A 56,399-nucleotide genomic window follows, 5' to 3' on the forward strand; every position below is an offset into this window, starting at 1 on the left:
CCAATTTCAGAATTATCAAAGCAACGGCTAAAAAATTAAATATGTCTTTGGATCAAGTGGTTATCACACTTGAAAATTACGGAAATACATCAGCTGCAACAGTGCCTACAGCACTGGATACTGCAATAAGAGATGGCCGCATAAAACGCGGACAAAATTTATTGTTAGAAGCATTCGGCGGTGGTTTCGCGTGGGCATCTGCATTAGTTCGCTACTAGTTATCTAATTATAAAAATAAATTCAAAATAAGGTTTTACTATGAAACAAGTTGCCTATGTATTCCCTGGGCAGGGTTCTCAGTCTAAAGGAATGCTTGCAGAACTCGCTCAAAGCAACCCTGAAGTGCTGGAAACATTTGAAGAAGCATCTGAAGTGCTTGGGTATGATTTATGGGATCTGGTACAAAATGACGAAGATGGCAGTTTAAATCAAACTCATATAACGCAACCTGCGCTGTTAACGGCAAGTGTTGCTATTTACCGTGTGTTAGCTGCTAAATATGACGCTCCTGCGTATATGGCTGGCCATAGTTTGGGTGAGTACAGTGCATTAGTGTGTGCGGGTGTTTTAGATTTTAAAGAAGCCGTTTCTTTAGTTCAATCTAGAGGGCTATATATGCAAAGCGCTGTTCCCGAAGGTGAGGGCGCCATGTACGCTATCATTGGCTTAGCCGATGACAAAATACAAGCAATATGTGAACAGGTTGCAGCAGACACGAGCCAAGTTATTTCTCCAGTGAATTACAATTCGCCAGGACAAGTGGTTATCGCAGGTAATACCAAAGCTGCAGAGTTAGCAGCCCAGCAATGTAAAGAGGCAGGCGCAAAAAGAGCGTTACCTCTTGCTGTTAGTGCACCATCTCATTGTGCGTTAATGAAACCTGCTGCGGCTAAACTGGAAGATGTACTTAACGATATATCGTTTTCACCTTCAGAGATTTCAATTGTGAATAATGTTGATGTGAGTATCGAGTCAGATAGCGCTGCTATTAAAGATGCTTTAGTTAGACAACTTTATTGCCCAGTACAGTGGACGCGCTCTGTTGAACAGTTAATAGAAAAAGGTGTAACACAGTTTGTTGAAGTTGGGCCTGGAAAAGTACTTTCAGGGTTAATTAAACGTGTAGATAAAACGGTTAAAATTTGCGCTGCGAATACACCAGACTCAGTTACATTGGAATTTGAATAGGATATATTATGTCTAAATTAGACCAAAAAATAGCGCTAGTGACCGGAGCCAGTCGAGGTATTGGGCGAGCTGTTGCTGAACACCTAGCAGCCCAAGGTGCAACGGTTATTGGCACTGCAACCAGTGACGCAGGTGCGGCGGCAATCTCAGAATACTTAGGCGAAAATGGCAAGGGAATGAAGCTTAATGTGGCCGAAGATGACAGCATTTCTCAAGTTTTAGCCGATATCGTGAGTGAGTTTGGTGCAATTGATATACTGATCAATAATGCCGGTATTACCCGTGATAATTTGTTAATGCGGATGAAAGACGATGAATGGAATGATATCATTCAAACTAATCTGACCTCTATTTTTAAATTATCAAAAGCAGTAATGCGCGGTATGATGAAAAAGCGCAACGGTAGAATTGTGAATATTGGTTCTGTTGTTGGTCTTACAGGCAATGCTGGTCAAGCGAATTATGCGGCTGCAAAAGCGGGTGTAATCGGGTTTAGTAAATCCTTAGCAAGAGAAGTTGCATCAAGAGGAATTACTGTTAATGTAGTGGCGCCTGGATTTATCGATACTGATATGACTCAATCATTAACAGATGAACAAAAAGAAGCCATTTTTAAAGATATTCCGGCTAACCGCTTGGGTAAACCAGAAGAGATTGCGAGTACTGTAGGGTTTTTAGCATCAGATATGGCTGCATACATTACCGGTGAAACAATCAATGTGAATGGCGGTATGCACATGTCGTGATGCAGCAAATTTTTGCGGCTCCACAGAGTGTTAAATAATTATAAAGTAAGTATTTATTGTAATGTTCGCTGGTTCGACCTTTGACTCCAACTCATAATGCACTTGCATAGAATGAGTGAGACAAAGTAAACTAGCGAAAAATTATGTTATCTAGTGACATTTAAGTAAGGAAAACCTAGAAAATGAGTAATATTGAAGAACGCGTTAAGAAAATCATTGTTGAACAACTTGGCGTAAAAGAAGAAGAAGTAAAATCTGAAGCCTCTTTCGTAGACGACTTAGGTGCCGATTCTCTTGACACTGTTGAGTTGGTTATGGCGCTAGAAGAAGAATTTGATACTGAAATTCCAGACGAAGAAGCAGAAAAAATTACTACTGTTCAATCTGCAATTGACTACGTCAACGCTAACAAAGACGCGTAATTCTTTCTATAAAGCGGCTCTAAGGAGCCGTTTTCTATATAGCTTCAAATTGTAATACCTTTCTCAGCGAGGACATAGTGTGTCAAAACGTCGTGTTGTCGTCACCGGTCTAGGACTATTGTCTCCAGTAGGGTTAGACGTTGATAGTACTTGGAAATCTATTGTTGCCGGAAAAAGCGGTATCGGTGATATAACTTTATTCGATTGTGAAAACTACGGAACGAGATTTGCGGGTGAAATGCCCAATTTTGATCCTTTAACTTACATCGATAAAAAAGAAATAAAAAAAATGGACCGGTTTATTCAGTGCGGAATTGCTGCTGGTAAACAGGCTTTAGAAGACTCCGGATTGGCTATCACAGCTAAAAATGCAAGCCGTATTGGTGTTGCTATAGGTTCTGGGATTGGCGGTCTTGCACAAATCGAGCAAAATCACACCAAACTTATGAATAGTGGTCCAAAGCGAATGTCTCCATTTTTCGTTCCTTCCACAATTACTAATATGATTTCTGGCTTTCTTTCTATAATGGAAGGATTAAAAGGGCCGAATCTAAATGTAGTGACAGCTTGTACTACCGGTGTTCATAATATTGGTATTGCGGCTCGCACTATTGCGTATGGCGATGCCGATGCAATGTTAGCTGGAGGTGCTGAATCAGCAATAACGCCTTTGGGTATTGGTGGTTTTGGTGCTGCAAGAGCGTTATCTACACGTAATGACTCTCAACAAACTGCGAGCCGTCCGTGGGATAAAGACCGCGATGGATTCGTTATGGGTGAGGGTGCTGGTGTGGTTATGCTTGAAGAATACGAAGCAGCCAAAGAGCGCGGCGCGACAATTTATGCGGAGCTTTCGGGCTTCGGTATGAGTGGCGATGCGTATCACATGACGTCTCCACCTGAAACTGGCGAAGGTGCGGCTGCAGCAATGCAAAATGCACTTAATGATGCCAATGTTTCTGCGAGTAGTGTTGGCTATGTTAATGCTCATGGTACATCAACACCGGCTGGTGATTTAGCTGAAGTTTCTGCGGTTAAAACTGTGTTTGGCGCTGAGGCAAATAATGTATTGGTTAGTTCGACTAAATCAATGATTGGTCATTTGCTAGGAGCAGCCGGCTCTGTAGAAGCTATTTTTACAATTTTAGCGTTACGAGACAAAATTGCACCGCCAACGATTAACTTGGATAACCCAGGTGAGGGTTGCGATTTAGATTTTGTTGCGCACAAAGCCAAAGAGTTCGATAAAGCCTATGCGCTTTGTAATTCATTTGGTTTTGGTGGAACAAACGGGTCACTTCTGTTTAAACGACCTGACTAAAATTGTATTTTAAGTCTTTAAGGCAATGGTATCTCTGGTATCATTGCTTTTTTTGTTTATACCGCTGAATTATTACGCTTGTGTATTCTATAGAAGATAATTGGGACGTTAACAATAGAGCTTGTCATTATGGCGATGGCGTATTTACAACAATGCGTGTGGCTTCAGGGGACATTGATCTATTAAAATACCATCAATTACGGCTTGAAAATGACAGTGGCGTTATTGGTTTACCTGCACCTAGTCAGAATGTTTGGGACCATGCCTCCATGCTTGCAGAGCAAGTGAAAAATGGCATTGTTAAAATCGTTTTGTCTGCAGGTTCCGGCGGCCGCGGTTATCATAGGCTGGCTAAACTTGCACCAACGGCTCATTTTTTTGTTTCTGCAGTGCCTGCCAGTTACGAACATTTGCGAAATACGGGAATGCGCGTCGTAACAAGTAATATACAGCTTAGCTCTCAACCCGCCCTTGCTGGAATTAAACACTTAAATCGACTAGAACAGGTGTTGATAAAAAATGGGTTAATAGGCACGCATTATGATGATGCGCTTGTTTTTGATTTTCAAAATAATCTCATTGAAGCAAGTAGTGCCAATATCTTCGTATTGGTAAAAAATAAAGGATGGATGACTCCTCAATTAACTCACTGCGGAGTGAATGGGGTGCAAAGAGCACGCTTGATAGACTATTTCAAACAAGCAGGCATTCCGTTACAAATAACCAATGTGTCTAGGCAGGATGTACAATCAGCACGTGCTGTAATGCTGACAAATGCAATAATGGAATGTATGCCAATTTTAGAATGGGATGATGAAGGACGCTGTTTTGATTTTGATGTACACCCTGTGCTTCAGTTATCAAAGGTAATTAACGGGGAAGAGGCATGAGAATAACTAAGCTAACGTTGTCGTTTATTTCCTTTTTTATTGGCGTTTTTGGTCTTCTTTTCTCTTTGTTATTGTTTTATACCAGTCAAATAGAGCAACCTCTTGGCATTTCGCCTGATAACACTATAGTGATAAAAAAAGGGTCGTCTGCATTTAGTGTCATGAACACACTAATGAATACGAGTGTTGAACCTCTTAATCCTTTCGTTGCTAAAGTTTGGTTAAAGCTAACTTTTGCAAACAACACAATTAAACATGGAGTGTATGAACTAAAGCCCTCAATGAATATAGAAGAGGCTTTTTCGTTGTTTGAACTGGGTAAGCAAAAGCAATTTTCAGTCACTTTAGTTGAAGGGAATACATGGAAGCAATGGCTTAATGTAATGCGGAATAACGAACATTTACATAATGATTGGAATGATGAAATTGAACAGGCGTTTCTTTCGACAGCCAGTGATTATTTTAACCATGACGTTTCTTCTATAGAAGGGATATTAATGGCTGATACTTATCAATTTACTGAGGGTACAAAGCTAAGTGATATTGTCATTCGCGCATTCGAAAATATGCAATTAAGCCTACTGAGACTTGAATTGGAAGAAGAGACATTGCCCCATCAATTAGAATCGATTTATGAAGTATTGGTATTGGCATCCATTGTTGAAAAAGAAACTGCGGTTGCTGAGGAAAGGCCTGTTATCGCAGGAGTATTTTTAAATAGATTAGATAACAAGATGCGCTTGCAAACCGACCCAACTATTATTTATGGTTTAGGTGATGAATTTGACGGCGATATTACCCGTGAACATATACGCAGACCTACAGCGTATAATACTTATGTGATCAAAGGCCTACCACCAACGCCTATCGCTATGATAGGAATAGAAGCGATTTCAGCAGTAAAAAATGCACAGCAATTAGATTATTTTTATTTTGTTGCAAAAGGCGACGGGACTTCTCATTTTTCCAGTTCTTTAGAAGAACACAATCGAGCAGTAAATAAGTATCAACTAGGTAAAGGTAATCAGTGAGCATGAATTTTGACATCTCGCCATGGAGCGAAGAACGCTTTGTTGAACTTAATAAACGTATTCTCGCATCAAAATTGCACCATGGTTTATTGCTCAGTGGTAAAGCAGGTATTGGGAAAACACAATTTGCTGTAGCGTTAGCAAAAAGTTTGTTGTGTGATTCACTAGAGGCAAATAGTACCTGTGGTAAATGCCAAGGGTGTTTGTTATTGCAAGCTGGCTCTCACCCTGACTTTCACCCTGTGGAAAGTGAAAAGCAAATCGGTGTCGATGCTATTCGCCAGGTAACCGCGCAACTACAGAAAACACCGCAAATCGGCAAAAATAAAGTCTGTATTATTTATCAAGCGGAGTCACTTACAGAGGCGGCCGCCAATGCACTATTGAAAACCCTTGAAGAACCAACTCCTAACACTTACATCATTTTAGTGACAGACGCACAGCATAAATTGTTACCGACTATTTTAAGTCGTTGTGAAAAACAAGGGTTGTCGCCTCCCACAAAACAGCAAACCATTGATTGGTTAGCGATAAATCTACCTAATGTTAATGTACCTGGCATTATTTTAGATTTATTTGCTGAATCGCCCTATAGGTTAAACAACCTATTAACGGACGAAAAATTTCCTGATGCGAGTCAATTTGAATCTATGCTTAAGCAAATTAAACATCAAGCTATTTCAGGATTATCAATGGTTAAGTTATGGGAAAATCATGCAGATATTTTGTTATCTATGTGCGCCTTGAAAACCGGTGAAATTTACCAATCTTCTTTATCAGAGCAAGATTACGCCTATTACCAACTATGCGTAAACGCACAAGAAAAAATAAACCAAACCGGTATAAATAAAGCATTACTCTTACACAGTGTTGTAGAAAATACAGCCCTTGCTTATAAGGAATAAAAAATTGTTCGTTGATTCTCATTGCCACCTCGATCGTCTAGATGAAAACACATCTATCAAAGATGCCATTGCATTTGCAAAGGGCAGAGGAGTAGAGCACTTTTTATGTGTGTGTGTATCAGTAAAAGAATTTGATGCTATGTGCAGCGCAGTATCTGATTTAGATGACATTTCTGTATCCTGTGGCGTGCATCCGCTACATCAAGAAGATGCCTGTGATAAACAAACACTTCTAGAAAAATCTAATCAATCACATGTTGTGGCAATAGGTGAGACAGGGCTAGATTACTTTTACAGTGCTGAAACCAAAGAAACCCAAATGCAGTCGTTTATCGACCATATTCAGGTTGCAAATGAGTTAAACAAACCTCTTATTATTCATACCCGAGGGGCGAAAGAAGACACTTTGAACGTGTTAAAAGAACATAAAAACGAAAGCACTAAAGGCGTATTTCATTGCTTTACTGAAGATTTAGACATGGCTTTACAGGGTATTGAATTAGGCATGTACATTTCTATTTCTGGTATCGTCACCTTTAATTCCGCAAAAGAATTAAGAGACGTCGTAAAACAAGTTCCGTTGGATAAGTTGCTGATTGAGACCGATTCGCCTTGGCTTGCACCAGTACCTCACCGAGGAAAATCAAACCAACCGGGGTACGTTGTTGAAGTAGCAGAGTTTATCGCGGAATTAAAAGGAATTTCAGTGGATGAACTAGGGAAAGCCACCACTGAAAATTTTTATAATTTGTTTAACGTAACTAAAAATCTGAATTGATAAGAGTGAGCGCTGTTTGAATAATTCACTTGTTCAAACAGCAACGTTTGTATTTCTTACCGCTGCCACAAAAACACTCGGTATTACGTGGAAATTTTATCGCGTCATGCTCGACAATAACGCCTTTGTCATATCGCCACTTTCCTTGCTCAATTACAAAGTCTGATACTTCGTGTAAAACATATAAATTCGTTTCAAAGGCATAATAGGCTTTAAACTCAACTTTATCGTGAGTGGATGAACAAATGGTTAACCCAAGCCATTGCTGGTCTTGATTACTCTTATTATTTGAATGTTCCAGATTATTTACACTAGAAAACGTTTTATTAATATAATCATCATTATAAGTAGCAAACGCGCTAAATCGGGAACGCATTAATTGTTCCGCAGTTGCCGCATTATCGCCTAAGATAATGGGTTCACAACACATGGAAAACTGACTATTTGGGTTACAAGGACATTTCATTATCGGTGTTTATTTATCCGTTCTGTTGGCGGAAAAAGTGGACAAATTCGTCTACTGGAATAGGCTTACTATAATAAAACCCTTGAATTTCTTCGCAGTCGTGACAGTTAAGAAATTCTCGTTGTTCTTTAGTTTCTACTCCTTCGGCAATCACAGATATGTTTAGTTGCTTAGCCATGGCTAAAATGGCTAATACAATTGCTCTGTCATCATCATTAGATTCTAATTCACTAATAAATGAACGATCTATTTTAAGGTAGTCGATAGGGAGATTTTTTAAATATGACAAAGAACTGTAACCTGTCCCAAAATCATCAATGGAGATAGACACGCCCATATTTCGCAAAGAGGTTAATAGTGACACCGCTTTGTCGTAGTTATTTAGGAGTACCCCTTCTGTAAGCTCGAGCTCTAAACGCTGTGCATCAATCCCTGACTGTATCGCGGTTTCTTTTATAAAATCAAATAAATACCGATCGCTAACTTGTTTTGGTGACAAGTTAATAGACAATTTAATATTGATTTTTTTTTCTCTTAAGTAAGTTAAGAGGTCGCAAACTTGTCTTATTACCCAATTACCAAGTGGAATAATTAATCCTGTTTGCTCAGCAATAGGAATGAATACATCTGGAGATATCATTTCACCTTCAGGCGTGGTCCATCGAATTAACGCTTCAGCTTTAACAACACGCTCTGTTTCTGTGTCTATTATCGGCTGAAGGTAGATTCGAAAATCGTCTTTGTCTACCGCATTTTTCAATTTAACCTCTAATTGAAGACGTTTTTCATTGGCTTTCGACATTTCAATGGAATAAAACTGAAAGTTACTATCTTGATTATCCTGTAATTCAGTCAATGCCATATCTGCAGCTTTAACTAACGACTCAGCATCAGTGGTATCTTCTGGGTATAGGGCAACGCTCATATTACTGTCTATGGTATAAGACGTTCTTTTTTGTGTTAAAAAAGGTTCTGACATCATTTCGTTGATGTCTTCGTAGAGTATCCGAGCAGCAACACGTTGTTCTGATGTATCGGTATACTCATTAAGTAAACTGATGACTGCAAAACGAGCTGAGCCAATTCGTGCGACATGACATGTATTACTTTCTATACTGAGTAGCTTAGTTGCAATATCTTTTAGTATTTTATCGCCATTAGTATGGCCATAGAGTTCGTTAATTCGTTTAAAGCGTAAAATATCGATAAACAAAAGATTAAAGGGGGAATTTGAGAGGCACTTTTTCTCTAAAAACTTCCACATATATTGGCGATTGGGTAACCCTGTCAATGCATCTTTCAGCATCAAGTTTTCATTTTTTTGTAGCAAATGTTTTAAACGGGTGGTGTCTGATATTGCAATAATCCAGTGGCTTGTTGAGCCCATATGGTTTTTGACTGGCTTTATTGTGACTTGTAACCATTTATCAAAATCCGGTGGGCAGTGCCAATAAAGCTCCCCGTTCCAAGACTTATCATTAAGGAATACCGGAGATGACTCAGGAAACTGGGTTTCTATTAATTGTTGAACTATGGCAAGTGGAGTAGTGTCAGTTCTAACAGGATCTAACGCAAAGCTACTAAATGCAGCTAAGTTGGAAAATAAAGGCGTTTTTTCACTATCGGTGATTATTACGCCGATTTCGGTATTTTGAATAGCTTGCTCTATAGGTAAATGCAGCTCTAAAACTGTTGAGTTTTGTTTGATTACACCTTGTAACTTTTGACTCAAGTAGTCGTGCTGTGCAAGTATTTTGTCATGAGAGAGCAGAGTTTCTCTGGCTACTTGTAGAGTTTCTTGTTTGTTTTCATGGGCAGTTTGGGCATTTTTAATAACCAGGAGTTTTTCACCGTTAGCATATGCTGCAACACATTCAAGGCAAAGTAATTTTTCACCTCCAGAAGGAGCCATAATGCTTTCTGACCAGATACCTGAACTTATTTGATTGGAGTCTGGCTCTAACCAAAACTCATTAGCATCTAACAGAAAGTTCGATATAAACGAGTGGTTGTCATCAATATTGATAGCATGGTTGACATTTGCGTTTGGAAACAGCCAATAAAACCAGCCAAGCGGTGCATGAATAACGGTAAATTCATTTTCTTTTTCATGCTTTAAAATAGCGCAATCTACAAGGCCTAAAATTTCGAAAAGCGCACCTACAGATTTCATTATTCGATACTCAACGCAGCAATAGATTTAAACATATTATTGACTTGAACCCCAGTTTTAGCACTTGTATTAAAACGAGCTTGAAATAATTCAGCTTGGGTATCGACGTGATCTTCACGCCAATGCCACTTCATATCTAGGTCGCATTTATTAACAACCAAAATAGCAGGCGCATCAGTATGTTCTCTAGCCATGCTTAAAATTTCCATACCTTCAACTAAAGACTGAGCTCTGCTTTGATCTGTTACAACTATAAATGCTGACGCTCCCCGCAAGTATTTGGGATTAAAACCACAGTATCGATCGATACCTTCCATATCCCAAATCATTAATTGAACGTCTGAGCTAGAGGTGGGTACAATTTTTTTATCGATTTTTACACCAATAGTTGTAAGGTATTTTTCCGAAAAAATACCATCAACAAACTTTCTCGTTAAACTAGTTTTGCCGACTCCTGTCGCACCTAATACGCAAATCTTTTTCTGTATCATTCTTCTTTTGCCACTACTTATCTCTAGGAGAATAAATTACGTTAAAAACAACTCGGCGGGGCGCATTTTCACCCGATGTAAACGAAACTTCACCAATACCTGTATCAAAAATATTTTTTGTATCAACTTTATTCTTAGCCAACAGCGCTTTAACTGACGCAGCTCTCTTTGAGCTTAGCGTGAAATTTGTATTTTCATTTCCAGCTGAATCACTTGTACCTATGACCAGCAGATTAAATTGAATGTCTAATTTATCGGCTATAGTCTGCGCTTGAGTTATTATACTAGACACTTTGATGACCTCTTGAACAGCGGCATCGGCTAAATTTGTGTGGTTTTGATAAAACTCAATTTGGGTTTGCGCTATTTGTCCAATATATTGTTTAAACAATGTAAATAAGACAGCATTGTTGTCTACTTTATCTATTGTTATTACCGATACCAATGACGTGTCTACATTAAGTTGAGAAATACCTGGAATTGCGTTCAGTTCGGTTAAAAAAGCTTGGTTTTTTTGCCATTCAATTTCTCCTGTTATTTTGTAACTGGAATCCATTGAAAGCTCTTGGTACTGTTCAATTACACTCTCTAACTTTAAGATGACAATTTCAGGCTCTAAAGAAATGTAACTTTGCTCTTTAATTTGAATATTTTTGCCGTTAAGGTTGTTTTCTGAAATCCAGGATTCAATAGTTTTTGTCATGGGATCTCGTAATACGTTAATAGTCACTTTATCAACATTTTTTATACGTCCGCTAGTTAAAACATATCCAGGCAAAGCAGAAATACTCTGTAAAGAGTGAAGCGTACTATAAGCTCTATACTTAAGTACGGAATACCCTATCAGCAATGTCATAGCTAACAATAAAAAAACATAGCCGAACCAGGGTCTATTGGCTTTTTCATTGGCATCTTTTTTTTGTGTAAGAATACAATTGTAAAGTAGGTTATCAACTGTAGAAAAAGAAGAGGCGTCGCCATTATACGAATGAAGCTCATCGCTAAAAACACCGTGAATTTGCTCTAACGTTTTAATAAACGTTTCACGGTCTTGAGATGGAATACTTCCGTTAGACGCAACAGCCAAAATAGCATTAGGCCCATGACAAACATACAAAGAGACATCATCTGTTTTTACTTCATCGAGTTGCTGAAGGTTGTCGTGCTCGGCAAACGAATCCGACACGAAATCGTTAATGGCGCTAAGCATAGATGACACTAAGTCGGCATTATCGCTTTCATGAGAGCTATTGCTAATATGGTTTAACAAAGTACCTGTTTCTCTGTGAATAAGTAACACAGTTTCAACTTTGTAGCTATAAGCCTGGGAGACTAAATATTGTGAAAAAGGGATCCCTGCACGCCAGGCTTCGTAACGCATTATCCAGCCTTTAATAGAGACTGCGTTTTCAATAAGGGCGTTAGTTTTTTCTATAAACTGGTTTAGGAAGGCTGCAACTGCTTTACGCACCATGCTGCCTACAAGAGGGTAGAGAATAGTGGTTAATTTATCACTTTGTTGTGAAACCGAATTTTCAACTGAACTTTGTATAATAGGCTGAATAACAGGGACAATAGAGTTGTCTGCATTCTGTCGCTCATGAAGCGCTTCAGTAATAACGTCTCGAACTAACGACTTGGCTTGGGGCTCTAGAGCAGAACAAAGTTCTTTCCCATCCCTTCCAAACAAAAGCCGCCTAAGTGTATCGAGTTTTTGTTTTTCACTTTCCGCGTCTGGTAGCGAATTAGGCATAATGTGAATGCTCTTTATTCGTTGCTATCGTCATCAGCTTCGAGGTTTGTTGCCATAGCAGCAAGCAATTTCGCGAGAGTTTTCCTATCTGTTTTAGACGAATTGAGCTCATTGTTAACTTCAGAAAGCTTATCTAATGACTGCGTTTTATAGTCATTTAACATTTGTGTTAATTGTCTAATTTCTTTATCGACTCTATCATGCAATGCGTCAACATCCTCTTTGCCCGATGCATCAGTCATTTCAATTTCAGAGCTTAATTGATTTTTTGCTGAAGCTAATGTTTCTTCTATATGTTCTGACTTCTCGTCGTGGCGAATATTACTTTCGTTCAATGAACTCAATAGAGTTTGGTGGTTTTTATTTATAAGATCGGTTAATGACGTAATTGTTTGACTGTGGTGTTGTTTGAACTCAGAAAGCTGGGAGGTTAAATCTACTTTTAACGATGTGATTTTGTCGTCTAATTCTTGCTGAGCTTCGCCGAAAACAATATGACGTAATTGAGTCAATTCAGACATTACTTCATTAGACTCAACACCTTTTTGTCCATTGATAGATGATTTTTCCATTCCTATAGCCCTAAATTGTTAAACCTTAAAGAAGTGTTGAAAAACAACCTACTTATTTAACACAATATAGACCAAAGGAATGAATTTAACCAAATTACTCACTGATTTTATTTGTCTTTTTTTTCAAAATAGGCATGTCACCTACGTTTTGCCCTATTAGGGTATTAACCCTTTTAACTGGAGCTTGTTTCAATTTTGAGCTTGATACTCGTTTTTTGCCTACGTTCTTTTCAAAATCTTTTTTCTTACGAGGAACAACTCCTTTAAATTTACTGGGATAGTCTTCATGGGATTCACAGTGAATTTCGTAATCTAAATGAGCTTTTATTAGCTCAAAGCTTGGCCAATCGCGTTTCCCAACCAAAGCAATAGCGTTTCCGGTATGACCAGCACGACCTGTTCTACCGATACGGTGAATATATTCCTCAGCGTGTTTTGGTAAATCGAAATTCACAACTAAGCCTATATTAGGTAGATCTAAGCCTCTCGAGGCCAAGTCGGTTGTAACCAGTATATTTTGCTGACCTTTTGAAAACCCCATCATCACGGAAGAGCGTTGTTTTTGATTTAAATCACCACTTAAAGCAATAGCAACGTGGTTTTTCGGCAAAACTTCATTCAATAATTCTGCAATTCTGGCGGTGTCTTCTCGAGTGGCTGTAAAAACAGCAGCTTGTTTAAAATCAGATGAAGATAATACTTCTTCTAAAAGTTTTTCTTTATGAGTAACAGAGTCAGCAAAGTAAAAATGCTGATGAATGTCTTGGTGCTTTTCTGTCGATAAACCAATATTGATACGAGTAGGGGCCTTTACCAATTGGTTCGAAAGGTTGTTTAACTCAATATTATCAAGCGTAGCTGAAAACATTAACGTTTGGCGCTTTCTATGATTGGCAAATTTATTGATAGCTAAAAGAGACTCAGCAAAGCCTAAATCCAACATACGATCAGCTTCATCTAAAATAAGGAGTTCTAAGCCGTTTAAAAAGAAATGTCGACTTTCTAAGTGGTCATAGACTCGACCAGATGTGCCAATAATAATATCTGGGTTTTTCCTAAGTGTTTTCGCCTGATCATTATAGTTTTCGCCACCTACAATTAATGCACAACTAAGCTTACCACCTGAAGTTAACTTTTTAACTTCAATGTAAACTTGTTTTGCTAGCTCGCGAGTAGGGGCCAAAATAAGGGCTCTAGGGTCTTGTTTGCTCAATGCCTTGGTCGACATTAATCTGTGGATTGATGGGATCAAAAAAGCAAGAGTTTTCCCTGACCCGGTTTGAGACGATGCCATCACGTCCTTTCCCGACAGTGCAGGGAGTATGGTTTTTTCTTGAATATCAGTTAAATTAGTAAAACCGTAATCGGATAAACGGGAAATTATTTTATGATGTACCGGAAGTTCAGATATTAACAATTTAGGGGTTACCACTTTTTCTTAGGTGCAAAAAGTTCATCGAGTTCATCTCTGTCCTCTTCTTTTTTGCGTTCTCTGTCTTCAGCATTCGCATTTTTCAATTCATCTTGAATTTCTGCTAGTTGCTGCTTGAATTGCATAAGGCGTTTAGCAAGTATCTCGTCTAGCTTACTTTGATTTTCCATTGCTTTAATGCCTTTTTCAAAATATTGTCGGGCTGAACCCAACATTTTGGCACTCATTGCACTGGCAGCTCTGCGTCCTAATGTTTCAACGTTAACACGAAGCTGCAATCGCTCTAGTTGTTTGTCTTGTTCAATAAAAACTTTAGGTTCGACTTTGCCTTTAGAATGCTCAGCTCGAAGTAAAACTCTAAGTTTTTTAACGCCCTGAATATATTGAATGACTTGCTTATCGTTATCAGGTAATCCGAACTCACCTAATAGTTCACTACTGTTAGCATCCATGCTTTTAATCATGGCCTCTTTATCTTTTAAGCGTTGCTTAAGATCTGCTGTAGCAGGAGAAAGGGAAATAATATTTTCTAACGCAAATAAAACTCGATTGTGCAAAAGAACAACTAATTTTTGCTGAATAGGGAATTGACTACACACAGAAATTGCATTTTCAGTTTCGTCTATTATGGCTTTAAACTTCGCGATTTCAGTTCTTTTTTCAGCTTCAGCTTTAGCTCGATGCTGCTGAACCGCATTTAAAATTATGGCTGTAACAAACAGCACCCCAACCAGTACAACAATTATAATCATCAAGAAACTCAGTCTCCAATATGCCTTACCAAAAAAACAAAAATTTAGCTAATACTGTTATATAGACCAATATTACGGTAATTTCACTGAAAAGACACTTCCGCCTAGCCTACCACCATTTGATAATGAAATCTTTCCTCGTCTATCGTTATTTTCATGAGCATGTGCGATCAACTTTGCAAAGAACAAGCCTAGCCCTGTTCTACCGTTTTTTATACTGGTTGAAGACGGAATATCGCAACTACTTGTTAACATCACATCGGGATAACCTGTTCCATCGTCTTCAACAGTAATTAATAGCCATTCTCCATTACTATTTTTCTCGACTTTTGCCGTTAAAATAAGCTTTTTACCTGCGTACTTTAGCGCGTTAATGAGAACATCGTTCAACAATAAATAAATGAGTTCTGAGTCTAAGTACCAATGCAATTCACTTGTTACATTAGTCTCTATCGATACATTTTTTTGATTTGCATAATAATGATGAGATGTAACTATATCTTCAAGTAAGTCTTCTATGTTGTAAAAGTCTACGGTTGTAGGAAGTTGCTGTACGTCTGTTCTATATAGCGATAGTAATTGTACTAAATTTGAATTTAATCGCGACGCCTCATAATGAGTACAACAAATGTGGGAATGAGCGTCCTCTAAATCTGCAGGAACATGTTGCTCTAGTGTCTCAATTGATTGAATAAGTAACCCTAGCGAGTTTTTCATATCGTGTACTACTGCAGTTAAAACGTCTGAAAAGTCGATGGGGGTGTTATTTTTCAAAGTATTGTTCTTCATCAATAAAAGGTATTAGCTAAGTGAATTAATTCAAGCTGAGTTTTGGTAATTATGCAATAAATCGTTATTTTCTTTGAACAGTATTTCTATATTATGAAAACAAAGGTTCTTTTAACTTTTAATTATAACCCAATTTGGGTAAAGTAAATGGTTATTTACATCCATATTTCCCTGATACGTAGAGGTCCGAAAAGCGATGAAGCTACAGCAACTCCGTTATATCGTTGAAGTACTTAATAATAATCTTAACGTATCAGCCACTGCTGAGAGCCTTTACACCTCTCAACCGGGTATCAGTAAACAGGTGCGCATGCTAGAAGATGAACTCGGTGTGCAAATTTTTGGCCGAAGTGGAAAACATCTGACCCATGTTACTGATGCGGGTAAAGATATCATCAAGCTTTCAAGGGAAGTACTGGCAAAAGTCGAAAGTATTAAATCCGTTGCCAGAGAGCATACGCTTCCTGATGAAGGTAAGTTAAATATAGCAACAACCCATACGCAAGCTCGCTATGCATTACCTGATGTTATCCAAGGCTTTATGTCTAAGTTTCATAAAGTATCTTTGCATATGCACCAAGGCACACCTTCACAAATCAGTGATTTAGCGGCAAAAGGCGAAGCTGACTTTGCCATTGCCACAGAAGCACTGCATTTATACAACGATTTGGTTATGCTGCCATGCTATCACTGGAATCGCAGTGTTATCGTGAACAAGTCTCATCCTTTAGCCAACAAAGAAAAACTTAGTATTGAAGACATAGCTGAATTTCCTTTAGTGACTTATGTATTTGGTTTTACAGGCCGTTCGGAGCTTGATTTAGCGTTTGAAAAAGCCGGATTAACCCCAAAAATCGTATTTACCGCAACGGATGCTGATGTAATAAAAACTTACGTAAGGTTAGGCGTAGGTATTGGTGTGATTGCTTCTATGGCAGTGTCTGAAGAAGACGATGATGATTTGGTGAAAATTGATGCCAGTCATTTGTTTGATTACAGCACCACCAAAATTGGCTTTAGAAAAGGTAGCTTCTTAAGAAGTTATATGTTTGATTTTATTGAACGCTTTGCACCACACTTAACCAAAGATAACGTTGAAAAAGCCATGATGTTAAAAAATAACGACGAAGTCGAAAAAATGTTCAAAAGCTACACCTTGCCAGTTAAGTAATTAACACTCAATAATGTTGACAGCTAAACCGCCTCGGGCGGTTTCTTTGTATTTACTTTTCATATCTTCTCCAGTTTCACGCATGGTTTTTATTACTTTATCTAGAGACACCTTGTGATCTCCGGTACCCCGAAGCGCTAACCGTGAAGCATTAATTGCCTTAATTGCACCCATAGCATTTCTTTCTATGCAAGGAACCTGCACTAAGCCACCAACGGGATCGCACGTTAACCCCAAGTTGTGCTCCATACCTATTTCTGCGGCATTTTCTACATTAACAATTGAGCCACCTAATACAGCCGTTAAAGCGCCTGCTGCCATAGAGCAGGCAACACCAATTTCTCCTTGGCAACCAACTTCAGCCCCTGAAATAGACGCATTCTTTTTATACAAAATACCAATAGCGCCTGCCGTTAGTAAAAATCGCGTTGCTGTTTCGGCATCTATTTTTCGAACAAATTTGTCATAGTAGGCCATGACGGCGGGAATAACCCCTGCGGCACCATTAGTAGGCGCGGTAACAACTCTGCCGCCAGCGGCATTTTCTTCATTTACTGCTAGGGCAAACACATTGACCCAGTCCATAACCTGCATTGGGTCATTTGAGTTTTCGTTTTGTAGCCGCCTGTATAAATTAGGTGCTCTTCTCGGGACTTTTAAGCCTCCAGGTAATATACCTTCCTGATTTAGCCCTCGTTCGATGCAGGATTCCATTACTTTCCAAATATCGAACAAAGCATTTTCAATATGATCTCTAGGAGAAACTAAAGCTTTTGATAAAAAGGCAACTTCATTTTCCATCATCAGAGCGCTAATGCTAAGCCCGTTAGCATTGCATAAATCGATAAGCTCATCTGCAGTCTCAAACCCATAAGGTATATGAGAGAACTGCGCAGCCGTTTCTGTTTTCACCTTTTCGTATTCATCTTCAGTAACGATAAAACCACCACCAATAGAGTAATAGGTAAATGCTTGTTCGCGTTTGTCGTTAAACCTAAATTTGATTGTTAGTGCATTAGAGTGAAGGGGAAGGGTTTTACGACAATGAAAAACAATGGCGCCTTGTTGAGGGAAGGGCACTGCATGTTCTCCATTTAAATGAATAATTTCCGTTTCTCGTACTTTTGATAAATATCCGTCAACTAAAGATACATCAACGTTTTCAGGTGTTTCGCCCATTAAGCCAAGTATGACCGCTTTGCCTGTACCGTGACCTATTCCTGTTTGTCCAAGAGAGCCAAACAACTCTACTGTTACCTGATTAATCTCTGACAACGCGCCTTTATTACTAAGCTGCTTTACGCATTCAGATGCGGCGCGCATCGGCCCTACGGTATGTGAGCTTGAAGGGCCAATACCCACAGAAAAAAGGTCAAAAATACTAATCATTATTTATTGTCATAAAGGTGATAACTCAAGTTCCGAATAATGGCCGCCGTTGCCCCCCATATCGTATAGCGTTGATATCGAATAAAGTAAAGTGTTTGCGTTAAACCCATGCGCTGAACGGGGTAAACATAATGGTTTGCCAAATTGCACAGCTCACACAAAGGAACTTGAAAGACGCTTGCCACTTCGTTGTCATTCATAACAATATCGAAGGGTGGATGCACAAAACCAATCAATGGGGTGATTTCATACCCAGTCACCGTTCTGTATTTGCCTATATTTCCCAGCCATTGGATATTTTGCTGAGGGATACCAATTTCTTCGAATGTTTCTCTTGCCGCTGTGTGTTGAATAGATGCATCGGAACTTTCTACTTTGCCACCCGGGAAGCTGACTTGTCCAGCGTGGTGTTTTAAGTGGTGAGCACGTTCAGTTAACAGCACGGAAAGCTGATTGCCTTCTTCTATTAAAGGAATTAACACTGCTGCTTCGCGACCTTTAGACTCAAGAGGGAAATCAATTTCAGCGTCAATAGAGCGAATATGGTGGAAGCGGCGTAAAAACTCTTGTTTATTCATTTGATACTAAATGAGGCACTATCTTAGCTACTTTATCGAAGGTTTCTTTATATTCCTCACTGGCTTTTGAGTCAATAACAATGCCGCCGCCTGCGCAGCAATAGATTGAACCATTTTCCGCTACCAAGGTGCGAATACAAATACTGGAGTCCATATCATTTTGCCAACCATTATAAAAAATGGAACCGCAGTATACGTTGCGTTTGTGGGGTTCTAGTTCTTCGATGATTTCCATTGCACGTACTTTTGGTGCGCCGGTAATAGAGCCACCTGGAAACGCATCTTTTAGTAGCATAAGGGGCGTACTTTGAGGTTTAAGTACGCCTGTCACTACACTAACCATGTGATGTACCGCTTCATAACTTTCTAACGAAAACAAATGTGGAACATCAACAGAGTTGGGTTCGCAGTGTTTACTTAAATCATTTCGAAGTAAATCAACAATCATTAAGTTTTCAGCTTTGTCTTTTTCTGAGTTTAGCAAGGCATTGGCCGATGCATCATCTTCTTGTTTGTCCCCACTTCGCGGTCGCGTGCCCTTAATGGGGCGAGTTTCGACCATGTTGTTCTTCACACTTAAGAATCGCTCGGGAGACACACTGAGCACCGCACCGTGAGGGGTAACTAAATAAGCGGAAAAAGGCGATTTATTCGTATCCCTTAGCGCTAAATACGCATTGAATAAGCTACCGGAATAATTCGCTGAAAAACGTTGAGAAAAGTTCGTTTGATAACAATCACCTTCAACCAAATAGCGATGAATACGGTCAATTGCGTCGTGGTATTGCTGTTCGGTTAAATTTGAACGCCAAGGCGAGGTTAACGCAAATTCATTATTATTATCTGAACTAGGCGCGGGCAAGTTATCGCTATTGTAGCTGTATGTATTGGGTTGGTTGTTAATACAGCAGTAATATTGCTTGTTAGTTTGGTGGCAATGAATAATGCCATTGGAATACAAACCAATAATCACATCAGCGGTGGCGTAGTCAGTTTTATCATGGCTTTCAGAATGAATACTCTTAACGTAAGAGCGAGCAACATCATACCCAACCAATCCGGCTAAACCCGTTTGGAATGGTAGATTATCAGGTACGCTGTCGTAATTTACCGGTACAATATTTTGCTTAAATTCCTGCAATAATGAATCGGCAACCGCGAGGGGATCGGCCCGAGATACGGATTTTTGTTTTTCTTTTATATTGTGAACGACAGTTCTACCGCACTGCTGAGTAACCAGATGTTCTGGTTCCCAAAGCATAAATGAATACTGGTTTTCATTGGCACTGCTTCCCGCTGAATCTAAAAGCAACGAGTGTAGCTTGTGCTGCAAACCGCTAAACCTTTCATGTAAAGGAAGGCAGTCTTTGGGTGCTAAAGGGTGTATATGTAAATAAAGAAACGCTTTGTTGCTCATGTTCAACTGGTAACGACTATCCGACTTGCGATAGTATACGCCTATAAATTTACATATTCATGTTATGTCGTTTACAGGGGACAAAATGTCTACAATTCGCCAGCAAGATTTTATCGATAGCATCGAAGATGCGCTCCAGTTTATTTCTTTCTATCATCCTCTTGATTACGTTCAAGCTGTAGAAAAAGCCTACAACAAAGAAAAAAGTCAGGCGGCAAAAGACGCCATGGCGCAGATATTGATTAATTCAAGAATGTCAGCCGAAGGTAAACGCCCTCTGTGTCAAGACACGGGCATAGTGACTTGTTTTGTAAAGGTAGGTATGGACGTGTCGTGGGATAAAACCGACATGACAGTACAAGAAATGGTAGACGAGGGAACCCGTCGTGCTTATTCAAATAAAGACAACCCATTAAGAGCGTCTATTGTTGCTGACCCTGCAGGGGCCCGTAAAAATACAAAAGACAATACCCCTGCGGTTGTTCACCTAGATATGGTGAAGGGCGGCAATGTCGAAGTGATGATTGCGGCCAAAGGTGGCGGTTCGGAAAACAAATCTAAAATGGTCATGTTAAACCCAAGTGACGACATTGTTGAATGGGTTGTTAAAACATTGCCTACTATGGGAGCGGGTTGGTGTCCTCCTGGTATGCTAGGCCTAGGTATTGGCGGTACAGCTGAAAAAGCCGCGGTGTTAGCGAAAGAAAGCTTAATGGACCCAGTGGACATCCACGAACTTATCGAACGGGGCCCAGAAACCACTGACGAGAAACTGCGGGTTGATATTTTCAATGCAGTAAACAAACTCGGTATTGGTGCGCAAGGCCTAGGTGGCTTAACCACAGTGGTAGATGTGAAAATCATGTCGCTGCCTACTCATGCAGCTTCTAAGCCTGTCGCAATGATCCCTAACTGCGCGGCAACTCGTCATGCGCACTTCACCTTAGACGGTTCAGGCCCAGCAGAATTAAAAGCGCCCAAGTTAGAAGAGTGGCCAGATATTACATGGGAAGTAGGGGAAAATACCCGCCGTGTAAACATGGACACCCTAACTAAAGATGAAGTTAAAGAATGGAAAGTCGGCGAAACAATTCTTCTTTCAGGAAAAATGCTGACTGGCCGTGATGCTGCCCATAAACGTATTCAAACCATGATGGACAATGGTGAAGGTTTACCTGATGGCGTAGATTTAACCGATAGATTTATTTATTACGTAGGCCCTGTAGATGCTGTTGGCAATGAAGCGGTAGGTCCGGCAGGCCCAACGACGGCAACGCGAATGGATAAGTTTACCGACATGATGCTAGAAAAAACGGGCCTAATGGGCATGATTGGTAAAGCAGAGCGAGGCCCTGCGACGGTGAAATCCATTGCTGAACATCAATCCGTTTACTTAATGGCTGTTGGCGGCGCGGCGTACTTGGTTTCTAAAGCCATTAAAAAAGCCAAAGTGGTGGCCTTTGAAGATTTAGGAATGGAAGCCATATACGAATTTGAAGTGGAAGACATGCCAGTTACTGTTGCAGTAGACAGCACAGGTGCCAATGCCCACGAAACAGGGCCTGCAATTTGGAAAGTTAAAATTGCTGAAATGGACGATGCGTAATATTGATGCTGAGCTTTGAATTAACAGTAGTATCATCAATACTAGGGGGGCTTCTTGTTGGAGCCTCTGTTACTGCGCTTATTTTGGGAAATAAAAATAAGCGTATCGCCCAGCTTCACGACGAATTAGTCGAAAAAAACCAAACACAAAACGACAGCATCATTGCATTGACTTCCGATGCTGCGCTCGCTACGGAATTGCGAAGTCAATATGAATCACTGCAAAGTGATTACACTGAATTACAGCAAACCCATTCAACCTTGTTTGCGAGTTACAAAGCCTTTGAGTCTGCGTCTATACAAAAAGAGCAAGCTCAGCAAGAAAAGCTAGAAACCCTGACACAAACAGAAAAGCGATTAACTGAACAATTTGAAAACCTTGCGCATAAAATTTTCGAAAAACAAAGTGAATCCTTTACTCAGCTGAATAATAGAGGCTTAGATGCCTTGCTAACCCCACTAAAAGAGCAAATCGATGGGTTTAAACGCCAGCTTACCGACCAGCATGTAAGAGAAGGTCAAGAACGCGCCAGTTTAAAAACCGAGATTTTAGGCTTAAAAGAGCTCAACAATAAAATTACCGAAGAAGCCGCAGCGCTCACATTAGCGCTAAAAGGCGATAATAAACAACAAGGTAATTGGGGTGAGGTGGTACTTGAACGCGTACTGAAGGAATCTGGGTTGCGTGAAGGTCATGAGTTTGAAACTCAGGTGTCTTCAACTAGCACTGAAGGCAGGCTTCAACAACCTGACGTGGTAGTGCATTTACCCAATGACAAAGACGTGGTTATTGATTCAAAAGTCAGCTTGTCGGCTTATGAACGCTATTTTAATTGCGACGACGAGTCACAAAAGCAACAGCATTTAAAAGATCACGTTAATTCGCTAAAAGCCCATATTAAGGGGTTAAGTAAAAAGGATTATCAATCCTTACCCAATTTACGCACCTTGGATTATGTGTTGATGTTCTTACCTATTGAGCCTGCGTTTATACTGGCCATAGAAGAAGATCCTGAGTTAGTCAGTTACGCGCTAAGCTTGAACATTATGCTGGTAAGCCCAACCAATTTACTGGTTGCATTGCGTACCATCAATAATATTTGGCAATACGAATATCAAAATCAAAACGCACAAAAAATTGCTGAACACGGTGCCAAACTGTATGACAAATTCAGTAACTTTATTACCGACATGGAAAAAGTAGGTAAATCAATGGATGTGACTCAACGTCACTTTGATGGTGCAATGAACAAGTTATCAGTAGGGCGAGGCAACATTATTCGTCAAATTGAACAGTTTCGAGAGCTTGGTGTACAACCTTCAAAGAAATTGCCGGATAATTTACTGAATGACGAGCTAGATTAGTTTTTATACCTCTAACTATTACTTCTGTTCCCGCTGAATTCTCGGCGGGAATGTTCACTCTCACTTTTTTCATTTAACACGATTCTTAACTCTAGCCTTAACGCTATTCGAAAAATTAGTGATTGACTATTTATGATTAACAATTAGACTACCTATCAGTAGGTAGATTTAATGAGTGGGAATAATATGAACACAAACGTTATTACATCAAAACTTCATTTCATTAGAAATGACTCAAACAAGACACCGGTAGTTAACTATTCAGGCCATGACGAATCTCAAGGTTATAGCGACGATTATGTCTTTCAAAACACTGACATTCACGACGGCAGACTGTTATACAAAAGAACACCGGCATCGCTAAACAAAGAAGCTTTCAAATTGACAACATTTAAGCCTGACGACGTCGATTACAGTAATTCTGATGAGATTAAACAGGTTTATTATCCCAGTGTTGAAGCCTTGGTAAAGCAGCAAACAGGTGCTAGTCATGTATTTGTGTTTGACCATACAGTAAGGAGAGGGCTAAAAGACTCTAACCGTCAACCTGCGTACCACGTACATAACGACTACACGTATAAAACGGGAACAGCGCGGGCAAACAGTGTTTTGGGTGAAGACGTAGTGGCGAAATTTGCAGGTAAACGCATGATACAAATTAATGTATGGCGATCTATAGCGGGTACTGTAGAAAGGGATCCCCTAGCGTTAATGGACGCAACGAGCCTAGATGACAACGATTTGGTAAAAACAGATATTCATTTTAACGATATGAAAACCGGTGAAACTCACCACGGCGAAATATTCGCAGCGAAAAAGAACTCTCAACAAAAGTGGGCTTATTTTCCGAATATAACATCAGAAGAAGCCATATTAATTAAAGGTTACGACTCAGACTCTAGCCATTCTTGTTTTGCAATGCATACTGCGTTTGCCTTGCCAACTCAAAACGCTGAGTCTAAACCAAGGCAAAGCATTGAAACCCGCACCTATGCTTTTTATGACGAGTAGTAAAAGGATATCTAAGGTTAAATGCCCCGTAAGCTAGTGCTTGCGAGGCATTGTTTTGAACTTGGTGTAAACAGTGAGGTCAAACATAAGACTAAGAGTAATTTTATTGTTGTTGTAACGAAAAAGAGAAGGATACCTTTTGCGTTCACATTTAGTTGTTGCCACTTTACTTTCCCTTTTACTGCATATCATTGTTATTTATTTGCTGAGCACATCAACAAACAAGGAAAAACCAAAGTCTGCTGTAAAGCCCAAAGCAATCAGTGCATATATAGTGAATGCCCCTGTGAAGAAAGAAGTTACGCAGGTAACAGACAAGCCAACTGTATTAGAAACAATAATCCAAGAAGAAAAATTCGAAAAAAGTAAAGCCTCTACAGAGGAAGAAAATAATTCAATCAAGCCCAAATCAATTAACTCGTCATCTAGCAAAAACAACCTACATAGCGAGAATGAAACAGCCAGACCTAATACGTCTACAGACTTGTTAAAAAGTACATCTAGCTATTTTCGCCAACGAAATAACCAAAGCCTGACAACGTTAGCCGAAGACAATTTAACGCAATACCGCCAAGGTTATAACTTGTCAGAAAACTACGTAAAACCAAAGAAAAGCGTTGAAGAATTAGAGAGCGATGAAAACACCTCTACCTACAAAATAAAAGGAGTAGGAGGAATTAGGTGTGTTCAACAAAAACGAATAGATTACTTTAGTCAAAACCAATTAATAAGGGGAAGTGCAGACCAATTTGGTACTGGCATGTCAATAAAACCCTGTACTAACGAGAAAGAACAAAAAGCACAAGCGTATAAAAACGCGATGGAAAAATGGGTAAGAAAGCCAATGAAAGAGTAGGAGAAATGAATTTTCAAGGTAGTACAAAGCAGTAAAACTATTGCCATCTTTTAGATGAGGCAATATAGTTAATTTATAAAAAGGGATGATAATAATGTGAATAGTGATTTAATGAACTAGTTAGCATTGTGTTCCATTCAGGCTTAATCATTACGACCTCATAAAATGGTAGAAAAGGTAAATTACCTTTTTAATCAAAAAGCATAACAAAGGATTGTTTTAATTTTATGTTTATCAAACACTTCAATTCAGCTAAAACTAGCTTGCACGCTCAAAAGGTAAACCTTCTAATTATTATTATGAGGTCGCAGACCTCATTAACAGGCTGTTATGTGTCAAATGAATGATTTTGTTCCCGTAATCAGAAGTTTTGATTGTTCTGACTTCGACCCAATAAATAAATGGGTATTCGAAGATCCTGCAGAAGTAGACTTTTGGTTTAATATTTCCGTAGGAGCAAAAGGTATGGATGGTACAAATGATTTTCAAATTCATGTAGTTACACAAAAATCACTTTCTCAAATAAACGAAAAAAAACACCTACTTATTTTACCTTACTACTCTTGGGAGAAAACTTTGGAGGAAACAAATAAAATACTATCAGGTTGTACAGATATCAGCTGGGAAGGTATGTTTAAACAAGTCGCTAAACATTTTTGTTGGGAATACGAATGGTCTCACCGGTAATGGCATATAACAAATCACTAAACTCACTCGCTTTGCTCGCTGGGACAAAAACGCAATGCGTTTTCGCCTGTTAGTGAAGCGTTGGCAGTTCAGGAGAGTCATGCAAGTCCCGTATCAAGTCGTAGCACATTTCTTGGTTGACCTTGATTCATACAAGTTGTTTATAGAAATATCAGAGCGCAATTGGATTGAAGAGTCAGAACGGTATAGATCTTCAATACTTGAAGATGACGAACCAACACTTCATAGGTTTAATTATCGTAGAGATTTAGCTTCAAAGTTAAATGATGAATTCCCACAATATCAACGAAAATCATATTTAATTATGCTGGTGTCGATATTTGAGGATTTTATGAATCAATTATGTCGAAGTGTTGAAGCAGATTTAGATATTAAAGCTTCTTTTACAGATTTTACTGGTTCAGGTATTGAAAGAGCAAAGCAATACTTAACAAAATTAAGCTCGCTTTCTCTTCCCGTTAGTGGAAAGGAATGGAAACAGATTAAGGATGCTCAAGCCATACGCAATGTTATTGCTCATGCTGCCGGCCATATCGATAAGAAGGCTCATGCTAAGCAATTAAAAATAATTGAATATAATGATAATTTAGAGGCAGAATATTATTCCCGTACGCATTTAAATATCGACAGCGATTATGTGTTCAACCTTGTTACCTCTATGAAAGTGTTTACAGACAAATTACTAGCAGAGTGTGAAAAACTGCCTAACAAGAAAATCAACAAGGACTAAAAATAGCTGGCCATTGCTCGTGCCTCGCTGGTTTTGGCCAACAATTTTTAGCCTGTTATTTAGGCTTTAGCTGTATTTTTAGTATGACAATATTATTAAACTTTAGAGTAAAAGGAATTATTATGAAAAAACTAATCTTTATATTATCACTGTGTATTTCTTCTTTCGTTACTGCAAATGAATCTTCAGGTTCAGCAGCGGCAAAAGCATGGCTTAAAATTGTTGATTCCGGCAATTACACTGAAAGCTGGCAAAAATCAGATTCTTTTTTCAATCCCAACTATCTCAAAGCAAATGGGATACAGCACTTAAAGGTGTCCGTACTCCATTGGGTAAAGTGAATTTACGTGCTGAATTAGGCGTTAAAGAGTACGCAGAACTCTCTGGTGCTCCAGTAGGTGAATACTTAGTTATTCAATTTCAAACTGACTTTCAAAATAAAAAATCAGCAACTGAAACTTTAATGTTAAGTAAAAGTAGTGGCAAATGGCTTCCAGTTGGTTATTTCATTAAGTAGTATTGGTGTAGATACAGCTAACAAGGCAATAAAGCAGGACAAATAACAGTTGGCTTTTGCTCCTGCGTAGCGATTTTAGCCAACAATTATTTGCTTCTGAATGAGGCGTTATACGCAATCGGAGAAGTTGTGGAAGTAAGGAACAATAGCAAGAAGACAATCTTAAAGTCATTTGTTGGCTGGCTTCCTCTTGCACTGGTATCGCTTGTGTTTTACGGAATAATTTTCGTTTTGTTAGTCATGTATCTTCTTACAAATATCTTTGGCATCGAAGAAACTTTAGCAAGGCAAATTGGCTGGGTTATAGGTGGTGGTCTTCTTGTGTTGTCTGGCTATCTCTATATAAATTGGTTAACAAGTTCACTCTCGTCTTATCAGTTGTCAATTTTCAATGATACATTAAAGGTCAAAGGCAAAGCTGGATGGAAATCTCTAGATATTGAGGTACCTGTAAGCTCAATACGAGAAATCAATATTGGCCAAAATGCAAACATGGCAGAAAAGCTTTCGGCGGGGCATGGAGCTATCAAAGATCAAGTAGTCTCTAGGCTTAATTTTATTCCTTTATCAGGTAAACCGTTCAAACTAGATTTTGCCGCAAAGGCTTTTGATAACGAATCTCTATATGAGTTTCTAGTCTTTGCTACAAGCAAGGGAATAAAAACCAATGTCAGCGTATAACAAGGCCAAGCAGCATCGCCAGCAAAGCTGGCTGGACCTCGCTACGCTCGGCCGCTGTTGGCGGCGTTAGGGCTATTTAGCTCACTCATATTTTTTAACAAAGGAGAGTCATTATGGCTGGAAAAATAAAATTACCTCATACATGCCCAAAGTGTGGTGTCGTTGCTAAAACAGAGCCTGATCTGGAACGAGTTTTTGGAAAAAGGCTTTAGAGGTAACAAAAAATGTAGCTACGGCCGTTGCTGGGGAAATAGAAAAGCAAGTAAATGAGTTACGAGAATTGAAGCAAAAATATGAGAATAAGAATGATGATGAATTGCTTAAAATAGCAAAAAATGACGGTGTATTTGGAAGTACTAGTGAAGAAAGAAGTGTGGCGGTCTCAATACTAAAAAAGCGAGGTTTCTCTGTTGAGGAATTAAAGTCATAGTCCTAACAAGGCATTGCAGTGGACTTAAAACAGTTGGCTATTTTGCTGCGCTCATTATTTTAACCAACGTTTTAAGCCTCTGAATTTTAAAAAAAGGTCAAGGGTATAAAATGACAACGCGCTAGGTAAAATATTTATGATTTAACCTATGTATATTTCACGTAGAGGCACGTTTTTGTGGTCAAATCAGGTTGATTTTTAATTCAAAATTTAGAGTGAGGGTTTTTCTACACCCTCGTTAGCAATATCGGGAGTTTAGCGTTGGATTCTGATTATATACTCCAAATTGGAGAAGAAATTGATATAGTCAAAAGTAACCCGCGTTTGCTTGTTATTGTATCTCATGCTTTTGTTGAAATGATGGTGAAAACCTTATCTGATCATTATATGCCAAATGTGGTTTTAAAAAATCATCATCAGAGATTACAAAAATTAAAAAAAGAAGGGAAAATAGATCAATTCCAATTTCTGCTTTATGACTGGTTTCGCGAGCTGAGAAATGACGCAGCTCACACTCCAATATTCAGGTTGTCAGACGAACATTTTATACCGCTTAATGGAATAGTTAAAAGTAGAGATCTTAAAGCTGAACACTTTCATCGTTTTTCGCTCTCATTAATATCAGAATTATGGAATAAAAATTTAGAAATACTTGGCCCTATATATTTGAGTAAATATTGCTAACAACACGCCCTGAGGTGAACAGCAAGTATTAAAACTTACTTTCCACCGCACATTTCAATAACGGTGAGCCTTTGCTTTTCAGGGCTTCTAGATACTTTGATTCGTCATAGGGTGTACTTGTCTTCCAACACCGAAAGACTGTTGTGGTCAAGTCCAACCGGACATCTTTAAAAAGGAATTTTCATAGTTAACAGGTGATTGAGCAACATTTGCTGAATGCAATCGGTTCACGTTGTAATAGAGTCTGTAACTAAATGGCAGTTACACAGAATATGTTGCAGGATCTTCCGCTTTGCTGCCTGCGTTATGTTTATTAATCAGTTCGGTGCATCGCAACCTTGTATACTTTTCCTTTATCTCTTTTCCCAACAGAGATAACGGTTACAGTAATGATCTCGTCATTTACTTCATACACTAAGCGATAACCAGCTTGCCTTACCTTTATTTTATACAATTCGTTTGCACCGGATAGCTTGGCACTTTGAATATGTGGATTCTCAATTACTTCAGCTAGTTTCTTTTTAAGTTGTGTTTGAACTGTTGCCCCTAATTTTTTCCACTCCTTTAGGGCAGACTTTTTAAACTCTAACTCATAGATCATTTAAGCTAACCTTTACGCTTGTTTCATTCTTTCTGCTTTCAGCAATTGCCAATAATTCTAAATCTTCAACGTGATCCATTAAAAATTCATAAGTCTCTGCTGGTACACAATAAAAAGCAGGTTCATTTCTGTTTAAAACTGCAATAGGATCACCGTTTGCGCTTAATGCAACTTTCATCGGGTTGGCTTTTAATTCACTTATACTTGCTGCTGCTTCTGTTAGTATTCTAGTTGTCATACGTTACTCGGTACTGTAAAGTGGTCTCTAATTAAGTCTATTGTAGTCTTATAAACATAGCAAGTCAGTAAACTCACTGGCTTTGCTCGCTGAGACCGAAACGGAATGCGTTTTCGCTCGTTAGCTACCAAAATGAGAATCAAGCTTATCTAGTAGCTCTAAACCTTTCTTTTTGTTTCCAATTGCAGCAATGGCCTTGAATCTGACTTCAGTATCAAATTCAGCTATCGCCTGTGTAGACAGTTCTTCTATCAATTTGTTTAAGCTCAACTTTTTATGCGCAGCCAAAGCCTTCAATCGATTATGCTTATCGTCTGGTAAACGTACGGTTAAAGTGGACATATTAAACTCCTCTCAAATAATTTTCAGGCGCTAACACTTTCAAACCATCAAATTGTAATTCCGCATTTCGCAGGTCTTTTAGGTTATTCGTAATAATGCTCTCGGCATTTCCTGCTACTGCAAGTTCAATAAGAAAGTTATCGCCTTCATCTTTTAAATTTGGCCGCCACAAATAATGTATCTGCACCCATTCGCAAACACTAAAAAATGCCGCTAGCAACTCATTGACTTCGTCCTCGGTAAGTGGGCACAACTCTTTGATTTTGTCTCGCTTACTTACTGCTTCGTATTCCAAAAATAAGGTCGTGCTAATCAGCGGTTTCAGCTGACCCAACAAGCAATGCCGTATCACTTCTCGAGCAGGACCTGTTTTGCCAATCAAGGCACTAATAAGTACACTGGTGTCAATAACTACTTTGTTCATAGTTTCTATGCTAGCGTATATGCTATCACTTTTCAATTAAGTGCTCTATTAGGGCTAATTCAACTAGCAATACTGCTTCCTCAAAAAATCCATTAAATAGACTGGTTCTCGCGGGTAATATTTATCTGATATTGGGTGGTCTAGCGAACTATTTTCAGCTATTTCTGACAGCCTAGTGCTTGTCACAGCTGTAGACAAGCTGCTTAATTCTAAGACCAGCCAGCTCCTATTTTGTCAGTTGCAGTGTTACGTAGCACTGTGGAAAGCCTTAATTTAGAGGCAATAGACCCACCAGATTCTATAGTTAACTTTAATAACACCATCAATGTTTAGGTTTTGGGCTAGGTCGACTTTAAGAGTCAGCCACTAAATATCCGAAAATAAAATTATCGATAAAACCTACAATAAAATTGAAAAAGTCACTGGCTCAAGGCAAAGTAGTTAAAAGACAATAAAGGTGCAAGAAACGTTCAATAGGGAATTTCATTTTAGTTGGTAATAACAAGTGCAAAAGGAGATGCAGTTCGTGAATCAAGGTTTGGCTTGCTCTTTGGGGAATTTACAACCCTGTATTTGAATGAAGGCGTCGATGGGGTTAAAAGATTTAGTTATTAGCGAAGCCTTTGTAGTTACGGTCGAAAATGACGAAGTGGCTTACTGAGGCAAATATGATAGGAGGAAGCATGAACTATTCAGATTGGTTAATTCACTCTTATCCTGAGTTGAAGGATAAATCGAGTGCTCAAATCTACCAAATCATTACGCAAGCAAAAGGTACAACCAGAACCGTAACCTTATGTATTAACGTTCTGCTTTATTCTATTTCAGTCGCTTCTGTGTTTTACCTAATACTTCCTGCGTTGGGATTGGAACCTTTTTCAAATTTAGCATCTTGGGGACTTTATGTAGTGGTACTTGTATTTATTAATCTAATATCCAATTTTTTGGAAAAACGTACAGTAAAAAATGCACTTAGTAAGCTAATGGCTGATGGATAACAGCTTTTCAAATACATTCGATGTACGTTAGTTGACATGAGTACTGTCTGTAAATAATGGCACAAGGGTGTTCAAAGCTTGTAAGGTAAGTTTCGTGTAACGTACACTTAAGGCGTAATTATGATGAAAAATCACTGAGCCGTTTTACATAGGAATAGACATGGAATTTATACAAAAGAAAATTTCAGCAACCCATACATTTACCTTTAATGAAGAATACCTTAACTTTGCATACAAAGAGAAGTCAGGGCAAGGTGATTTCGACATAAACTACGCAGATATTCCTACTAAAGCGTCAATTCAGATAGAGCAAAATGAATGGTTGAAAAATGTCGGCCTTTTATGGATTGCAATTGGAATTTTACAAGTAGGCTACGCCTTATACTTGCAAGCGCCTTTGTCTGGGAAAGGCTTTTGGATACCCATTGGCATTTTGTGCTTAACCTGGGCCGTTTTCACTAAAATAAAGTACTCGGTATTTAAGACCGAAAAAGGAAATATTTTCGTAATACACGACAAAAAACACGATGACATTGTTGCTGAGTTTAAATCTAGAAAGAAAATGCAATTAATCAAATGGTACGGTGACGTTAATCCCGAAAATGATCTGAACACCGAAATCAACAAGTTCAACTGGCTTGCAGAACAAAATGTTTTATCTAGAGATGAAGCCGATAAAAAAATTGCTCAAGCGGAATTACTTATCGGCGAGCATTTTGAGTTACCGGGTGAAAGGTTAAATTAATCATACCCATGAGTTACACATAGTAAATTACAAAAAGGCATGGCTTTATAGTAAATAACGTTAACAATTAAGAGGGATACTAAATTGCAAAAAGTTATTGAGTTTAAAAAAAAGGGGTTTTGGTCAAATCAAGTCGATATCAGTTCCCTCAACAATAAAATAGATGAATTAACTAAAGACGGCTGGATAATAAAGTCGTTAACTCCCAATACTTCACTGTTTGGGGCTGTTACTTCCTATACGATATTAATCGAATTATCAGCTTAGTGATGCATATTTCACATAATAACGACTAAACGCATTTTTTTCGTTTAATATATGATTTGTACTTTATCAAAACACTTTGAATTAGAGCAACATAATGAATAAAGGACTGTTAGTTTTTCTCTGTGGTTATAGTTTAAATATAGTGGCGGAATGCTCGAACTTAAACGCAAGGAAAAGCCCAATTATCCTCATGCTGTTGATTTTGGGAAGTTCAGGGCTCCTGTAGCCATGATTTCTGACAGTGAAAATTTAGAAGAAAAGATATGGAATGTCGAGGTGGCTACCGATGGTTATTTAGCAAGTGTGCATTTTGATTATAGCGACCATGTTAATGGTAAAAAGCGTGCTTGGGGAACTGAGTCATGGAACCTTATAAAAGTAAATAAAGAGTGGAAGATAACCTCAGTGGCTTTTACAGTTACTGAGAGTGACTAGCGAAAAAAATTATGTTGTATGTGCTTTGCGCATGCTTTTTTAACTAAGAGGTTCTTAATCATATGGACATAATGCCATACCTTTCCCAAGTGATATCAGTTAGTTTAATTGCCATTTTTATGGCTATTAGCCCAGGAGCTGATTTCGTTATGGTAACAAGAAATAGCGTTTTTTATGGTCGGGCTGCAGGCTTGTATTCTGCATTAGGTATTAGTTTAGCTATATGGATCCATGTTGCCTATTCCATAGCTGGACTTGCTATTATCATTTCGCAGTCAATTATCTTGTTTTCAATCATTAAATACTTAGGAGCGGCGTATTTAATTTATATTGGCTGGCGTACATTCAAAGCAAAGTCGAACCTAAATATTGAGGGCGCATCGAGCTCTTTAACCATGTCAAAATTTTCCGCATTTAAAATTGGCTTTGTAACAAATTCACTGAACCCCAAAACAACTATATTCTTTCTCAGTATTTTTACTCAAGTTGTAAACCCAGAAACACCACTTTGGATGCAGTTAATTTATGGCGCTATTATCTCTTTAGCCCACTTAGTTTGGTTTAGCGGTGTTTCTATTTTTCTGAGCCAACCTGCGTTTCTTAAAAAATTTCAAGAATGGAAAAACGTTATTGAAAAAGCAATTGGTACCTTGCTAATCGCTTTTGGTCTTAAGGTGGCAACCACAAATATTGGTTAATACTAAGTTTAGCTTTGTATGAACGGATTTACTCTGCATGCGATAAATCCGTAAGCGTGCCTAGCAGCGATTACCATTTTCATTATGAGAAGCGAGTTTTATGTTCATTGGTCAAGCCGCTAAGTTATCTGGAGCGACACAAAGAGCCATACGGTTATACGAATCGCTTGGTTTATTAAAGGTTTCAAGAGATGGGCGGTACCGCGTGTATTCGGCAAAGAATATTGAAACTATTAAGATAATAAAGGGAGCGCAAGCGCTAGGTATTCACTTGTCTGAAATCATGTCGCTCTTGGACGAGAAAGGGGAGTTCGATTGGACGTTGGCAAATGAATTTCTCAGTGCAAAATATGCGATGATAGAAAGCGAGATCAGCGAATTAGAAAACAAAAAAATCAATATAGAAAATTATCAAAAATCTATTACCAATTGCTTGAAAGGACTTGACTCTAACCCTTAGGTGAGACTTTACACTGTGTTTATTAAATTCTTGATACGGTGTAAATTATGAAAAAAATTCTTGTTATTAATGCTAACCCCAAGCCTCAAAGCCTGTGTAAATCTATAGCAGACCTCTACTCCCAAGTCGCAGGAGTTAAGCATAATGTGCAAAGTGTCGCAGTTGCGAACATGCACTTTGAACTAAGTTTAGACCAAGGATACGATAAAGTTCTTCCTTTAGAGCCTGACTTATTGAGGTTTCAGGAACAGGTAATATGGTGCGATCATCTCGTTATTATTAGCCCTGTTTGGTGGGGGAATATACCAGCAAAATTTAAAGGCGTTATTGATAGGACCTTCCTACCAGGTTTCGCATTTAAATATAAAGGTAAAAAGGGACGTTTAGAAAAATTGTTACATGGGCGTACTTCACAATTGATTTTCACTTTAGATACTCCTGTTTTTTGGTATAAATATGTGAAAGGAAACTTAATTTATAAGCAGTTAAAAAGCGCTGTTTTAGGTTTTTCAGGTATTAAAAACCTATCTTCAACTTACTTCGGCCCCGTATTGAGTTCGACTGAAGAAAAACGAGATAAATGGTTGAAAAAGACACAAAAATTGGCTAGTAATATATAATTATCTGAGTAGCTGCGACTCGTTTTATAATCCACTTTGTTTTCCCGTTTAACTGATTATTAGCTAATTCAAGGAAGTACAATGCAATGAGAAAAGCTAGCTATTATTCCGAACTTCTCCAATACGCAAATAAAATTGCATTTAATATAGATGAAGCAGAAGATTTGTTACAGACGGCACTCCTTGCGGCAGTTGAAGCAGGCCGTTGTGATATGTCGAGTCTTGTAAATCGTAAATGGCTCCTAGGCGTAATACGAAATCAATCGGCTTTTTACGCACGGTCCGCAGTTAGGCGAAAAAAACGAGAAGCGTCATTTTCTTATTTAAGTCATTTCCGTTTGGAAGAACCAATTTCAACTCATAATTTTGTCAGCACTTTACCATCAAGTCTGAAAACCACGGCACTCTTGGTATTAACAGGGCACTCCAAAGCAGAAATAGCCTGGCTTCTAAGAGTATCAGACCCCGCAATACGCCAACGTATTGTTCAAATTAAAAAGCGATGGAAAAAGTACGATGGACGACATGTATCAGAACTTAATGGATTAAAGGAAAGTTTGGCTTTCGGTCGAATACGTCAATCTCTACTTAACGCTCCTTGTCGTGATAAAGATACGTTAGCAAGCCATGACCCAGATGGGCATCTTTTTATGATGACCTCACAAAACCGTTCCTTGCGGCAACATAGGGTGACATCAAACCTAAAAGAGGAAAAAAGTAATGCTTAATAGAAGTAAAGTTGGTGCCATATGTTATTACGTTAGCAATTTAGAAAAGACCGAAGTTTTTTACCGCGACGCATTAGGGCTAGATGTTGTGAGAATGAAAGATGAGGGAAGTGATTGGCTATTGGCGAAAACCGAGAATGGTGTGGAATTACTCTTTTTTAAGCAAGAATCAAAACCGGGTGATTCCCCCATTGTTGTTTTTGAGCTTTCCAATGGGGGCATCGACGATGTCGTTGAAACCTTATCTGAAAGTGGGGTTACAATTGTGACTCCTGTTAGCCATGCACCTGGTGGGTGGTCAGCGGAAATTGCAGACCCAGATAATCACCAAATATCAATGTATCAGTCCGACGACGTTCCGCGGAAATTAAAATGAACATATAGTTTGTAAAGAAAAACGATGAAAAGGTCATACTTATAATAGAAATCCAAGCCGATGTGTGAAGCCCATAGTCGGCTTATTTAACATTACTGATTTAATATATGCATACGATGATACAAACCTTTGGTATGTCATAGGTTTAACGTATTATTGTCATACTGATAACGTATACAAACAGGGCCTTTTCCTCCAATCTATTCGCAATAAATTAGTTTAGAGAAATTGAATAATGGAAATGCAAGTTAATATAAATTTAATTAAAACTGAAAGAATTAATAGGGCTTGGAGCCAAACACAGTTAGCCTTAGTTTCAGGGTTGAGTTTAAGAACAATTCAAAGAATTGAAAAAACAGGTGTCGCTTCATTAGAGTCTGTAAAATCTCTCGCTTCTGCGTTTGAAATTAGCGCCCAAGATATCCAACAATGTACAAATAATTCGAGATATTCAACAAAGTCAAAATTTGCTGCTTTTTTTGGTCTTGTAAGTTTTACTTTGTCTTGTTTAGTTATGATACCGGCTAGCGCGCAACCAATTATGGTTAACGTTGAATTAATTAAAAACGACGAAAAGTTAGCAAATATTCATTTATTGAGTGAAGAAAGCTCTGTAAATGAAATAAGTATTTCTGACTCTCTAAAACTTACATTATTTTCATCGAAACAGCCTGATGGCATGGTATTGATTAGCACTAAACTCTATGAAATATCTAATGGCTATGAGGTATTAGTTTCTTCTCCTAGTGTTAAAACTAATTTTAAAGAAACTGCAAAAATCAGTTTTGAAGATTACTCTATATCTTTAACTCCTAACTCATAATAAGCGCTATGTTTTAAACGGCTCAATAGAAAAGGAAAAATAATGCATAATATACGTCAAGCCGTAAAAGCAGACATTAACCGCATGGCTGAAATAGAAGAAATGTGTTTTTCTGGATCAGAAGCGGCTTCACTAGACTCGTTTCAAAAAAGGTTTTCCGTTTTTCCAGAATGCTTTTTTGTATTAGAGCACAATGATATTGTCGTTGGTCATATTAATGGCTGTGTATTCAATTCACCTGAACTTCCCGATGCACTGTATAGCGATACCAGATTACATTGCCCCAAAGGCGATTACCAAACGGTGTTTGGGTTAGCAGTTGATCCCCAACATCAAAGAAAAGGGTATGCCTCTGCACTGACTAATCACTTTATTGAATTCAGTAAAAGCCGAAAACATAAAGGAATGGTACTTACGTGCAAAGACCATTTAATTCATTTTTATCAAAGTTTTGGTTTTACTCATCAAGGTGTGTCAAATTCAAGTCATGGCGGTGCGCAATGGAATGATATGGTGTTAACTTTTTAACTGTTAATCAAAAAGGGGATTACTGTGACAGAGCATATTTCAGGTGCTGACGGAGTTCAAACATATACTCAAAAAACAAAGCCTCAGCAAAAATAAAATGGCTGTAACAATTGGTTGGCGTATAAACACAATTAACTCAAATATAGATTTTCGTACGCTTTATATATGTCATTTGGTGAATGAAACTTGGCTAATATTTAGTGCAAATGTGTATGAGGGGAGCTTTGCCAGTGCATAACATCATCGTTGCTGATATTTCGCGCAAAAGAGAAGCATTTTTCTGTAACAGAGTTAATATCAAGGCTTGCGGGAAAAGCTAATTTAACCATAAGACAAGTGAATTATTTACACGGATTCATGAACCCTCACTCGCTCAACTATAACCAACACGGTTACGACAAAGAATTTACAACATTGTGTGAGCGCTTTAATGTTTCTATTTAAGCAGCCCAATTGCGTTTTTATTTGCTTCAAATTTTCATATAGTATTTTAACAAGTAAATTATTAAGCAACTGTATAAGGAAAAGTCAGCGTGAAAGGAAGTTGTAACTGTAAAAGTGTTTCATTTTCTTGTGGCCAAGAGATTAGAGCTATTGTTAATTGCCACTGTAACTTGTGCCGAAAAATGAATGGTGCGTCGTTTTCAACTTATGTTGTCGTTGCAGAAAATGAATTAGTACTTGAATCATCAAGTTTAACGTCTTTTAAAGTGTCAGAACACGCAACTAAACATTTTTGCCATTTATGCGGAACACCTATTTATAACACAAACCCAAAGTTACCAGGGTTAGCAATTCTTCATTTAGGCGCAATAGATTCAGACATTGAAATTCAACCCGCGATGAATACTTATTGTGAATCGCAGCTAGGCTGGGTTAATCAAATTAAGGATTTGCATTCTTTTGAAAAAGGTTTAGCGTAATCTTAAGTTGAATATAGACTTACAGTACGTCTGTCTTTTTTTCATTGGCCAAGTATTTTTTCGGTGAACAGCCCAGTTGTTTTTTAAAGCCAGTTATAAATGAAGAGGTTGATTCGTAACCCAACTCATAGGCAATGTTCACTAACGATGTGTTACTGCTGAGTAATTCAATGGACTTTAATATACGTAGTTTCTGCTTCCATCGACTAAAGCCCATGCCATAATTTTGATTGAATAATCTATTGAGTGTGCGGCTAGATGCCCCCACAGTTCGAGCCCAATCTTCAATTGTTAGTTTATTTGCGGGGTTGTCATTCAGTGTTTCGATAATAGGAAAAAGGCGTCTGTCTTGTGGAGTGGGCATAAAGAGCTGGTTGCTTTTTGCCACAGCTAAGCGGTCTAGCAAGACTAAAATAAAACGTTGGGTTTGCTCTGTTTCTGCGTAATCTTTTGGCCATGAAGTAATTTCAAGTATTAACGACTTCAGTAACGAATCAACGTTAAGGGGCCTGACTTTATCACCCAACTCCCGACTTAACGCTGCATCAATATGCAGACTGCGATAACTTACCTTATTTTTACAAAAGTGTTGGTGGCGGGTATTTGGGGGGATCCACAAAGCTTGTTCTGGAGGTAAAACAAAAATCCCCGAGTCTGTTTCTATATGCATAACGCCTGCACAAGAATAGGCAAGTTGTGACCATGTATGTTGATGGCTAATAATTTGAGTCATCTCTTCATAGTCGCGAGTTAAGGGTACAACGGGCCGAGGTAAGGTGTCGTAATAACGCCTTGGTTTATGGGATTTCCAGTTGGCATTTGTCTGAATTGATAAATTTATTGTCATAATTATCACTATTGGACTCGTGTTGCTCACCCTATAATGCCTACATCACAGATACAAGTTAAAGAGACGTTTACATGGAAACACCATCTCAATCTTCAACATCCCAACTTTCAAATAAGCCTTGGCAAACGCCTTTCGTGTTTTTAGCTATTGCCAGCATTGTTATGTCTATAACTTTTGCTGGTTGGATGGCAATGCTAAATAATTTTGTTGTCGAGCAAGCGGCATTTACAGGTGCAGAAATAGGTATGTTGCAATCGTTACGAGAAATTCCAGGTTTTCTGGCGTTTACCGCGGTGTTTGTTTTACTCGTACTTAGCGAGCAGGTATTTGCGTTAATTTCACTTTGCTTGTTGTCTATTGGTGTTGCGTTAACCGGTTTATTTCCGACTATTTATGGGCTTTACGCAACGACAGTTTTAATGTCTATCGGCTTTCACTATTACGAGACAATTAACACTTCACTCAGTTTACAGTGGTTCAATAAAGATGAAACCGCGGAAAAGCTAGGCAAAATAATGTCTATAAAATCAGCTGCATCACTGGTGTGTTACGGGTTGGTTTGGTTAGGCTTTAGCGTTTTCGCTGCTAGTTATCAAATGATGTACTTGTTCTTTGGTTTAAGTGGCTTAATTTTAACCTTATGGTTAGTGTTTTCTATGCCTAAATTTCCTATGTCTCACCCTCAGCATAAAACACTTATTTTTCGAAAACGCTACGGGCTGTACTATTTCTTAACCTTTATGTCTGGTGCCCGTCGGCAAATATTTGTGGTATTTGCTGGGTTTTTAATGGTAGAAAAATTTGGCTATAGCGTTCAAAACATTACGCTGTTGTATATGACAAATCATGTCATTAACTTCTTTTTGGCGCCTAAAATTGGAAAGTGGATTGCCAGAGTAGGTGAGCGTAGAGCCTTAACGTTAGAATACACGGGGTTAATATTGGTTTTTGTAGGCTATGCATTAGTTGAATCGGCCAATGTTGCCGCTGTGCTTTATATCGTTGATCACCTATTTTTTGCTATGGCTATCGCGTTAAAAACCTATTTTCAAAAAATAGCAGATCCTAAAGATATCGCCTCCAGTGCGGGTGTTAGCTTTAGTATTAATCACATTGCTGCGGTGGTTATTCCTGCGAGTTTTGGCGTAATTTGGCTGTACGACAATGCCTTAGTTTTTTATGCTGGGGCAGGGTTTGCTATTATTTCTCTTGTCGCAAGCCAATTTATTAGTACAAGTAAGCATTACGCGTTTTCAACACGTTGAATTTGATTTTCTACATCAGTTAAATGGTCTTTTTTCATCCATACCTTCGCACCACTATTGCCAGATAATAATGAGAGACTTGAGCCAATAGGGGTGCGTAACCAACTGTGTTTTACCAAGTTGTCGTTCCCTTCTTTTACACCGCCTTCAAGCACAAATAACTCTGCGCCATTGGGGACTTTTATTTCTGCAGTCGTATTAGGTTCAAAGTGTAATAAACTCACATCTTCAAACTTGTCTTGAAATAACGGGGTAATAGACAAGCCTTTATAGTGCGCATCTGCAACAGCGCCCATGGCATCCATTCGTAGTTTGACGTGTGTTCTGTCTTCGGGTTGGTATTGCCATAGTTTTACAAAAATAACGCAGCCCTTATCTGAGCCGGGTTTATGACTCGATTGGGGAGGGTTTCGAACATATGAGCCTTTAGGGAAGTCACCGTGCTCATCTTGAAACACACCTTCCAATACAATGAACTCTTCTCCACCAGTGTGAACGTGGGGTGAAAAGTGACTGCCTGGCGCATAACGTACAATAGTAGTTGCACGAGCGACTTCGGCACCAACGCGATCGAGAGGCCGGCGATCAACACCAGCCATAGGTGAGGGGATCCAAGGCATAGTTTCGCTGTGTACCACTTCTCGTTTTTCAAAATCAGCTGCAATTTTCATAATTATCCCGTTGTTTATCTATAGTCAACACACTTTCAATGAAAGCCGTTATTTATTAAGCATACGTCATTTAATAAAATAATACAAACCTATCGATAGATAGATTTACTTTAAAGATTATCAAGTAACTGGGATATTGCGGCTTCTGTTGCCTGAATTGCCCCCTCTAAATAACCGGGCTCAGACGTTGAAAATTCGCTACCCGCAAAATACAGGTGCTGGTTTTTCATGTTCGTTGAATATTTGGCAGTGTTAAAACTCGGATGCTTAGATGGCTCGGTACAATCCAGCGGTGAAGCAACAAACTGATCTTTCGCCCAGTCTTTAATTTCACAATCTTGATAGTCTTTTGCTACATCGCCATAAAAAAAGCACAGCTGCTGCAGACAAGCGGTTTTTAATTGGTCTTCCGAGTAGTGCTTTCGTTGTTGTGCGTCTAATCCAATAAACCCAAATAAAGCATAATCGCCATGCTCTTGAAGAGAGGCATCGTGCATTTCTACTAAAGGCACAACTTGACTAAATGCTTGTCCTGAAAGGCCGTTTTCTCGCCAGAATGGCTTTTTGTAAGACACCACAAACTTGGCTTGAGCAGACATCCATGTTTGTGAACTGTTAAGCTCTGCAACTAGCTGATCAGAAGCCCATTTATCAACGCTTAGATGACGAGTTATCATGCGAGGAGGAAGTGCGAGAATAATATGCGTAGACTCATAAGTATGTTCTTGACCATTATTGTCAACAGATACCTGCCACTTGTCATTTAGCCGTTTTAATCCATACACCTTGTGGTTGGTTCGTAGATAATCTTTATCAATCTGCTCGAGTAACTTAGTTACAACCGTAGACATGCCACCTTTTACTCGAAGTAAAGGCATTCCGCCAGCACCTGAAAACCGTTCAGGGTTAATGCTATTTGGTCGTTGAAATAAGGCGTCACCCTGAATGTATTGTTGAAATAGCGCTATGCCAATATCATTAGCAAAATGCTGAATTTTTTGTTGATGAGGAAATATCCAGGTTGGGCCTAAATCAAAACCAACGTCAGATTCACAGCTATCTTTGGTTGAGGTAATTCTTCCTCCAACGCTATGTTTTGCCTCTAACAGCAAGTAGGGAACCTTGTTCTGTTTTAGAAGCATTGCACTATAAAGCCCAGATAACCCTGCGCCTATTATCACAACGTCGGTTTTTTGCATATTTATCTTCACGACCTCGCTTTTTGTTTATAATTCAGTCTATAATAAGGTACCTACTAGAAGATAGGTTTTTATTGGGCGTATTTTATAGTTAAAATTTGGTAGAATCTAATTTGAGTTATTTTGTTATTTATAGATATGAGATCGAGAAAAGATCATGACCAAGAAACAAGCACTGTTGAAAGCAGCCGAAGGCAAAGTAAGGCAAGGGGGGTATAGTAATTTTAGCTTCAGAGAGCTTGCAGCAGAAGTGGGTATTAAAAGCGCGAGTGTGCATTACCATTTTCCTACAAAAGCAGACTTAGGTGCAGAGCTAGCAAAGCAATATACCGATGCATTTTTGGACGCTTTGGGAGACCCTCAAACCTTACTTAAAAACGGTGAAGACCCAATTGCTCTCTATGCAAAGCTTTTCAGACAAGCATTAATTAATGATAATAAAATGTGTTTATGTGGGCTTTTAGGTGCAGAGACTGATTCTCTACCAGAAAAAGTGCAAAGAGAAACCAAGTTGTTTTTTGAACGAAATTTAGAATGGCTAAAATCTGCTCATAGTTTACAAGATCAGGTTAGCCCGCAAGAAGCATTAGTTAAAGCCGTTCATACGGTATCTTTGCTTGAAGGCGCCATGATGATCAGTAAAGCTGTTAATGATAACGACTTTTTTGATCACGCTTTAGAATCAATGAAATCATAACGTCCGTTTTACATAATTTAAATTTGAGTCATTTTCTACATGGTATCTAGAAACGTTTCATTGGATTTACTTCGTGTGCTTGCAATTCTCATGGTTTTTACTGGGCACACAGTATGATGGTATCCAAATTCACTGATTTCAGATCCGAGTAAATTAGTTTTAGCGGCTCTATTTAGCACTTTTATTTTAAATGCTAATAAAATGCATGTTTCTTTTTCTAAGCCCATTAATGCCGCTATCTATTATGTATCAACTCGGTCTTATGCGATTTATCTTTTACACCCAGACGCTCTTGTAGTTTGTAAAAGGTTCATTAGTGACCAATATTTTATTGTGTATTTGCTTGCTGCTTTTGTCTTATCTTGTATGGCATCAGAAGTACTTTATCGCTGTATAGAGCAACCTATTATGAATATCCGTAGTAAATTCAAATTATCTGAATCGAGGCAAGTGTAGCTCATTCAACTTTACGGCCTTTACCCGACGACGCTCTGCGTTTACGCTCGACTTGTACGTAAACAGTGTCAGTAGTAGCACTGCTGGCATGGCCTAAATCTTCAGATAAATCTTTTAAAGGCCGGTTGCGTTCAATTTCCATACTTGCGCCAGTGTGACGCAAATAATGGGTTGTTGCTTCCCGTAATTTTTGCGCTTGTTCAGCCCCAACATCAGCTTTCATAGTTTCAAATGCAGCATCAAATACACTTTGAATAAGCCGAGATATTTGCCTCGCGGTTAAACCGCCGCGTCCTCGTATTTTTTCCACTAACAAGGTTTGTTCGCCTCTAGATGGTAAATCAGCTAGACCACGCCATTGTCGATAGCGAATAAGGAAAGGCAAATAACCGCTAGGTACAGTGATATCACGTATTTTTTTGCCTTTTCCATAGGCTTTAAACCACCAATTATTGTCTTCATCGGTCCAAAAGTGAGACATTAAAGGGGTCCAATCTGGGCGTTCTGACATTTCAGAAAGCCTTAAAAATAGCGTTTTCATTGTGGCAATCACAAATAAATTTCGTTCATATAAGCTATCGTCGTCAGCTAGCGCAACGGCTGTATCTAACAAATATTGCCACTGAGACTCTGTTAAACGGCTTATCGACTTAACTTGGCTGTCTTTTATTAAGTGTTTACAGTCCCGTTTAGCCAAAGGAATGGGATTACCAAAACAAATTTCTTCATCAACTAAATGTCGGTAAAAAGAACTCAAGGCAACAAATGTCGATTCAAGAGTTTGTAACGACGGACGGTAATGTTTGGCGTCTAATTTTCTATTTTTATCATGTTTGGGCGCGCTTAAGCGAAAAGGCGTCCAGTTTTCATTAGAAACAAAAAAGCCATTTTCTAAACCAAAACGATCGTGCAATGTATGGCTAATCCAATTAACGGGTGGCTCAACGCAGAAATCGATGTAACGCAGCACATCTGATTTTCGTAAATCATCTATGGGTGTATCTTCAATAAGAAAAACCCAAAGCAGAAACTTTTCAATATCATTGCGAAAACGTATGTAGGTATTGGCGGATTTGTTGCGGCCAATATAAAGTAAATATTCTTTAGCCCAATGCCAGTGTTTTTGTTTCCAAGGTGAACAGGTACTAAGAAACGTATTCAGCTGTTTATAATCAGTGAGTTCTAATTCTAATAGCTCAGCATAAGTGGGAAATAAAGGAACAGGCTTGGTCATTGGCGTAATAATGTAGAAAACGAGACTTAAACACACTATAAACGCATATATGCACTATGTCTAATACTAAACAGTATTAGACATAGTGAGATGGTACTACTACTTGCATTTAACTGACAACTGAACCCCAAGGCCCAGTGATTGCCAATGTCATCGCTGGTGAATACAAGTTAACGAACATTGTTGTACCGTCTGGTGAAAAGCATGCGCCTGCAGGTTCTGTTTGTATATGAATTCTTGCAAGGTTATAAGTTTCACCATTAGGTGTTACACCTTTTAGTGCGTTATTCACTACATCGGTGTATTGGTCTTCACACACAACTAGATGTCCATTGGGGCCAATACATAAGTTGTCACCAAAATTGAAATTAGCGGCATTTTCACTTTCTAAAAACAAACTCAATGTCGGTGATTCTGGATTTTTAAGTGAATAGCGCATAATTTGACCAAGTTGTTTTTTACCGCCGTTGGTACAGCAGAAATACAATTCGTTATCACCAAAGATGGTTCCCTCGCCTCTGGCAAATAACGCGGCACCTTTTTTAAGCCCTTGAACTCGTAAGTCGTCGTTAGGACTTGTTACATCTTCTAGATCAATCCATTCAACGTCATATTCTTTATGTTTGCTCATTGACTGGGCTTGCCAATTTCGCGAATCAAATTGTGGAGAACCTTTAACCGCTAGAGCTTGAAGCTTACCTCCAGCACTCAACTCCTGTGGTTTGTTTGGAATAAAGCGGTAAAACAAACTATCGCCGCGATCTTCTGTTAAATAAACATAACCTGTTTTTGGGTCAACACAGGCCGCTTCGTGGTTAAATCGGCCCATATCTTTTAATGGTTTTGGCTCAACTAATCCATTTGCCTTAGCGGGAATTTCAAACACATAACCGTGTTCTTTGCCAATCGATTCAGTTGATGGCGTATCGATAGATTCTTCACAGGTTAACCAAGTGCCCCAAGGTGTAATGCCGCCAGAACAGTTTCGAATTGTGCCTAACAAAGACATAAACTGTTGCTCAACACGCTTTGTTTTCACGTTATAAATAATTGAGCTAGTACCACCTTGCAATGGTTTTCCATCGTTATTTACATCATAAGCTTTTGCTGTTTGTGCATCAGTCCAGGTTGTTTTTGCTCCTTTTGCGTTCAGAGGATGTATTTCGTGATTTCGAATTAGCGCAACCCGTTGGTCATCAATAGGAATACACCCCATACCATCAGCTCTGTCAGGTACAGGTAATCCGTCGTCCATTTGATCATTCAATCTAGAGATAATTCGGTAACTAAATCCCTTTGGTAATGACAAAATATCGTTAGGATCATCAACTAAAGCGCCGAAACCAAGATGTTTTGGATTAATGCCACTTCCTTGCCCTGAAACATTAAAAGCGAGGCCACTCAACGCCGTGTAGATTAGGCCTTTATTAAATTGTCTGCGTGTTATCACTTTATACTCCTAAAACAATTCACACATTATGGTTATTTATACTGTCGTTAATCCAGCTTACGCTTTAAAGATTACATATAAGTTAAAACTGCTCGTATAATAACTACAGTTGATATGTTATAACACTACTTAATTTGTATATTTTAACTATTTAATAGCGCCATGAATCAATTTCCTATTTCGCTTCGCCGTCTTTCTATTTTATTTTTTGGGATTATCCCTCTTCTTGTCATAGCAGCACCTTCTCCCACTGCATACAAAGAGATTGAGTGGACTGAATTAATGCCGGCGGATGATTTAATAGCGCTTTTGAATCCACCTGAGCAAATTTTAGGTATTGAAGATGGCTCGCAGCAAGATTCATTTTCGTCTTTTGCTTTACGTCAGTCTGATGATGAAGGGACAAGGCGATTTAAACAGGCATTAACGTCTACTAATGTAGTGCCCGAGTTCGATAAAAAGGCGATCCGCCTTCCAGGCTTTGTAGTGCCTTTAGGCTTTAATGAAAGCCAAAAGGTAACTGAGTTCTTTATTGTTCCTTATTTTGGCGCATGTTTACATTTACCACCTCCGCCGCCAAACCAAATTGTTTATGCAACATCAGATCTGGGTATCGACGTTGACGATCTCTATCAACCTTTTTGGTTTGAAGGTACGATAATCATCGAAACTGTGACAAATGAGATGGGATTATCTGCCTACAAGATGGCGCTAGATAACGTAGAAGAGTTTGAAGATATTTAACCTGTTAGCTTCGGCAGTCCAATAAAATGCTTTGCCAATTGGGCTCTAATTCTCGTGAAATGATTTCTATGCGGCTCTCTACACAGTCGTCTAATTCAGTTTCAACTAAGGTGCTATCAACTAGGTTATAACTGAATATACCGTCAGAGGTGATCATTACGGCTTTCATTCGTTCGACCTGAAGCCTATTAAACCAATTGTGTAATTTGTTTCTATCAAACAGATTCTCGGCAGAAAAACGCCAACCGACACTGCGGTATCCTTCACCTTCATTTTCAACTTTTAAAAAACCTGACTTAGGAAAGTCAATTTCGTTAATTGACGGCGTTTTAGTGCCGTGGTGGTGATGCTGCGCTTCTTTAATTTCTTTCACTGAATTAGACGCCCCTTCGAGCACCTCTAATTCTAAACGACCATTTTGGGTAAAAGTAACATCGACAGGTCTGAGATTTTGTTTTCTTTTGGCAACGTAAGCTAGTAATGACGCCTTTTCACTATTTATGTACAAATCTTCCTTGTTACCGATAATGTGATCGGCAACCTCAATTTGCTGATTAAAGGTGTCGTGAGACGTGTACCGCTGATCAGAAAGCTTTCTGGCATCGACTAAGGTTATGTTTTGCTGAACATTGAGCACCGACTCATAATGAGAAGCAGACAAAATCTGTAGTACTTCTTTCGGATGGCCAAGACCTGTAGGTTCGATAAGCAAACGATGAGGCCTGGCTTTTGCGAGCAACTGATTAAGCGCGATTTGCATAGGCAAGCCGGCGGCACAACACATACAACCACCTGGAACCTCTCGAATAAACACACCGTTACTTTCTGGTTGCTGTCCAACGAATAAGCTTCCATCAATACCAATTTCACCAAATTCGTTTACCAACACAGCCCAACGTTCATGTTTAGGCTTGGCTTTTAATAAAGATAAAATTGCACTGGTTTTGCCTACACCTAGAAAACCAGTAATCACATTGGTAGGAATTGCGCTGAGTTTATCCGATGATCCGCTGCTCATTGACTAGGCTAGCCGTTTGCACAACAAGATTCATCATTTTTTCGCTTTGAGCGACAACGGCTGTAATTCAACCAATGTCCAGTGGCGACGAAAATAGAACCCACTAAGGTTAACGCTTTTTCACCAAACTCTGAAACAGTGGCTTCACCAAGAACAACCGCTAAAACCAAAAGCGATAGCCCCACAAGCCCAGTGGCTACTATTTTATAGTCTTTGTGTTGTTTACAACCTAAAGTGAGTGCATAAATACTACTAGGTACAACAGCGACTATCATCCACAAGTGAAAGGATTCGTTATCTAGTTGTAGCGCTGTTAAACTCGGTATCATTGCCAAAATTAAAGGCAAGGCCAAGCAGTGAAAAGTGCATGCTACAGATAAGCCTATTGCCAATTTATCAGACAATGTTTGGGTGTTTTTCATAAACTCTTATTCCTAGTGTTTCGTACTAATTACCACGTCACCGTGTTGTTTTCTTTATTTAAAATAACTGAGCCTTGACCATTTTCTTTTATCCACTCTACATGAATGGATTCAAGCGAAGGCATGGTGTCGAATATCAACAGTGAAATGCTAGATGCTGTAACTTTACAGCTAAACGCATATTCAATTTCAACGTTATGGTGCCCATGTTCATGTTCATCATGAGTTTCTAAAGAATGAGAAACGTCTGTCAAAGCACACTTATTGGCTATTTCAACAATACCTGTGTTGCTTTCGATATCGCTTATAAGGGAAGACACTCTTGTTTTTTGTTCGTCTGTTTCTGCTTCCGATTCAAAACCCAGCGCATCTTCTGCTGGAATGACAAATTGTAAAAGCCAATTATCGCCTTCTTGAGCAACAAAAAGTTCAGCTTCCCCATGAGTGTGGCCTTGAGCATGACAAGTAATGCTCAAACCAAATAAGAAAACACTTCCAAATAGAGTGTGAAATTTTTTCATAAACTCGCTCGCAGTTTAATAAAGGTCAACCTTTTCATATTGATACACTATAACATATCGATAATCCCCATAACATGAATAAATTCCTTGAATATACCCACTTGCTTCAATTCGTAATATTAATTAGTATTACGAATTGAAGTTAAAAAGCACGGCGTGCAAATAAAAATATGAAATATCATCCAGTTACTGATTCCATTAAGTCGTTAAAACAACTGCGTGAGTACCTTTTAAATGATGAGTTAAGTAAGGTATACCCTTCACTAAATCGTCATTTGAAAGCAGTTGAAAAGCGAGGAATTGACGCTGGCGGTGATATGAATATATTGCTAGATTTTTTGCTTTTATCTGTTGGCAATGCTGTAGGAACCCAATCTCGATTTAGAAATGAAGCTGAAAGATACATGCTGTTTTGCTGGAACGAATTACATAAATCCCTACTTCAATCAACTTCTGAAGATGTTTCTGCCTATGTAAATTGGCTAAAAAATCCACCCAAAAAATTGATATCTGACTCGACAATTGCCAGCCGCTTTAAAAATAAAACGGGCTCTAACGTTAGGTTGGTAAACAAAGATTGGCGGCCTTTTGTTCTTCGACTTCCTAAAGCCATTCGCAAATCAAAATCGATAATAAGCGTCTCCGCATCTACTCCACCACTCAAAATAAATTATCAACTTTCTGATGCGTCACTACAAAGTGCTTACACGTCCCTTAATGCGTTATTTAAGTACCTAATTAAAATAAATCTGGTTACGCATAACCCAGTAAGTGAGGTGAAAAAAGAACATAGAAAAGTAACTGACGCTAGTAAATACAAGGCCCCTGACGCTTTTAGTGAAGAAGTTTGGGGATCTTTTGTTGAAATACTAACAGACGCTGCCAACAACAATAAAAAATACGAACCACACAGGTTTGTGGTACTCACTTTAAAGGTATTATTTTTAAGAATTTCTGAGTTGTCCCAGCGAAACGGTATCACGCCAGTATTTAGCGATTTCTCTTATGATGATAATACTCAAGGGTGGATGTTGAAGGTTATAGGTAAAGGGAATAAAGAGCGGTTTATTACCGTTCCCACCGTTTATATAGAAAATGTATTAACTCGTTATCGCTTATATTTGGGTTTAAGCCCCCTTCCCTTAGCCAATGAAAACATTCCTATAGTTCCGTCGTTAAGAACCGGTCGAGCGTTACATCAAGACAGCATTAATAACTTAGTTGAAGGGGCATTTGATTTAGTTGTTGAGGTGTTAACAAAACAAAATAAGCTTAAGGATGCCCATGAAGTTGCGAGCGCTTCATCTCACTGGCTTAGACATACTGGAGCAAAGCAAGCCTTACATGAACTAGGTGAACATGATTTAGCCCAAGAAATTGGACATCAAAGCGCCGAGACCACAGCTCGAGTTTATATTGCGCCAGAACAACGTAACAGAATAAAAAAAGGCATAAACAGAAAGCTATAACCCTCTCTTTATTTTATCGAGCTGTACTGTAAGTAAACCAATCACTAAGCCCCATACTGGCGCCGCTAACTTTATAAATGTAATGCCTGAGGCTGAAAATAAGAATGTAAGTAGTGCAGCTTTACGAGTATTCTGAGCATCTAAACTTTTCAAAATTGAAGCTTGAAATGTTGCAAGTAAAGCGAGCCCTGCCAAAATAGAAATCACCGCCGCGGGCATTAATGTAAAAATAACAACAACGACGCCTGTGGCGATCCCAAACAAAAGATAAGTGATACCGGCCATCACTGCCGCTAAGTAACGCTGATTTTTGTCACTTCCTGCTTCCTCTCCCATACATATTGCCGCAGTAATTGCGGCGAAATTGAAAGCGAATCCGCCGAAGGGTGCTGCAATTAAATTAGAGAGCCCCAAGCCTGTCAGCACGGGGCCAGTCTTTACCTTATAGCCATAGCTATTTAGCACCGCTATTCCAGGTAAATTCTGAGAAAGTAATGTGATCACAAATAAAGGGACAGCCAAACCAATAAAGGCATCTATTGAAAAAGTAGGCGTTGTCCAAACTAACTGGGGTAATGATAAGTCAAAATCGCTCAGACTAGGCTCACTAAGGAATATGCTTGCTGCCAATGCTGCTATTAATAAAACCAACATTAAAAAACGAGGAAACAATACAGAACCAACTAGGTATAAAGCCACAAAACTAAACACCAATATAGGATAATCTGATGTTTGCTGAAACACACCTAAGCACAAAGGAAGTAAAATACCCGCCAACATAGCAGATGAGATGGCCACAGGGATTGCTTTAATTCCATTAGTTATAGCTTTGCTGTTTGCCGCAACTATGCACAATACCGCTGATAAAATAAACGCCCCAATGATGTCACTTAGTTCAAAGTCTGAGACAGCCCCCATCAAAAATGCAGCCCCAGGTGTCGACCACGCAGTAACAACGGGCACTTTATAGCGTATAGAAAACCCAATACAGGTTACTCCCATCCCTATGCTCAAGGACAAGATCCAGCTCATAACCATGTCAGGCGTTGCACCCGCGGCTCTTGCTGCTTCGATAATCATGACAACCGAGCTGCTATAACCGACAACAACAGCGGTAATACCTGCGGAAATATGGCTTAATTTTGGAAATGAAATCACAACATGTTAACCTTAATTTGTTGTGCGCTTTAGCGCACAGAAATTAAAACTTAACACTGTGCGTTAAAACGCACAACTTAAAAAGTGAAATTGGATGAATAACCCTGCGATTATTAACCAGCATATTTCTGAATCAATAAAGCATCAAAGGCGTGTACGGGAGTGGTCTTTAGATAAAATGTCTGAGATCACTGGTGTGTCTAAAGCAATGTTAGGGCAAATAGAAAGAAAAGAATCAAACCCGACTATTGCGACACTTTGGAAAATTGCCACAGGATTCCGCTGTTCATTTTCCTCATTACTCAGTCCTTCGTTCAATTTAAACAATTCAAATACCCACCACCCGTTCGATGACCAAAGTAAGATCAACGAAGAAAATATGAAAATTAAAACCTTATTTTCTTACTCTCCTGTTACAAAAATGGAAACCTTTGAAATTACCTTATTAAATAATCATCGTCAGGAATCATCGGCTCATATAAACGGAGTGACAGAACATATCCATGTTTTATCTGGGGAATTAACCCTTATCGATGGAGGTTTAGAGGTGTTACTAAAAGAAGGCGAACAATATATTTTAAATGCCGATGTAAACCATGGCTATCAAGATAACATTGGCAAGACTCGTTTTCTAGATATTATTTACTACCCCTAAGGCAGCGTTGGCGTAATAGATTTATCGACATCGCCTTTTTCAGCCAGCAACTTTTTGAACGTAAATAACTTTGCCAAATTTAAAGCTAGAATAAAATAAAAAGCCTCGAAGATGATCATATCTAAGAATAAGGCTGAGATAAAAAAGCCTACTAGTGCTGCGGAGCAGGCAATATTTACATATTCTAATATAGGATAGTTTGCGATGCCGTTGTTACGACAAAAAGTATAATTTTTATAACTCGTCCAGAACAAAAATAAAAATAGTAAGCCTACAGGTAGCCCAGTATTTGCAGCAAAGTTTAAGAAAGTATTGTGCGCAACATGCACTGAGCGTCCGGGAAACAATCTATTCGATGCCATTTGAAAACGTTGGGGGCCAACACCAAAAACCGGATACTTGGCGATTAAAGAAAGCCCAACGTTCCAAGAAACAATTCTAGGGTTAATCGGCTTTTCAGTATCAGATTTCGCAACATCAATGGTTTCTGTTGAGCGATTAAGCATAGCTCCACCTTGAGTGGCAATAGCACCAACCAAACCAATCATAATGGCAATTTTGAATAATTTTAAACTTTTAAAACGGGCATTTTCAGCATCGGTATTTTCTGTTTTTTCTTCGGGTTCTTTTGGCCAAAGCCCATTTTTATTTTTTTTCTTTGCTTTATATGGCTTAAGTAATTGCAGACATAATATTGTGGTACAAACTAATGCAATCATTGCCCCTCTGGAGCCAAACAAGAATAAAGAGTGCCACAATAAAGGCAATACAGCTAGACTCCCCCACTTCAAAAAGAAATTTTTAATGTAAAAATACCCTAAAAACACAAAAGGCATTCCCATAACAATTAAACAAGAGAGCGCATTTTGGTCGCCAATAGTCGTGCCTGGAGGTGATTTTAAACGACCATCAAAGAACATTGACCAGTTATTATCTAGATATACGTCGTTTGCCCAATAAACGTAATAAACACTGATGTAGGCAAACATGATAGACATGCCCAAAAATGCTTTTTTGTAGACTCTTACGTCACTTAAAATACCTAAGCCAATGAAATACATAATGACAATAGTGTTCATTGCATCTAATACGATTTCAGCCCTAACCCCTGCAAAATAAACAGGGTAAGGACTCAAAATATCGGAAAGGTGCATGAGTACCCACATAATTAAAATTGCAAAATTTTGAGGACTATTATAAATACTAAAATCTACGCCTTTGGACGCAACGGCTTTCATCCAAGCAAGAATCGAGAGGATCGCTAGAATTTTTGATAGCGACATAAAAGTAAAAGAAGGAAATTCCCAAGGCCATACAAAAGAAGGCTGCATTATTCCATTTAGGAAATACAACATAACGGTTGCCCAAGGAGCAGCAACAATTGCCATCGCTGCAACAACCAATAATAAATAGACAGCAAGTCTTACCATTTATTGAGTTCTACTTATTATCATGAATATCATTATCGCAGTATTGTTATTTGGAATAAACGGGCTAGTCATAACAGTATAACAACGAATTGTTATTAGTTGAATATTTTACGGAATTTCACGCAAAATCACTTTTCGTTAACACGCTTTAATGCAGTAAGAGCCCGTTGCCTTGACCCTTTTAATTCGACAATAGGCAGTGGGTAATTATCCCCTAGCGAAACCTGTGCAACATTTAAAATATCGAGTGGTGCTTCCCAAGGTTTATGTATGTACTTATCCGGCATATGAGCTAGCTCAGGGCAATACTGCCTGACAAATGTGCCGTCTTTGTCGAACTTCTCTCCCTGCAACACTGGATTAAATATTCGAAAATAAGGTGCAGCATCAGCGCCACAACCAGCCACCCATTGCCAACTTGCGCTATTGCTGGCCAAGTCAGCATCGCATAAACAATCCCAAAACCAACGTTCTCCATGCCGCCAATCTACCAACAAGTTCTTAATCAAAAACGAAGCAACAACCATTCTTACGCGATTATGCATGTAGCCTGTTTGCCATAATTGGCGCATACCTGCGTCAATTATGGGAATGCCCGTTTTCCCTTTTTGCCAAGCAATGATATCTGCTTCGTTATTCAACCACGGAAAGCGGTCAAATTTTTCTGAATAATTTTTATTGTGCAGCTCAGGAAAATGAAACAAAAGGTAGTAGCTAAACTCTCGCCACCCTATTTCGCTTAAAAACACATCGACACCCTCTTGGGCCATTCCTCCAAAGCGGTCGAGTACTGCGTACCATATTTGATTCGGTGAGATTTCCCCCCAATGTAAATGAGAAGACAACATCGACGTCCCCTTTATTGATGGCACATCTCTTTGCGTTTTATATTGACTTACTGCTTGTGTTAAAAAGTCAGATAACTTTTCTTTAGCGCCAACCTCTCCTGGAACAAAAGAATCACCAAAATTTTTATACCAGTTCAGCGTAGGAAGTAAATTAAGATCAGAGATATCTACTTTGTCGCGAACATTCACGTCTGCGATTATTAATTTTTCAGGACACCTTAGTGGGTACCGTGGTGCTGAAGCCCCTAAACACCCTCTCCTATAATAAGGTGTAAACACTTTATATGGTTCGCCATTGGGTTTATTAATTGTCCATGGCTCCCAAAGCAGCGAACCGTTATAGCTAACACAACCAATACCGTTAGATTTCAGTTCTGTTTTTATATTTTTGTCACGAGCCATTTGCCACGGTTCGTAGGTGCGATTCCATACAACATGAGTTGCACAGATATCTTGTACTAGCTGCGGTAAGATGAGAGAAGGCTTACCTGATAAGCAAATTAACTTTCCATCTAGCTTTTCATTAAGGTGCTGTAGAGATTGATGTAGCCACCATTTGGATGCCCCTCCTAATTGCGCATAGTTTGGTACGGAAGTATCGTAGATAAAGATGGGGATTACTTCACCATTTTGCGCTGCGGCGTTAAGCGCAGGATTGTCTTCTAACCTTAAATCCTGTTTAAACCAGACTATAGTGATGTGATTATTCAATATTTTACCTTAGCAACTTGCGCAAAAACGAAAAGAGTTAACAATCCGTACTAGGGAAGTATTAAAATAGTTCAAAAAGTCTAGCGCTCTTGTTCTTTTAGCCATTGAGTTAGCAATTGAATTTGACCACATTTATATGCAGCATAAGTTAACCGCAGTGCATTAGAAAGTACTTCGCTATCCTTCCATTGGGTTTTGTCTATGATGTCGTTGTAACAATCTTGTGCTTCTGGCGTAATATATCCACGTATAAGCTTTTTACCTTCTTCCTTTTGCTTATTTCTGAAACGTTTTTGTTTCTCTGCGTTTCTTTGCGCTAAAGATTTTTTCTTTACCATGAATATTTATTCCAAATTTTTTTGTCGAACTAGTTTATCATGTTGAGCTGAAGCGAAAAACGACTGTTCGGAGTTGTTTATACGAATAGCATTCGCTACATTACAGCGTCAAATTTGATTAAGGATATTTATGAGTAATCGTCCCAATTCTTTTAGCCGAGAAGACCTTTTGGCATGTAGCCGAGGTGAAATGTTCGGTCCGGGCAATAGCCAACTTCCAGCACCGAATATGTTAATGATGGATAGAATTGTATCTATTACAGAAGATGGCGGAGAATATGGAAACGGCGAAATCATCGCCGAACTAGATATTAACCCTGATCTTTGGTTTTTTCAATGTCACTTCCCAGGTGACCCTGTTATGCCAGGTTGCTTAGGTTTAGATGCAATGTGGCAATTAGTTGGTTTCTTCTTAGGTTGGAGCGATGGCCCAGGTAGAGGTAGAGCATTAGGTGTAGGTGAAGTTAAATTTACAGGTCAAATACTGCCAACAGCTAAAGTTGTAACCTATAAAATTAATATACGCCGTTTAGTTAAGCGTAAATTGTTTATGGGTTTAGCCGACGGTTCAGTGTTTGTAGATGGAAAAGAAATCTATACTGCGAAAAGTTTAAAAGTGGGTTTATTTACCGACACTACCACTTTCTAACAAAACAAAAGCCCCTAAATGGGGCTTAAACTTATTTGATCGACATTCCGAGATGCCTATCTTCGGCTGCCTCTCGCCAGCCACCTAACCATTGAGATCGAGTCTCAGCAGACTGAAATGGACAATTATCTTTAGACCTTCCGCTGATGCCAGCTTGGTAACCTTTCGAATGAGCACGTGTAGATTTATCTCGTTTTTGTCTTTTCATTTATTTGCCTCTTTAAAGTTAGAGATAGCGTTCTCTCAGAGAGATAAACTTTCTTATCAATCTGAGGCGCTATATTATGGATACGTTAATTAAGACAAAAGTTCAAACAAATTACTTATGATTTACATCGATAATTAACTAATCATCTGATGTATAACTACATTTTTGTTGCATTTATTTTTTCATAAAAAATGGTTTTTAATTCCATTTTCTTCTTACTCGCCTAAAGCCTAACAATCCGATAAATGACAGGAGTAATGAAGGCGTAATTGACGCGCCTTGCCTTTCAAAGTCATCCTCTTGTTCGTCACAATTTTGCGGTTGCCCATTTGGAATTGGTGTAAGCTTT

At 38.8% G+C, this 56,399-nt stretch carries 67 protein-coding genes (2 of these 67 only partly in view); 38 read left to right on the plus strand and 29 right to left on the minus strand.

The features are described 5' to 3' along the window. The 9 genes from J3L16_RS04580 to J3L16_RS04620 form a co-directional block, all read left to right on the plus strand. Positions 1–218, plus strand: the final stretch of a protein-coding gene (locus J3L16_RS04580) for a beta-ketoacyl-ACP synthase III (RefSeq protein ID WP_207611715.1). The gene continues 748 nt to the left of window position 1, outside the view; 218 of the gene's 966 nt are visible here — the last part of the coding sequence; its start codon lies off the left edge, out of view; its stop codon occupies positions 216–218. A 40-nt stretch (positions 219–258) separates the two neighbouring features. Next, complete coding sequence (gene fabD / locus J3L16_RS04585) at positions 259–1,188, plus strand: ACP S-malonyltransferase (protein WP_207611716.1); 930 nt, start codon at positions 259–261, stop codon at positions 1,186–1,188. An 8-nt stretch (positions 1,189–1,196) separates the two neighbouring features. Continuing rightward, a complete protein-coding gene (fabG, locus tag J3L16_RS04590; protein WP_207611717.1) occupies positions 1,197–1,934 on the plus strand; it encodes a 3-oxoacyl-ACP reductase FabG in 738 nt (245 codons plus the stop codon). A gap of 182 nt (positions 1,935–2,116) precedes the next feature. Then, positions 2,117–2,356 carry an acyl carrier protein gene (acpP, locus tag J3L16_RS04595; RefSeq protein ID WP_207611718.1) on the plus strand — a complete coding sequence of 80 codons (240 nt, stop codon included), beginning with the start codon at positions 2,117–2,119 and terminating at the stop codon, positions 2,354–2,356. A gap of 79 nt (positions 2,357–2,435) precedes the next feature. Continuing rightward, complete coding sequence (gene fabF / locus J3L16_RS04600; protein ID WP_207611719.1) at positions 2,436–3,677, plus strand: beta-ketoacyl-ACP synthase II; 1,242 nt, start codon at positions 2,436–2,438, stop codon at positions 3,675–3,677. 80 nt (positions 3,678–3,757) lie between these two features. Continuing rightward, positions 3,758–4,567, plus strand: coding sequence for an aminodeoxychorismate lyase (gene pabC / locus J3L16_RS04605; RefSeq protein WP_207611720.1), 810 nt, complete (start codon positions 3,758–3,760; stop codon positions 4,565–4,567). After that, positions 4,564–5,598: an endolytic transglycosylase MltG gene (gene mltG / locus J3L16_RS04610; RefSeq protein WP_207611721.1), complete on the plus strand. Its 1,035-nt coding sequence runs from the start codon at positions 4,564–4,566 to the stop codon at positions 5,596–5,598. Before pabC ends, mltG begins: the two co-directional genes overlap by 4 nt. A 2-nt stretch (positions 5,599–5,600) precedes the next feature. Then, positions 5,601–6,503 carry a DNA polymerase III subunit delta' gene (gene holB / locus J3L16_RS04615; protein ID WP_207611722.1) on the plus strand — a complete coding sequence of 301 codons (903 nt, stop codon included), beginning with the start codon at positions 5,601–5,603 and terminating at the stop codon, positions 6,501–6,503. Between the two features lie 4 nt (positions 6,504–6,507). Then, positions 6,508–7,281: a YchF/TatD family DNA exonuclease gene (locus J3L16_RS04620; RefSeq protein ID WP_207611723.1), complete on the plus strand. Its 774-nt coding sequence runs from the start codon at positions 6,508–6,510 to the stop codon at positions 7,279–7,281. A 25-nt stretch (positions 7,282–7,306) separates the two neighbouring features. Here J3L16_RS04620 and J3L16_RS04625 read toward each other — a convergent pair whose 3' ends face one another. The 8 genes from J3L16_RS04625 to J3L16_RS04660 form a co-directional block, all read right to left on the minus strand. Then, positions 7,307–7,747: a YchJ family metal-binding protein gene (locus tag J3L16_RS04625; protein WP_207611724.1), complete on the minus strand. Its 441-nt coding sequence runs from the start codon at positions 7,745–7,747 to the stop codon at positions 7,307–7,309. 13 nt (positions 7,748–7,760) lie between these two features. Next, positions 7,761–9,920 (minus strand): bifunctional diguanylate cyclase/phosphodiesterase, encoded by a 2,160-nt coding sequence (locus J3L16_RS04630; protein WP_207611725.1) that lies wholly within the window; start codon positions 9,918–9,920, stop codon positions 7,761–7,763. Beyond that, positions 9,920–10,411 (minus strand): Rab family GTPase, encoded by a 492-nt coding sequence (locus J3L16_RS04635; RefSeq protein ID WP_207611726.1) that lies wholly within the window; start codon positions 10,409–10,411, stop codon positions 9,920–9,922. The genes J3L16_RS04630 and J3L16_RS04635 overlap by 1 nt, the downstream gene beginning before the upstream one ends. Positions 10,412–10,424: 13 nt before the next feature. Further along, complete coding sequence (locus J3L16_RS04640; RefSeq protein WP_207611727.1) at positions 10,425–12,164, minus strand: OmpA family protein; 1,740 nt, start codon at positions 12,162–12,164, stop codon at positions 10,425–10,427. Between the two features lie 14 nt (positions 12,165–12,178). Next, the gene (locus J3L16_RS04645) at positions 12,179–12,736 is read right to left on the minus strand and encodes a hypothetical protein (RefSeq protein ID WP_207611728.1); all 558 of its coding nucleotides are present in this window, start codon (positions 12,734–12,736) and stop codon (positions 12,179–12,181) included. A gap of 94 nt (positions 12,737–12,830) precedes the next feature. Beyond that, the gene (locus J3L16_RS04650; RefSeq protein WP_207611863.1) at positions 12,831–14,153 is read right to left on the minus strand and encodes a DEAD/DEAH box helicase; all 1,323 of its coding nucleotides are present in this window, start codon (positions 14,151–14,153) and stop codon (positions 12,831–12,833) included. 8 nt (positions 14,154–14,161) lie between these two features. After that, positions 14,162–14,920, minus strand: a complete 759-nt coding sequence (locus tag J3L16_RS04655; protein WP_347564640.1) for a hypothetical protein — start codon at positions 14,918–14,920, stop codon at positions 14,162–14,164. A 72-nt stretch (positions 14,921–14,992) separates the two neighbouring features. Continuing rightward, a complete protein-coding gene (locus J3L16_RS04660; protein WP_242698662.1) occupies positions 14,993–15,694 on the minus strand; it encodes a HAMP domain-containing sensor histidine kinase in 702 nt (233 codons plus the stop codon). A 211-nt stretch (positions 15,695–15,905) separates the two neighbouring features. Between J3L16_RS04660 and cysB the strand changes: the two genes are divergently transcribed. Next, on the plus strand, positions 15,906–16,880 hold the full coding sequence (gene cysB / locus J3L16_RS04665) for an HTH-type transcriptional regulator CysB (RefSeq protein WP_207611731.1): 975 nt from the start codon (positions 15,906–15,908) through the stop codon (positions 16,878–16,880). Here cysB and J3L16_RS04670 read toward each other — a convergent pair whose 3' ends face one another. The 3 genes from J3L16_RS04670 to pabB are packed head-to-tail and all read right to left on the minus strand — an operon-like array spanning position 16,881 to position 20,264. Then, entirely contained in the window at positions 16,881–18,269 is a 1,389-nt protein-coding gene (locus tag J3L16_RS04670; RefSeq protein WP_207611732.1) for an L-serine ammonia-lyase, read from the minus strand. Further along, positions 18,269–18,847, minus strand: a complete 579-nt coding sequence (locus J3L16_RS04675; protein ID WP_207611733.1) for a CoA pyrophosphatase — start codon at positions 18,845–18,847, stop codon at positions 18,269–18,271. The genes J3L16_RS04670 and J3L16_RS04675 overlap by 1 nt, the downstream gene beginning before the upstream one ends. Further along, the gene (pabB, locus tag J3L16_RS04680; protein ID WP_207611734.1) at positions 18,840–20,264 is read right to left on the minus strand and encodes an aminodeoxychorismate synthase component I; all 1,425 of its coding nucleotides are present in this window, start codon (positions 20,262–20,264) and stop codon (positions 18,840–18,842) included. Before pabB ends, J3L16_RS04675 begins: the two co-directional genes overlap by 8 nt. A gap of 85 nt (positions 20,265–20,349) precedes the next feature. Here pabB and J3L16_RS04685 point away from each other — a divergent pair, with 85 nt between their 5' ends. The 10 genes from J3L16_RS04685 to J3L16_RS04725 all read left to right on the plus strand — a co-directional run bounded on the left by J3L16_RS04685 (position 20,350) and on the right by J3L16_RS04725 (position 28,851). Next, the gene (locus J3L16_RS04685) at positions 20,350–21,870 is read left to right on the plus strand and encodes a fumarate hydratase (RefSeq protein ID WP_207611735.1); all 1,521 of its coding nucleotides are present in this window, start codon (positions 20,350–20,352) and stop codon (positions 21,868–21,870) included. Between the two features lie 5 nt (positions 21,871–21,875). Continuing rightward, positions 21,876–23,234 (plus strand): DNA recombination protein RmuC, encoded by a 1,359-nt coding sequence (rmuC, locus tag J3L16_RS04690; protein ID WP_207611736.1) that lies wholly within the window; start codon positions 21,876–21,878, stop codon positions 23,232–23,234. A 186-nt stretch (positions 23,235–23,420) separates the two neighbouring features. Continuing rightward, positions 23,421–24,245 carry a CmcJ/NvfI family oxidoreductase gene (locus J3L16_RS04695; protein ID WP_207611737.1) on the plus strand — a complete coding sequence of 275 codons (825 nt, stop codon included), beginning with the start codon at positions 23,421–23,423 and terminating at the stop codon, positions 24,243–24,245. A 139-nt stretch (positions 24,246–24,384) separates the two neighbouring features. Then, positions 24,385–25,101, plus strand: a complete 717-nt coding sequence (locus J3L16_RS04700; RefSeq protein ID WP_207611738.1) for a hypothetical protein — start codon at positions 24,385–24,387, stop codon at positions 25,099–25,101. A gap of 339 nt (positions 25,102–25,440) precedes the next feature. Then, positions 25,441–25,788, plus strand: coding sequence for an Imm8 family immunity protein (locus J3L16_RS04705; RefSeq protein WP_207611739.1), 348 nt, complete (start codon positions 25,441–25,443; stop codon positions 25,786–25,788). Positions 25,789–25,888: 100 nt separating this feature from the next. Continuing rightward, positions 25,889–26,539 (plus strand): hypothetical protein, encoded by a 651-nt coding sequence (locus J3L16_RS04710; protein ID WP_207611740.1) that lies wholly within the window; start codon positions 25,889–25,891, stop codon positions 26,537–26,539. A 122-nt stretch (positions 26,540–26,661) separates the two neighbouring features. Continuing rightward, positions 26,662–26,880, plus strand: coding sequence for a DUF4019 domain-containing protein (locus J3L16_RS16210; RefSeq protein WP_242698663.1), 219 nt, complete (start codon positions 26,662–26,664; stop codon positions 26,878–26,880). Beyond that, entirely contained in the window at positions 26,796–27,056 is a 261-nt protein-coding gene (locus J3L16_RS04715; RefSeq protein ID WP_347564643.1) for a DUF4019 domain-containing protein, read from the plus strand. Before J3L16_RS16210 ends, J3L16_RS04715 begins: the two co-directional genes overlap by 85 nt. Positions 27,057–27,185: 129 nt before the next feature. After that, entirely contained in the window at positions 27,186–27,737 is a 552-nt protein-coding gene (locus J3L16_RS04720) for a hypothetical protein (protein ID WP_207611741.1), read from the plus strand. A 691-nt stretch (positions 27,738–28,428) separates the two neighbouring features. After that, positions 28,429–28,851, plus strand: a complete 423-nt coding sequence (locus J3L16_RS04725; RefSeq protein WP_207611742.1) for a hypothetical protein — start codon at positions 28,429–28,431, stop codon at positions 28,849–28,851. A 313-nt stretch (positions 28,852–29,164) separates the two neighbouring features. Here J3L16_RS04725 and J3L16_RS04730 read toward each other — a convergent pair whose 3' ends face one another. From J3L16_RS04730 to J3L16_RS04745, 4 genes are all read right to left on the minus strand, one after another. Next, complete coding sequence (locus J3L16_RS04730) at positions 29,165–29,452, minus strand: type II toxin-antitoxin system RelE/ParE family toxin (protein WP_207611743.1); 288 nt, start codon at positions 29,450–29,452, stop codon at positions 29,165–29,167. After that, positions 29,442–29,690, minus strand: coding sequence for a type II toxin-antitoxin system Phd/YefM family antitoxin (locus J3L16_RS04735; protein WP_207611744.1), 249 nt, complete (start codon positions 29,688–29,690; stop codon positions 29,442–29,444). Before J3L16_RS04735 ends, J3L16_RS04730 begins: the two co-directional genes overlap by 11 nt. A gap of 120 nt (positions 29,691–29,810) precedes the next feature. After that, complete coding sequence (locus J3L16_RS04740) at positions 29,811–30,032, minus strand: toxin-antitoxin system HicB family antitoxin (protein WP_207611745.1); 222 nt, start codon at positions 30,030–30,032, stop codon at positions 29,811–29,813. A gap of 1 nt (position 30,033) precedes the next feature. Continuing rightward, positions 30,034–30,456, minus strand: a complete 423-nt coding sequence (locus tag J3L16_RS04745; RefSeq protein ID WP_207611746.1) for a putative toxin-antitoxin system toxin component, PIN family — start codon at positions 30,454–30,456, stop codon at positions 30,034–30,036. Positions 30,457–31,139: 683 nt separating this feature from the next. On the opposite strand from J3L16_RS04745, the gene J3L16_RS04750 reads away from it, so the two are divergent. The 12 genes from J3L16_RS04750 (at position 31,140) to J3L16_RS04805 (ending at position 38,057) form a co-directional block, all read left to right on the plus strand. Continuing rightward, the gene (locus J3L16_RS04750) at positions 31,140–31,454 is read left to right on the plus strand and encodes a hypothetical protein (protein ID WP_207611747.1); all 315 of its coding nucleotides are present in this window, start codon (positions 31,140–31,142) and stop codon (positions 31,452–31,454) included. A 160-nt stretch (positions 31,455–31,614) separates the two neighbouring features. Then, a complete protein-coding gene (locus tag J3L16_RS04755) occupies positions 31,615–32,199 on the plus strand; it encodes a hypothetical protein (protein WP_207611748.1) in 585 nt (194 codons plus the stop codon). Positions 32,200–32,283: 84 nt separating this feature from the next. Beyond that, positions 32,284–32,466, plus strand: coding sequence for a DUF4177 domain-containing protein (locus tag J3L16_RS04760; RefSeq protein WP_207611749.1), 183 nt, complete (start codon positions 32,284–32,286; stop codon positions 32,464–32,466). Positions 32,467–32,616: 150 nt separating this feature from the next. Further along, positions 32,617–32,901, plus strand: a complete 285-nt coding sequence (locus J3L16_RS04765; protein ID WP_207611750.1) for a hypothetical protein — start codon at positions 32,617–32,619, stop codon at positions 32,899–32,901. Positions 32,902–32,963: 62 nt separating this feature from the next. After that, positions 32,964–33,599, plus strand: a complete 636-nt coding sequence (locus tag J3L16_RS04770; protein ID WP_207611751.1) for a LysE family transporter — start codon at positions 32,964–32,966, stop codon at positions 33,597–33,599. 100 nt (positions 33,600–33,699) lie between these two features. Further along, positions 33,700–34,059, plus strand: a complete 360-nt coding sequence (locus J3L16_RS04775) for a MerR family transcriptional regulator (protein WP_207611752.1) — start codon at positions 33,700–33,702, stop codon at positions 34,057–34,059. A 47-nt stretch (positions 34,060–34,106) separates the two neighbouring features. Beyond that, entirely contained in the window at positions 34,107–34,679 is a 573-nt protein-coding gene (locus tag J3L16_RS04780) for an NAD(P)H-dependent oxidoreductase (protein ID WP_242698664.1), read from the plus strand. Between the two features lie 86 nt (positions 34,680–34,765). Then, positions 34,766–35,407, plus strand: a complete 642-nt coding sequence (locus J3L16_RS04785) for a sigma-70 family RNA polymerase sigma factor (RefSeq protein WP_207611753.1) — start codon at positions 34,766–34,768, stop codon at positions 35,405–35,407. After that, positions 35,400–35,783, plus strand: coding sequence for a VOC family protein (locus tag J3L16_RS04790; RefSeq protein WP_207611754.1), 384 nt, complete (start codon positions 35,400–35,402; stop codon positions 35,781–35,783). Before J3L16_RS04785 ends, J3L16_RS04790 begins: the two co-directional genes overlap by 8 nt. A 235-nt stretch (positions 35,784–36,018) precedes the next feature. Further along, entirely contained in the window at positions 36,019–36,606 is a 588-nt protein-coding gene (locus tag J3L16_RS04795) for a helix-turn-helix transcriptional regulator (RefSeq protein ID WP_207611755.1), read from the plus strand. A 42-nt stretch (positions 36,607–36,648) separates the two neighbouring features. Further along, positions 36,649–37,134, plus strand: a complete 486-nt coding sequence (locus tag J3L16_RS04800) for an N-acetyltransferase (RefSeq protein ID WP_207611756.1) — start codon at positions 36,649–36,651, stop codon at positions 37,132–37,134. 533 nt (positions 37,135–37,667) lie between these two features. Beyond that, positions 37,668–38,057: a GFA family protein gene (locus J3L16_RS04805; RefSeq protein WP_207611757.1), complete on the plus strand. Its 390-nt coding sequence runs from the start codon at positions 37,668–37,670 to the stop codon at positions 38,055–38,057. Between the two features lie 19 nt (positions 38,058–38,076). Here the strand turns inward: J3L16_RS04805 and J3L16_RS04810 are convergent, their stop codons facing one another. After that, entirely contained in the window at positions 38,077–38,904 is an 828-nt protein-coding gene (locus J3L16_RS04810) for a helix-turn-helix transcriptional regulator (RefSeq protein ID WP_207611758.1), read from the minus strand. Positions 38,905–38,978: 74 nt separating this feature from the next. Here J3L16_RS04810 and J3L16_RS04815 point away from each other — a divergent pair, with 74 nt between their 5' ends. Continuing rightward, positions 38,979–40,172, plus strand: a complete 1,194-nt coding sequence (locus tag J3L16_RS04815) for an MFS transporter (protein WP_207611759.1) — start codon at positions 38,979–38,981, stop codon at positions 40,170–40,172. Here the strand turns inward: J3L16_RS04815 and J3L16_RS04820 are convergent. Both J3L16_RS04820 and J3L16_RS04825 read right to left on the minus strand, forming a co-directional pair. Continuing rightward, positions 40,151–40,843 (minus strand): cupin domain-containing protein, encoded by a 693-nt coding sequence (locus J3L16_RS04820; RefSeq protein WP_207611760.1) that lies wholly within the window; start codon positions 40,841–40,843, stop codon positions 40,151–40,153. The two genes, J3L16_RS04815 and J3L16_RS04820, sit on opposite strands and share 22 nt — an antisense overlap. A gap of 110 nt (positions 40,844–40,953) precedes the next feature. Continuing rightward, positions 40,954–42,042: an FAD-dependent oxidoreductase gene (locus tag J3L16_RS04825; protein ID WP_207611761.1), complete on the minus strand. Its 1,089-nt coding sequence runs from the start codon at positions 42,040–42,042 to the stop codon at positions 40,954–40,956. A 157-nt stretch (positions 42,043–42,199) separates the two neighbouring features. Here J3L16_RS04825 and J3L16_RS04830 point away from each other — a divergent pair, with 157 nt between their 5' ends. Further along, positions 42,200–42,739, plus strand: a complete 540-nt coding sequence (locus J3L16_RS04830; RefSeq protein ID WP_207611762.1) for a TetR/AcrR family transcriptional regulator — start codon at positions 42,200–42,202, stop codon at positions 42,737–42,739. 457 nt (positions 42,740–43,196) lie between these two features. Here the strand turns inward: J3L16_RS04830 and J3L16_RS04835 are convergent, their stop codons facing one another. Both J3L16_RS04835 and J3L16_RS04840 read right to left on the minus strand, forming a co-directional pair. Further along, positions 43,197–44,429 (minus strand): tyrosine-type recombinase/integrase, encoded by a 1,233-nt coding sequence (locus tag J3L16_RS04835; protein WP_207611763.1) that lies wholly within the window; start codon positions 44,427–44,429, stop codon positions 43,197–43,199. A gap of 109 nt (positions 44,430–44,538) precedes the next feature. Continuing rightward, positions 44,539–45,879 (minus strand): alkaline phosphatase PhoX, encoded by a 1,341-nt coding sequence (locus J3L16_RS04840; protein ID WP_207611764.1) that lies wholly within the window; start codon positions 45,877–45,879, stop codon positions 44,539–44,541. A gap of 162 nt (positions 45,880–46,041) precedes the next feature. Between J3L16_RS04840 and J3L16_RS04845 the strand changes: the two genes are divergently transcribed. After that, the gene (locus tag J3L16_RS04845) at positions 46,042–46,623 is read left to right on the plus strand and encodes a DUF3299 domain-containing protein (protein WP_207611765.1); all 582 of its coding nucleotides are present in this window, start codon (positions 46,042–46,044) and stop codon (positions 46,621–46,623) included. A gap of 4 nt (positions 46,624–46,627) precedes the next feature. On the opposite strand, the gene J3L16_RS04850 is transcribed toward J3L16_RS04845, so the two are convergent. Genes J3L16_RS04850 through J3L16_RS04860 form a run of 3 tightly spaced genes read right to left on the minus strand, consistent with a single transcriptional unit; the run spans position 46,628 to position 48,584 of the window. Next, complete coding sequence (locus J3L16_RS04850; protein ID WP_207611766.1) at positions 46,628–47,641, minus strand: GTP-binding protein; 1,014 nt, start codon at positions 47,639–47,641, stop codon at positions 46,628–46,630. Positions 47,642–47,649: 8 nt separating this feature from the next. After that, a complete protein-coding gene (locus J3L16_RS04855) occupies positions 47,650–48,063 on the minus strand; it encodes a MerC domain-containing protein (RefSeq protein WP_207611767.1) in 414 nt (137 codons plus the stop codon). Positions 48,064–48,092: 29 nt separating this feature from the next. Next, on the minus strand, positions 48,093–48,584 hold the full coding sequence (locus tag J3L16_RS04860; RefSeq protein WP_207611768.1) for a DUF2796 domain-containing protein: 492 nt from the start codon (positions 48,582–48,584) through the stop codon (positions 48,093–48,095). 170 nt (positions 48,585–48,754) lie between these two features. On the opposite strand from J3L16_RS04860, the gene J3L16_RS04865 reads away from it, so the two are divergent. Further along, the gene (locus tag J3L16_RS04865; protein WP_207611769.1) at positions 48,755–50,053 is read left to right on the plus strand and encodes a hypothetical protein; all 1,299 of its coding nucleotides are present in this window, start codon (positions 48,755–48,757) and stop codon (positions 50,051–50,053) included. Here J3L16_RS04865 and J3L16_RS04870 read toward each other — a convergent pair. Then, a complete protein-coding gene (locus tag J3L16_RS04870; protein WP_347564641.1) occupies positions 50,048–51,211 on the minus strand; it encodes a benzoate/H(+) symporter BenE family transporter in 1,164 nt (387 codons plus the stop codon). The two genes, J3L16_RS04865 and J3L16_RS04870, sit on opposite strands and share 6 nt — an antisense overlap. A 94-nt stretch (positions 51,212–51,305) precedes the next feature. Between J3L16_RS04870 and J3L16_RS04875 the strand changes: the two genes are divergently transcribed. Beyond that, a complete protein-coding gene (locus J3L16_RS04875; RefSeq protein ID WP_207611770.1) occupies positions 51,306–51,866 on the plus strand; it encodes an XRE family transcriptional regulator in 561 nt (186 codons plus the stop codon). Here the strand turns inward: J3L16_RS04875 and J3L16_RS04880 are convergent. The 3 genes from J3L16_RS04880 to J3L16_RS04890 all read right to left on the minus strand — a co-directional run bounded on the left by J3L16_RS04880 (position 51,863) and on the right by J3L16_RS04890 (position 55,193). Continuing rightward, positions 51,863–53,296 carry an O-antigen ligase family protein gene (locus J3L16_RS04880; RefSeq protein WP_207611771.1) on the minus strand — a complete coding sequence of 478 codons (1,434 nt, stop codon included), beginning with the start codon at positions 53,294–53,296 and terminating at the stop codon, positions 51,863–51,865. The genes J3L16_RS04875 and J3L16_RS04880 overlap by 4 nt on opposite strands. A gap of 128 nt (positions 53,297–53,424) precedes the next feature. Next, positions 53,425–54,855 (minus strand): deoxyribodipyrimidine photo-lyase, encoded by a 1,431-nt coding sequence (locus tag J3L16_RS04885; RefSeq protein ID WP_207611772.1) that lies wholly within the window; start codon positions 54,853–54,855, stop codon positions 53,425–53,427. 80 nt (positions 54,856–54,935) lie between these two features. Beyond that, positions 54,936–55,193: a hypothetical protein gene (locus tag J3L16_RS04890; RefSeq protein ID WP_207611773.1), complete on the minus strand. Its 258-nt coding sequence runs from the start codon at positions 55,191–55,193 to the stop codon at positions 54,936–54,938. A gap of 130 nt (positions 55,194–55,323) precedes the next feature. Between J3L16_RS04890 and fabA the strand changes: the two genes are divergently transcribed. Then, positions 55,324–55,842 (plus strand): bifunctional 3-hydroxydecanoyl-ACP dehydratase/trans-2-decenoyl-ACP isomerase, encoded by a 519-nt coding sequence (gene fabA / locus J3L16_RS04895; protein WP_207611774.1) that lies wholly within the window; start codon positions 55,324–55,326, stop codon positions 55,840–55,842. Positions 55,843–55,873: 31 nt separating this feature from the next. Here fabA and rmf read toward each other — a convergent pair whose 3' ends face one another. After that, positions 55,874–56,050 carry a ribosome modulation factor gene (gene rmf / locus J3L16_RS04900; RefSeq protein ID WP_207611775.1) on the minus strand — a complete coding sequence of 59 codons (177 nt, stop codon included), beginning with the start codon at positions 56,048–56,050 and terminating at the stop codon, positions 55,874–55,876. 198 nt (positions 56,051–56,248) lie between these two features. Then, positions 56,249–56,399: the final stretch of a DUF3466 family protein gene (locus J3L16_RS04905; protein ID WP_207611776.1), read on the minus strand. 1,517 nt of this gene lie beyond the right edge of the window; only the last 151 of its 1,668 coding nucleotides appear in the window; its start codon lies beyond the right edge, outside the window; the stop codon is at positions 56,249–56,251.

The organism is Alteromonas sp. 5E99-2 (assembly GCF_017368475.1).
Lineage (GTDB): Bacteria > Pseudomonadota > Gammaproteobacteria > Enterobacterales > Alteromonadaceae > Alteromonas_F.

Excerpts from the sequence above, each read along its gene's own strand:
- rmf (WP_207611775.1), bottom strand. The coding sequence starts at position 56,050 with ATGAAAAGACAAAAACGAGATAAATCTACACGTGCTCATTCGAAAGGT.
- J3L16_RS04865 (WP_207611769.1), top strand. The coding sequence starts at position 48,755 with ATGAAATATCATCCAGTTACTGATTCCATTAAGTCGTTAAAACAACTG.
- mltG (WP_207611721.1), top strand. The coding sequence starts at position 4,564 with ATGAGAATAACTAAGCTAACGTTGTCGTTTATTTCCTTTTTTATTGGC.
- J3L16_RS04830 (WP_207611762.1), top strand. The coding sequence starts at position 42,200 with ATGACCAAGAAACAAGCACTGTTGAAAGCAGCCGAAGGCAAAGTAAGG.
- fabD (WP_207611716.1), top strand. The coding sequence starts at position 259 with ATGAAACAAGTTGCCTATGTATTCCCTGGGCAGGGTTCTCAGTCTAAA.
- cysB (WP_207611731.1), top strand. The coding sequence starts at position 15,906 with ATGAAGCTACAGCAACTCCGTTATATCGTTGAAGTACTTAATAATAAT.
- J3L16_RS04860 (WP_207611768.1), bottom strand. The coding sequence starts at position 48,584 with ATGAAAAAATTTCACACTCTATTTGGAAGTGTTTTCTTATTTGGTTTG.
- J3L16_RS04625 (WP_207611724.1), bottom strand. The coding sequence starts at position 7,747 with ATGAAATGTCCTTGTAACCCAAATAGTCAGTTTTCCATGTGTTGTGAA.
- J3L16_RS04810 (WP_207611758.1), bottom strand. The coding sequence starts at position 38,904 with ATGACAATAAATTTATCAATTCAGACAAATGCCAACTGGAAATCCCAT.
- J3L16_RS04685 (WP_207611735.1), top strand. The coding sequence starts at position 20,350 with ATGTCTACAATTCGCCAGCAAGATTTTATCGATAGCATCGAAGATGCG.
- J3L16_RS04645 (WP_207611728.1), bottom strand. The coding sequence starts at position 12,736 with ATGGAAAAATCATCTATCAATGGACAAAAAGGTGTTGAGTCTAATGAA.
- J3L16_RS04850 (WP_207611766.1), bottom strand. The coding sequence starts at position 47,641 with ATGAGCAGCGGATCATCGGATAAACTCAGCGCAATTCCTACCAATGTG.
- J3L16_RS04785 (WP_207611753.1), top strand. The coding sequence starts at position 34,766 with ATGAGAAAAGCTAGCTATTATTCCGAACTTCTCCAATACGCAAATAAA.
- J3L16_RS04640 (WP_207611727.1), bottom strand. The coding sequence starts at position 12,164 with ATGCCTAATTCGCTACCAGACGCGGAAAGTGAAAAACAAAAACTCGAT.
- J3L16_RS04675 (WP_207611733.1), bottom strand. The coding sequence starts at position 18,847 with ATGAATAAACAAGAGTTTTTACGCCGCTTCCACCATATTCGCTCTATT.
- J3L16_RS04775 (WP_207611752.1), top strand. The coding sequence starts at position 33,700 with ATGTTCATTGGTCAAGCCGCTAAGTTATCTGGAGCGACACAAAGAGCC.
- J3L16_RS04730 (WP_207611743.1), bottom strand. The coding sequence starts at position 29,452 with ATGATCTATGAGTTAGAGTTTAAAAAGTCTGCCCTAAAGGAGTGGAAA.
- J3L16_RS04800 (WP_207611756.1), top strand. The coding sequence starts at position 36,649 with ATGCATAATATACGTCAAGCCGTAAAAGCAGACATTAACCGCATGGCT.
- J3L16_RS04890 (WP_207611773.1), bottom strand. The coding sequence starts at position 55,193 with ATGGTAAAGAAAAAATCTTTAGCGCAAAGAAACGCAGAGAAACAAAAA.
- J3L16_RS04630 (WP_207611725.1), bottom strand. The coding sequence starts at position 9,920 with ATGAAATCTGTAGGTGCGCTTTTCGAAATTTTAGGCCTTGTAGATTGC.
- holB (WP_207611722.1), top strand. The coding sequence starts at position 5,601 with ATGAATTTTGACATCTCGCCATGGAGCGAAGAACGCTTTGTTGAACTT.
- J3L16_RS04745 (WP_207611746.1), bottom strand. The coding sequence starts at position 30,456 with ATGAACAAAGTAGTTATTGACACCAGTGTACTTATTAGTGCCTTGATT.
- J3L16_RS04780 (WP_242698664.1), top strand. The coding sequence starts at position 34,107 with ATGAAAAAAATTCTTGTTATTAATGCTAACCCCAAGCCTCAAAGCCTG.
- J3L16_RS04815 (WP_207611759.1), top strand. The coding sequence starts at position 38,979 with ATGGAAACACCATCTCAATCTTCAACATCCCAACTTTCAAATAAGCCT.
- J3L16_RS04655 (WP_347564640.1), bottom strand. The coding sequence starts at position 14,920 with ATGATTATAATTGTTGTACTGGTTGGGGTGCTGTTTGTTACAGCCATA.
- J3L16_RS04855 (WP_207611767.1), bottom strand. The coding sequence starts at position 48,063 with ATGAAAAACACCCAAACATTGTCTGATAAATTGGCAATAGGCTTATCT.
- J3L16_RS04635 (WP_207611726.1), bottom strand. The coding sequence starts at position 10,411 with ATGATACAGAAAAAGATTTGCGTATTAGGTGCGACAGGAGTCGGCAAA.
- J3L16_RS04880 (WP_207611771.1), bottom strand. The coding sequence starts at position 53,296 with ATGGTAAGACTTGCTGTCTATTTATTATTGGTTGTTGCAGCGATGGCA.
- J3L16_RS04670 (WP_207611732.1), bottom strand. The coding sequence starts at position 18,269 with ATGATTAGTATTTTTGACCTTTTTTCTGTGGGTATTGGCCCTTCAAGC.
- J3L16_RS04835 (WP_207611763.1), bottom strand. The coding sequence starts at position 44,429 with ATGACCAAGCCTGTTCCTTTATTTCCCACTTATGCTGAGCTATTAGAA.
- J3L16_RS04790 (WP_207611754.1), top strand. The coding sequence starts at position 35,400 with ATGCTTAATAGAAGTAAAGTTGGTGCCATATGTTATTACGTTAGCAAT.
- J3L16_RS04795 (WP_207611755.1), top strand. The coding sequence starts at position 36,019 with ATGGAAATGCAAGTTAATATAAATTTAATTAAAACTGAAAGAATTAAT.
- J3L16_RS04710 (WP_207611740.1), top strand. The coding sequence starts at position 25,889 with ATGCAAGTCCCGTATCAAGTCGTAGCACATTTCTTGGTTGACCTTGAT.
- J3L16_RS04695 (WP_207611737.1), top strand. The coding sequence starts at position 23,421 with ATGAACACAAACGTTATTACATCAAAACTTCATTTCATTAGAAATGAC.
- acpP (WP_207611718.1), top strand. The coding sequence starts at position 2,117 with ATGAGTAATATTGAAGAACGCGTTAAGAAAATCATTGTTGAACAACTT.
- pabB (WP_207611734.1), bottom strand. The coding sequence starts at position 20,264 with ATGAGCAACAAAGCGTTTCTTTATTTACATATACACCCTTTAGCACCC.
- J3L16_RS04875 (WP_207611770.1), top strand. The coding sequence starts at position 51,306 with ATGAATAACCCTGCGATTATTAACCAGCATATTTCTGAATCAATAAAG.
- J3L16_RS04820 (WP_207611760.1), bottom strand. The coding sequence starts at position 40,843 with ATGAAAATTGCAGCTGATTTTGAAAAACGAGAAGTGGTACACAGCGAA.
- fabA (WP_207611774.1), top strand. The coding sequence starts at position 55,324 with ATGAGTAATCGTCCCAATTCTTTTAGCCGAGAAGACCTTTTGGCATGT.
- J3L16_RS04845 (WP_207611765.1), top strand. The coding sequence starts at position 46,042 with ATGAATCAATTTCCTATTTCGCTTCGCCGTCTTTCTATTTTATTTTTT.
- J3L16_RS04705 (WP_207611739.1), top strand. The coding sequence starts at position 25,441 with ATGAATGATTTTGTTCCCGTAATCAGAAGTTTTGATTGTTCTGACTTC.
- J3L16_RS16210 (WP_242698663.1), top strand. The coding sequence starts at position 26,662 with ATGAAAAAACTAATCTTTATATTATCACTGTGTATTTCTTCTTTCGTT.
- J3L16_RS04755 (WP_207611748.1), top strand. The coding sequence starts at position 31,615 with ATGGAATTTATACAAAAGAAAATTTCAGCAACCCATACATTTACCTTT.
- rmuC (WP_207611736.1), top strand. The coding sequence starts at position 21,876 with ATGCTGAGCTTTGAATTAACAGTAGTATCATCAATACTAGGGGGGCTT.
- J3L16_RS04735 (WP_207611744.1), bottom strand. The coding sequence starts at position 29,690 with ATGACAACTAGAATACTAACAGAAGCAGCAGCAAGTATAAGTGAATTA.
- fabG (WP_207611717.1), top strand. The coding sequence starts at position 1,197 with ATGTCTAAATTAGACCAAAAAATAGCGCTAGTGACCGGAGCCAGTCGA.
- J3L16_RS04765 (WP_207611750.1), top strand. The coding sequence starts at position 32,617 with ATGCTCGAACTTAAACGCAAGGAAAAGCCCAATTATCCTCATGCTGTT.
- J3L16_RS04770 (WP_207611751.1), top strand. The coding sequence starts at position 32,964 with ATGGACATAATGCCATACCTTTCCCAAGTGATATCAGTTAGTTTAATT.
- J3L16_RS04825 (WP_207611761.1), bottom strand. The coding sequence starts at position 42,042 with ATGCAAAAAACCGACGTTGTGATAATAGGCGCAGGGTTATCTGGGCTT.
- J3L16_RS04740 (WP_207611745.1), bottom strand. The coding sequence starts at position 30,032 with ATGTCCACTTTAACCGTACGTTTACCAGACGATAAGCATAATCGATTG.
- J3L16_RS04750 (WP_207611747.1), top strand. The coding sequence starts at position 31,140 with ATGAACTATTCAGATTGGTTAATTCACTCTTATCCTGAGTTGAAGGAT.